Below are 57,671 nucleotides of genomic sequence, written 5' to 3'. Positions count from 1 at the left end.
TGGCTGGTGGCTTCGTCCAGCAGCAGAATTTTAGGCTGACGATACAAAGCCCGAGCCAGCAACAGACGCTGTTTCTGGCCACCGGACAGCGCACTGCCCATATCGCCGACCAGGGAGTTGTAGCCCATTTGCATGGCGCTGATGTCCTGGTGAATACCAGCCAGCTGAGCGGCTTGATAAACCTGCTGCATATTCAGTTGTGGGTCGAAAAAGCTGATATTCTCGGCTAAAGTACCGGACATCAGCTGGTCGTCCTGCATTACCGCCGCAATCTGGCTGCGGTAATTGCGCAGCCCCAGTTGATTAACTTCAATGCCATCCACTTCTACCTTGCCGCTTTCAGCAGGCAATAAACCCAGCATCAGTTTCATCAGCGTAGTTTTGCCGCTACCAGACGGGCCGATAATGGCGATATTGGCGCCAGCACGGATATCGATACAGAGGTCGTTAAACAGTAGCGGCTCGTTATCGGCGTAGCGAAAGCGGATATTGGTTAGGCTCAGTTGGCCGCTGATATCACGGCTCGGCTGATTCAGCCCTTCGTCTTCTTTGTCGGTTAGAGCAATATCGGCCAGACGGTTTAAATGCAGTTTCAGCATTTTGATTTCCACTACCAGAGAAATCAGCGATGCGGCACGACCAGTGAATTGGCCCTTGTAAGCCATAAAAGCAAATAGCATACCGATGGTCATATCGCCATTCATCACCGCCAGCGCACCTAAGTACAGAATGACAATGCCTTCAATACCAAACAACAACTGGTTGGCAGTGCCTGCACCTATGCCCCACTTAGCCAAACGGTAGCCTTTGTTCACTGATTCAGCATGGCGGTTTTGCCACAGGTTCAAACGCTCATTTTGCTGGCCAAACAGCTTTAAACTTTGGATGCCACGAATGGTTTCCATAAAAACGCTGTTTTCTTTGGCTGAAGTAATAATGCTTTCTTCGGTCAACTGGCGCATGGGCCAGTAAAAAGCCCAGCGCAGCAAGGCGTATAAAATGACAACGGCAAACACCACCAGACTGAGCATCGGGCTGTACAGCAGCATCATTACCAGCACCAACACTATCATTAGGCCGTCAAGAATGCCTTCGATCAGACTCGAAGTTAGAATTTTCTGGATAGAGCCTAATGAGGAAAAGCGTGAGGTAATATCGCCCATATGGCGCTTTTCAAAAAACGACACCGGCAAATGCAGCAAATGACGGAATAAGTTGGTGACCATCTGCATATTCAGATGGGTGCCTAAATGCAGTGCAATCCAGCTACGAAGCACCTGAATGGTAATTTGCATCACCATCAGCAGGGAAAAGCCTAGCGCAAGCACCAGCAATAGAGGACGGTCATTACTGACCAGCACTTCATCCACTACCAGTTGGGTATAATAGGGCGACGCAAGCACAAAAAACTGCAACAGCAAGGACAACACAAACAGCTTAACCAGCGAGGGCACCAAGCCCTGAATGTTGCTCCAAAACGAGGTTAAACTGAGCTGTACCCGCTCGTCGATTTTCTTAAATTCATTGCCGGGAGTGAGTTCCAGCGCCACCCCAGTAAAGGCTTTATCCACCTCCGCCATGTTCAGGCGGCGCTCGCCCATGGCAGGATCTAAGATGGTAATGCCATTGCGATGGACTTTTTTCAGCACCACAAAATGGTTCATTTCCCAGTGCAAAATACAGGGGGTTTTTAGCTTAGCCAGCTCATCCAATTCAAGTTTGAGCGCCCGCCCGGTCATATCCAACTGCTCTGCCAACCGCATCAGCTGCTGCATGGTGGCACCTTTGAGCGACACCGCATAGCGGCTACGCAAAGTGGTTAGATCGATTTGATGGCCATGGTGGTTGGCCACCATCGCCATGCAGGCTAGGCCGCACTCTGCAGCTTCGGTTTGAAGTAAAGTAGATCTCATTCTGTTAATAAATCACTCCAATCACGACATAAAGTAGATATGTCAAAAAAAATGAAATAGAAAAAAGAATTACCGGCAAAAATGATACAAGGTAGTTCTGCCATCTTTTTTTATATCGTGGCCAACTTTGAAACAGCCTCAGACCAAAATAAAACTTACAAAAAAAAGCAAGTAAAAAGTTTGCCACCAAAAAAAAAGCAAAAAAAACAAATAAATACATAAGGCCTCTAAATATCGAAAGTTGAAAAAGTGACACTCATTCATACAGCGAGTGTCACTTAATACCCCGAGAATTATGGGGTGGGAGCACCAGCACCATTAATGGTGTAACCTGAAATCCCAGCACCTACATAACCAATTGCAACCCTTCCACAAGATGCAAGACCTGTCACAGGATTAATTGCTCCCTGAAGAGCTCCACCTGCTGCGCCAATAATAATAACTGAGAGTGGAGTTCCATCATTACTGCCACCTGAGTAAGTCATAATTGCAGCAGCAGCACCGCCAATTGCACCAGCAATCCCTCCGATGATACTACCTATAATAAATGCCCCCCCTGCACCGTCTTGCTGATATATCCTGCCATGATCATCCATAATAAACGGGCCTGTATCCATACCACCACTCATACCACCACTCACCACATCCACTTGCTCAAACTTCAATTCTTGCATACTATCTCTCCTTGAGATGATTTTAAGTTACGTTGACACCTGAAGGGCTACAAACGCCCTTTCAGGCTTAAAATCGGCTCAAACAACCAGCTGATTAGGCTGCGTTGTTCCAGCACGATATCTGCGCTTAACAGCATGCCCGATTGCAGCGGGACGCTGTTGCCGTAAGCGCGGATCTCTTGCGCCGTCAGCGCTACCTCTACCCGGTAGACTGGCTCCTGCACGGCGACAGGCATATCAACTTCCCCCGGAAGCACGATGGCCTGCGCTGTGCGTATTACTTCGCCTTCGTACAAACCAAAACGCTGGTACGGAAAGGCATCAAACCGAATGCGGGTATGCTGGCCTGGCTGCACAAAGCCATAGGCCCGGGTCGGCACCAGCAATACCGCTCGAAGCTCGGCATTTTCTGGCAGTATGGTTAAAAACGGCAACTGACTGGTTAAGCTGGTGCCGATGTCGGCCACCAGATTGGTCACTCGGCCAGAAATCGGTGCGGTAATCAGCAGCTGACCGCGCGCATCCAGTTCCACTTTTTGTTGCGCCAACCGTGAGCGGTCGGTATCGAGCAGCGCCAGCTGCTGCGCCTGCTCCACTGGCAACCGTGCCAGTTGGCCTTGCAATTGCTCAATGCTGGCCTGCTGTTGCTGGGCACTGGCGCTTAACTCGGCCAGTTGCTGGCGAATGCTTAAAATCAACTCGGCTTGCTGCTGCAGCTCCAGCTCAGAGATAGCGCCTTGCTGCTGCAATTGCTGGAAGTTCTGAAAACGGCTTTGCTGCAGTGCTAACCGTTCTTGTTGTAACTGCTGCTGGCCTTGCAGCTCCTGCAACATGCTCTGGCTAAGCAGCAAGCGGCTTTGTAATTCGGTTTCCTGCTGGGCAAATTGCTGGCTAAGCTGCTGCTGGCGCAGACTTAGCAATTCCGTTTGTTGCACCAAGCCCTGAAACAGACTCTGGCTAAGCGACAGGCCATCGGCCAGATGCTCAGGGATATGAATAAGCGCCAGTGGTGCACCGGCCTCAACCTGCTGGCCATCCTCAACAAACAATTGGCTGACGATACCGGGGCGCGGGCTGCTGACTTTCGCCAGACCCAAATCCGGTTTTAAATAACCGGTGACGGTTTCTTTGCGGTGAAAAGAGGAGAGCGCCAGAAAGGCAATCAACAAGGATACCAGCAACAACATGATGATGGTGAGTACACTACTGCTGAGTGGCTGAGCAATAATGACATCGCCATCCAGGTTAGCGGTTTGCTGTTTTAAAGCATTTGCTCGAAACAATCCCTTGCCAGACAATCCCCACCCCCAAACAAAACTTAAATTACATTTAAAAATAACACTTAATTAATATATATTTCTCAACCAAAGAAAATTCAAGCCCCCATTATTCCAAATAGTTATTATATATTCCATTTAGCTATATAAATCTAGGCAGCATTTAAGCTTCCCCCCTCATCAGCAACTAAGTTGCTGATCCCCTCTTCTTAAAAGCCTGGAAGTGAACCTGTATCTAACACTGGCTTCACTTTAATCATTCCCCTGGTTTCTGGACAGGCCTGCCCCCTGCCAGTAGACTGGCGTCCTTATCGCTTACGTATTTTTGGAGCAATGTCCTGATGCTTGCTTTTTGGTTTCGTATTCCGTTCTGGCAGCGTGTACTGGGTGCTATGTTGCTGGGTATTGGCCTGGGTGTGGTGTTTGGTGAAAAAGCCACCGTGCTGCAGCCGCTGGGTACGCTGTTTATTAATGCCATCCGCATGCTGGTGGTGCCGCTGGTATTTTTTGCGCTGATCACCAGCATTACCTCGCTCGGCGATACGCTGAAAATGAAGCGTCTGGCGGTTAAAACCGTTGGCTTGTTTTTGCTTACCGCCATGATAGCCAGCCTGATTGGCTTGACGGTGGGCAGTTTGATGGACTTTAGTACCATCACCGAGCTGACCACCACCGAAGTACGTGAGCGCGATATTCCGCCAGTGGCAACCGTGCTGACCAACCTGATCCCAACCAACCCGGTGGCGGCGCTGGCCAGTGGCAATGTGCTGCAGATTATTGTCTTTGCGGTGTTGGTGGGCATTGCCATCAATGTGGTGGGTGAAAAAGCCGAACCGATGAAAAAGGTGATGGAAGCCGGTGCCGAGATCATGTACCAAATCACCCGCATGGTGCTGCAACTGACGCCGATTGGTGTGCTGGGTTTAATGGCCTGGGTGGTCGGTAGCTTTGGCCTGGAAACCTTGTTGCCACTGGGCAAGTTTATTCTGGCAATTTACATCGCCTGTTTTATCCATATCATTTTTACCTACGGTGGCATGGTGCGCTTGTTCGGCGGCATGTCGCCACTGGCATTTTTCAAGGCCATTTTGCCCGCCCAGCTGGTGGCCTTTAGCAGCGCCAGCAGCTTTGGCACCCTGCCGGTCACCCACAAAGTGGTGACCGAGGATCTAAAAGTCTCGAAAAACTACGCCAGCTTTGTGCTGCCGCTTGGCGCCACCATCAATATGGATGGCTGCGGCGGTATTTACCCGGCTATTGCCGCCATTTTTATTGCCCACCTGTATGGTATTCCACTGGATGCGACCAGCTACCTGCTGATTGCCATCACTGCCACCCTTGCTTCACTGGGAACCGCTGGTGTGCCTGGCAGTGCCATGGTGATGCTGACGGTGACCTTGAGTGTGGTGGGATTGCCGCTGGAAGGCATTGCCTTTATTGCGGCGGTGGATCGCATTATTGATATGATGCGCACCGCCACCAATGTGACCGGCGATACCATGGTGGCGCGGGTGGTGGCGCGCTCTGAAGGTTTGATTGAGTCAGAACAAAGCAGCCCTGAGCCAGCAACTGCAAGCTAACTCAGACCGCTTCATTTCCGTGTTAAGCCGGTAACTGAATACCGGCTTCACGCATCCGCGCCAGTTTGTAGCGCAAGGTGCGATCACTGATCCCCAGGCGTTCAGCCACATCTTTGCGCTTGTTATCACAAGCCCGCATCGTCGCCAGGATCAAGCGGTGCTCCTGCTCGTATATTTCCTGTTTAAACTGACTGACATCGGTGTCTGCGTCGCTGCTGACAGCCGCAGGCGGCGCCAGATCTTCAATGTAGATATCTTCAGCACGAATAGTGCCATCGATGTGAATAATCAGCGCCCGCTGCATCACGTTATCCAGCTCCCGGACATTGCCCGGCCAGCTGTGTTGCAGCAGCTTTTGAATGGCACCGCCCTCCAGTTGCGGTATGGCGATGCCATCACGCAGGCAGTGCCGCTCCATCAAGTGCTCGGCCAGAGGCAGAATATCTTCCGGCCGCTCGGACAGCGCCGGCCAATTCAGTGGAAACACATTCAGCCGGTAGTACAAATCTTCCCGGAAACGCCCCTGCTGCACCGCTTCTTTTAAATCGCGGTTGCTGGTGGCCAACACCCGCACATCCAGCTTGATGGTTTTACGGCTACCAAGGCGCTCCACTTCGCGCTCCTGCAACACCCGCAGCAACTTGGCTTGCAGGTTTAAATCCATTTCGGTGATTTCATCCAGCAAAATGGTGCCTTGCTGCGCTTGCTCGAACTTGCCAGGGCAAGCTTGCACCGCGCCGGTAAAAGCCCCTTTCTCGTAGCCAAACAAGGTGGACTCCAGCATGTTTTCCGGAATGGCCGCGCAGTTAATGGCAATAAAAGGACCTTCGGCCCGCGCTGATTGTTGATGAATGTACTGTGCCAGTACTTCCTTACCGGAGCCACTGGGACCGGTCACCATCACACTGGCATCGGATTTAGCCACTTTGGCAGCCAGGCGCACCAACTGCTGACTTTGCTCCGCAGCCACGATGGGTTCGATGCCTGCCAATTGCTCTGCCGGCACATAACGCCCGACCATATTGACCAGTACTTCCGGAGAGAAAGGCTTGGATAAATAATCCACCGCCCCCTGACGCATCGCCTGCACCGCATCGTTGACATTGGCGTAGGCCGTCATGATCAGCATCGGGATCTGAGGATAGTGCTGCCGCACAGTAGCCAGCAACTCCAGGCCTGTCAGACCTGCCATCTGCACATCGCTGACGATAAGTTTGATGCTGTGTTGTTTCAGTTGCAGCAACGCATGCTCCGCACTGTCGCAAGCTACCACCTGGTAGTTGGCCAGTGTCAGCGTATCGACCAGCGCTTCTCGCAAACCTGCGTCATCTTCGACGACCATAATTTTAGTGGGCATCATGCGCATTCTCCTGTGCAGTGGATTCATTGGCATTCAGTGGCAGCTGCAGACGGAAACAAGCACCGCCTTCAGGCCGGTCGATGCAGTGGACCTGACCTTTGTGAGCATTGACCACGGCTTGCACCACCGCCAGGCCCAGGCCAGTGCCCTGACTGCGGGTGGTAAAGAAAGGCTCAAAAATTTGCTGCTGCAGATGTTCGGGAATACCGGGACCGTTGTCGGCGACATCCAGCAGCAACCAGTTGCCTTCCCGCCAGCAGCGGATACTAAGCTGGGCCCCCTGCTGAATCATGTCCAGACTGTTGTTCAGTAAGTTTTGAATGGCCCCAGCCAGGCTGTTTTGATTGGCCCACAGCTGTAGGCTGGTATCATTCAACTCAATATGCAGCTCGGCCTGATGGGCTGTCAGCTGGGCTTCGATCCCCGCCTGCACTTCATTAAGCAAAGCCTCAACCTCAATGCAACTGACGCTGGCTTCGTTGCCTGAGCGGGCAAACAACAGCATGTCATTCACCTGCTGCTCCAGATCCTGCAAACGCGCCACCAGTTTTTGTTGAAAGACGCCTTTGGCATCCTGATTCAGGCGTTGATTGGTCAGGTTCTCAGCATAAAGCATGGCCGAAGATAAAGGAGTGCGGATTTGATGCGCCAGCGTGGCCATCATTTTGCCTAAAGTGGATAACCGCTGCATGTGCGCCAGCCGGCTTTGCAGTTGCCGGGTTTCGGTCAAGTCGGTCAACACAATCAGCTGACCTGGTTCCGGGCTCAGCGCGCTGATCGCCAGCTTCACCCGACGGCCGTTGTACAAGGAGACTTCCATACCATCGTCACTGCGCGGCCGAAACGAGCGGGTAATCACATCCAACCAGCGTTGCCCCTTCAACGGCTCGCCCAGCATCTCCAGCGCCATCGGATTGGCATCGGCGACAAAACCACGCTCATCCAACACCACCACGCCCACAGGCAACATGGTCACCAGATGTTGCATGCGATCCGGGGTTTGGGCAGCCGGTTTCTGGTAACGACTTAGATCGGTCACCACCGCACTGGCGGTTTGAAAATCAGGCTCGGTTCTGGCGAAATGCATCGGACACCTCTGCAGGTCTGTTCAGGTTCTCTGTACAGACCAATGCAGGGAGCATGCCAAAAATAAGATGTGACTAAACAGAAGGTTACGATTAATTTGGTAACAAAAGAGGCGTCAAAACTCTGTCACAGCAGCCTGTTAGGACGTCTGCTACAAACACAGCTAGTCGTCTTTGGCCAGATTGTACTTGCGCATTTTTTCTACCAGAGTGGTACGCCGCAACCCAAGCATGTCGGCCGCCCGGGCAACCACAAAGTCATGCCGCTCCAGCGCCTGGGTAATGAACAGCACTTCCAGCTCGGCCAGGTGCTCTTTTAAATCCAAGCCATCTTCAGGCAGCTGTGAGTCCAGCGGGCTTGCTTCCGATTCGGCAGCATCCCCAAACCCACTTTCGTCATCACTGGCTTGAAACAACTCGTTCAGCAGGTCGCGCTCTTGCAAGGATTCCGGATAATCCGGCACATAACTCTCAACATCGAGGTGTTGATAGCGGCCGGGCAATTCAGCCACGTCCACCACCTGATTCGGATACATAATGGCCATCCGCTCTACCAGGTTGGCCAGTTCACGCACATTGCCAGGCCAGCTGTGCAGTTTCAGGCTTTCCAGCGCCCGCTCGGTAAACTTGACCCGGGCATGCCCCGCCTGATGCTGACGCTGAATCAGCTCCTGGCACAGCAGGGGTAAATCCTCTGTCCGCTCAGACAAAGCCGGTGTCTCGATTGGAAACACATTCAGGCGGTAAAATAAATCTTCCCGGAAACGACCATCGGCAATCATCTGCTCCAGGTTGCGGTGGGTGGCAGCAATAATCCGCACATCCGCTTTGATCAACTGGTTGCCCCCGACCCGCTCGTACACCCGCTCTTGCAACACCCGCAGCAGCTTAACCTGCATCGGCAAGGGCATATCGCCAATTTCATCCAAAAACAAAGTGCCGCCCTGCGCCAGCTCAAAGCGGCCCTTGCGGGTGGCAAAGGCACCGGTAAAAGCGCCTTTTTCATGACCAAACAACTCACTTTCCAACAGCTCTGCCGGAATGGCACCGCAATTTAATGGCACAAAAGGGCCTTCAGCCCGGCGCGACAACAGGTGAATGTTGCGAGCCACCACTTCTTTCCCTGTGCCGGAATCTCCCAGTATCAGCACATTGGCTTCGGTTGGCGCCACCTGTTGGATTAAAAAGCGCACTTGCTGCATCGGCTCAGCCGAGCCCACCATGTCGACCAGGCGGACCACAGGCTCTTGCCGCTGCTGCCCCGGCAGGAAACGGTGATACTCCTGACAATCCCGCAAGGATTGCATCAGGCTGTCGTAGCGAAAAGGCTCGCTTAACAGGGCCACCACATTGCCATGTTGCAACAGCGCATCCTGAGCGGGCTCCAACAACAAAAAAGCCGTGGCAGGAAATTGCTCGATCAAAGCTTCGGCATCCGCCAACTCTGCTCCAAGCAGCACTACGGCCGGGCTGGCTTGCTGCAACAAAGTCTGCAGCTCAGACAAAGAGGCCTGCTGATGCGGCTCATGCAGGAAATCAAGAATAATGCTGAGGCGTTGCTGACGTGGTGATTGATGATCGGCCAGAAAAAGGATGGGGTTTGCGCGCATACTTACCCGGTAGAGGTATTATCGTTATACAGGCATTGTAGCGAAGCCCTACCGGATTGCCAAATAAAAAGCGCTGGAAATTTGACGTTCTGTCAATTTTCCAGCGCTATCGATGTCTTCCAAACAAAGATATTACCCGCTATATCAGCCGCCTAGAATACGCAGTGCCTGCTCTTGCTGCACCCGACCTTGCGCCGCGACACTGATACTGGATTGCAACAAAATATTCCCTACCACCTGATCGCTGACGGCTTTGGCGAAATCCAAATCTTCAATCCGGCTACGGGCTTCGGACTCGCCAATACGTTGGCGGTCAATCACACTGGCGGCGGCTTCAAAGGCATTGATGGTGGCGCCGGTATCGGCCCGTAAACCGCCTAGCTGTTGCAAAGATTGCTCGACGCTGCCAAGCGAAGCGCTCAATTGCGATGGATCCGTCAGATCGAAATCAAACAAATTACTGGTCGTAAGAACAGCCGCAACATCTTCAGTACTTAAACTCAGGCTGCTATCGCCGGTACCAAAGGTAACATCACCACTTTGATTGAACAGCCCCTTGCCGGCAAACTCGGTGTTATCGATTACCTGCTGAATATTGCCCAGCAACTGGTCAGCTTGCTGCTGCAATGCCTGGCGCTCACTGGCTCCATAAATGCCATTGCCGGCCTGAATGGCCAGAGTATTTAAATCCTGCAGGTTTTCTTCAATGGCCTGCAAGCCCTGATCGTAGACCCGGGCAAGTGACACGCCGTCGTACACATTCCGTACAGCTTGCTCCCGGGCGTTGATGCCGGATGTCAATTGATTGGCAATTTGCAAACCAGCGGCATCATCGGCTGCACTGTTAATGCGCCTTGCAGACGCCAATTTTTTGAACAGGTTGTCCTGCTGCGCAATGGTTTGGTTCAAAATGGAGTTGTTGTTACCGACTTTCATAAGCACGACCTCGCAGCGTTATCCTGATTAAATTATAGCCAAAGCGCCCTAAAAACGCGAGCTTAGTCCGCTGGACTGTCGACTTTACCGCCACCGAATGACAAATCACCTGCGATATCGGCATAATTTATGCTATGTTCAATAAGTTACGATAGAGCACGACAGAGGTGCGGCGCATGTTCGATGGCAAAACCATACTGATTACCGGTGGGACCGGCTCTTTTGGTCACAAATACACCCAAACGCTGCTGGCCAGATACAAGCCAAAAAAAATCATCATCTACTCGCGTGATGAACTGAAACAGTACGAAATGCAGCAAATCTTTGATCAAGACTGCATGCGCTACTTTATTGGCGATGTTCGAGATGCTGACCGGCTGGTCCGCGCCATGCGGGGGGTGGATTATGTCATTCATGCCGCCGCTCTGAAGCAGGTACCGGCCGCTGAGTACAACCCGATGGAGTGCATTAAGACCAACATCAATGGTGCAGAAAACGTGATCCATGCCGCTATTGATGCCAATGTCGAAAAAGTGATTGCCCTGTCGACTGACAAAGCCGCCAACCCGGTCAACTTGTATGGTGCCACCAAGCTGGCGTCCGATAAGTTATTTGTAGCCGGCAACAACATCGCCGGTGGCAGCAGACCGCGTTTCTCGGTCGTCCGTTACGGCAACGTCGTTGGCTCCCGTGGTTCGGTGGTGCCCTTTTTCCAGAGCCTGATTGATAGAAAAGCCGATCATCTGCCAATCACGCACCCGGAGATGACCCGGTTTTGGATCACCCTGCAGCAAGGGGTCGATTTTGTGCTGAAAAACTTTGAGCGCATGCTGGGCGGGGAAATTTTTGTGCCAAAAATCCCATCCATCCGCATTGTGGATCTTGCCAACGCCATGGCACCCCAGTTGTCAATCAAAGAGGTGGGTATTCGTCCCGGCGAAAAGTTGCATGAAGTGATGTGTCCGGGAGAAAACTCCTACCACACCTATGAGTTTAGTGATCACTACGTCATTGCCCCATCCATTCGATTTTTCAATCGAAAAAACAGCTTTGATATCAATGCGCTCAATGAAAAAGGACAGCTGGTAGAGTCCGGTTTTGAATACGCATCCAACACCAATCCGCACTTTTTAAGTCCGGAGGAAATTTTGCAATTTAACCTGGAAGCCAGCCCATGATCCCTTATGGTCGTCAGCACATCACGGCCGAGGACATCGCCGCAGTTCAAGCTGTATTGCAAAGCGATTTTTTAACCCAGGGACCTGTGGTGCCAGCTTTCGAGCAGCAATTTTGTGCTCTTACCGGAGCCCGCTATGCCGTTGCCGTCAACAGCGCCACCTCGGCCCTGCATCTGGCTTGTCTGGCGCTGGGGGTAAAGCCAGGCAGCCGGGTTTGGACCTCTCCCATCAGTTTTGTCGCTTCGGCCAATTGCGCCCGGTACTGCGGTGCCAGTGTCGACTTTGTCGATGTCGAACCCGACAGCGGCAACCTTTGCCTTGCCAGTTTGCGGCAAAAACTGGAAGAAGCTCGCCTGAAAGACGCCCTGCCCGAAGTGGTGATCGCAGTGCACCTGGCAGGTTTAAGCTGCGATATGCAGCAGCTGCATCATTTAGCTGCCGAGTTTGATTTTCGGATCATTGAAGATGCATCTCATGCTGTTGGTGCAGCCTTCCTCGAACAGCCGGTAGGAAGCTGCCAGTACAGCGACATCACCGTTTTTAGTTTTCATCCGGTAAAAATCATTACCACCGCTGAAGGCGGCATGGCATTGACCAATGAGCCAAACCTTGCCAGGCAGCTGCAGTTGCTGCGCAGTCATGGCATCAGCCGCGATCCGGATGAGATGACAGAGCCCGCCCATGGCCCCTGGTACTACCAGCAGCTGCAGCTTGGTTACAACTACCGGATGACGGATTTACAGGCCGCGCTGGGGCTCAGTCAGAGCCAACGTTTAAATGCCATCATTGAAAAGCGCCAGCAGCTGGCAGCGCGTTATCAGCAGCACCTGGTGGGAGCGGCTCTGGATTGTCCCATCGTCCCCAATGGCAGCCTGTGCAGCTACCATCTGTTCATTGTCCGGCTGCACGACAAAACCAGGCGCAAAGCCGTGTTTGAGGCCCTGCGTCAGGCGGGTATCGGCGTCAATGTGCACTACATCCCCATCCACACGCAGCCCTACTACCAACAGCTGGGTTTTGACTGGGGCGACTTCCCGAACGCCGAAGACTTTTACGAGCGCATTATCAGTTTGCCGCTCTACCCGGAACTGACGGAGTCCGAGCAAGACTATATTGTTGCTACGCTCAAGGCTTTGCTATGACTGTTGCCATTATTCCTGCCCGCGGAGGCAGCAAACGAATTCCCCGCAAGAACATTCAACACTTTTGCGGCGCTCCCATGCTGAGCTATCCGATTCGAGCCGCCCAACAAAGCGGCTGCATTGAGCGGATCCTTGTTTCAACCGATGATGAAGAAATTGCAGCCATAGCCCGCCAGTTTGGGGCTGAGGTTCCTTTTATCCGGCCGAACGATTTGGCCGACGATCACACCGGCACCACAGCGGTCGTGCGCCATGCCTTACAGTGGTTGCAAGCAAGGCAGGAACTGCCGGACTATGCCTGCTGCCTCTACGCCACCACGCCTTTATTGCAGGCCGGGGACTTGGCTAAAGGTCTGGCAATGTTGCAAGCATCAGAGCAGCACTTTGTCTTCAGCGCCGCTCGCTTTTCGTTTCCGATTCAGCGCGCCTTACTGCAAACACCCGCTGGCGGTGTCACCCCCTTTGACCCGGACAGCATTGGCAAACGCTCCCAGGACTTGCCGGAAACGTTTCATGACGCAGGTCAGTTTTACTGGGGACGCTCGACCAGTTGGCTGGACGGTCAACACCGGTTGTTCAGCGATGCTGCCCGGATGCTGGTGCTGCCTGATCACCGGGTCCAGGACATTGATACAATGGCCGATTGGCGTCGGGCAGAAGCCTTGTACCAATTGCTGCAGCAAGCAGGCTTTGATGAAGATCTTAGTCCGAACCGATAGCTCGCAGCGGATTGGCTCCGGCCACCTGATGCGCTGCCTGACGCTGGCTGACGCCTTACGCCGGCAAGGTTGCGAAGTCCACTTTATCAGCCGCCCTCACCCAGGCCATAACCTTCGCCTGATTGAGCAAGCCGGCTACCCACTGCTGCAACTGCCTTTGCATCCAGCGCAAGAGCCTCTGGCTGGTTATCAGAACTGGTTGGGCTGTACCGAGCAGCAAGATGCCCGCGATTGCCTGACACAACTGAAAACGACCTATCAGTGGTTGATTGTCGATCACTACGGTCTTGCAGCCAACTTTTGCCAGCAGCTACGTGCGCGCTGCCAGCGCGTGATGGTGATTGATGATTTAGCCAATCGTACCCATGACTGTGAGCTGCTGCTCGATCAAAACCTGCTGCCCAACTACCAGCAGCGCTATGCTGCGCTGCTGCCCACGCACTGTCAGCCACTGCTTGGCCCGGAGTTCGCGTTATTGCGAGACGAGTTTTATCAAGCCGATGCGGTAGAACGAACCCCGGCTCACATTCTGGTGTTTTTTGGCGGCAGCGACCTCTACGGTCTGACCCGTCAGACCGTGGATGCAATCCTGGCGCTGAAAGAGCCCGCGGTCACGGCCGACATCGTCATTGGCGAGGCCCACCCTGAGCGTCAGGCTTTACAGCAACGCTGTGCCAGCTCAAAGCGCCTGGAGCTGCATGTGCAATGCCAAAACATGGCGCACTTGATGCGAAAAGCCCAACTGATGCTGGGAGCTGGCGGCTCAACCCATTGGGAGCGCTGCATCAGCGCCCTGCCTGCTCTGGTGGTCACGGTGGCCGACAACCAGGTAGCAACCACCCGTTATTTGCAACAACTGGGAGCCTGTCACTGGCTGGGGCCCGCATCCGAGCAAAGCGCGGCCAGTTTCAAGGCCGCTCTTAGCCACTGGCTCAGCCAGCAAGCTCAACTTAAGCAGATGGGACAATGCGCTGCCAGGCTGGTACCAAAATCGGGAGGAACTCGCGCTGTGGTCAGGCATCTGTTAGTGTAAAACTACTGGTTAAAATCAGGTCTAGCCCGCTATAGTTAGTATAGCCTTGGATCCTGTCTATCAATCAAATGGAGGTTTGCAGGTGACAGAACTGTCGCAGTCCTCAAACAACGCAGTGCATGACGATGCCCCGATGGATTTTCTTGCCGATGATGAGCAGGAAACCACTGAGCAAGACGCCTGGCCCATCCTGATTGTCGACGATGAGCCCGAAATGCATCATGTCACCACCATGGCCCTTCGCGATTACCGCTTTCAGCAACGGAAACTGACATTTTTAAGCGCGCACAGTGCTGCCGAGGCCAAAGAAGTGCTGCAACAACACCCGGACATTGTGCTGATTCTGCTGGATGTGGTGATGGAAACCGACGATGCCGGTTTAACCCTGGTGCACTACATCCGTGAGACATTGAACAACCAACAAGTGCGCATTATTTTGCGAACTGGCCAGCCAGGCCAGGCACCGGAACAAAAAGTGGTGCAGGAATACGACATCAACGACTACCGCTCGAAAACCGAGCTGACGGTTCAGCGACTCACAACCACCATCACCTCTGCCTTGCGGGCCTATGTCGCAATTCATCAGTTGGAGCAACTGAATCAAACGCTGGAAGCCAAAGTGCTAGCCCGCACCCAGCAGCTGGAAGCCGCCAATGCCAAACTCAAGCAGTCACTGGCAGAGCTTGAGGCTGGCGAAAAGGCCGGCCGTCAAGTGCAGTTTAAATTGCTGCCCCCACGCGAGCTGGATTGGCCGCCCTATCGTTTTGAACATTTTTTACGGCCATCCGATTACATGAGTGGTGACTTTGTCGACTACTTCGCCATCGATGCCGACCGTACCGCCTTTTACATTGCCGATGTATCCGGTCATGGAGTGGCATCGGCTTTTGTTACCGTCTACTTAAAGCGCTTTATCAGTGCTCAGTTTGAAAACTACCGTCAGCAACAATCCCCCCTGATTGCAGAGCCTGCCGAATTACTGGCGAGCTTGAATAAAGAGTTGCTGAAAGAAAATATTGGCAAATACATTGCGCTTTTTTACGGCGTGCTGGATCGCCGCCAGCACAGTCTGCATTTTGCCAATGCCGGTGCCTTTCCATGGCCTTTGGTGCAAGCGCCCGGCCAATCAGCCCGATGGCTCGAGTTAAAAAGCACACCGGCCGGCATGTTTGAGGATGTTCGTTACCAAAGCCATCTGCTGCCGTTCGGTGCTGGTAGCAGGTTGCTGCTGTGTTCCGATGGGTTGCTGGATTTGCTCCCCGGTCAGAGTAACGAGCAAAAACTGGCTCGGCTGCAACAAAGTGGCATTCAGCAGCTGCCACAGTTGGTCAAAGAGCTTGAGCTGGAGCGTCAGCAACCGCTACCGGACGATTTGACCATACTGTGCATTCATTGCCAGGAGTCCAACCATGACTGAGGCTCAAATTTTATTTGCTTGCCAAAAAGACCACTGCTATTTCAAATTGATTGGCGAACTGCGCTACACCAATGCCAGTGGCATGGACGATCTGTTGGAACGGCTGTTTCAACAGCAGCAACAGCCACTCTGTGGCCAGGTGGTGGTCGATATCACCGAGGTGACCTTTATCGACAGCACCCACATTGGCTTACTGGCCAGCCTGGCCCGGCATTGCCAACAGCATAAGTTACCCAGGCCACTGCTGTTTAGCCGCGATGATGAAATCGAGCACTTGCTGCGCGGGCTTTGTCTGGACCAGGTCTTTGACTTTGCAGCCCAACCAAGGGTACAGCACACCGAGCTGACCGAGGTGGAACCGGCAGCCTACCAGGATCAACAGCAAGGTCAGATGATACTGCGGGCCCATCAGGCACTGTTGGATCTAAGCGATAAAAACCGAGCCGAATTTCAATCGGTGGTGGATCTGCTGAAACAGCAACTGCCCGAGGATTAAAGCCAGCTCCATGCGGCACCGGACTAAAGCAAAGCCCAGGCATGCCGATACCATAAATAAGACGTTGGATGCAGGCTTTGGCTTAGTTGGGTGCATGCCAGAAATTGAGCCATCGACGGTCATCAACAGCTGAAAGTTGGCATACGATTGAAAGATAACGAAGAAACTTAACTGTGATTCATTCTCTTTGGAATGCGAATTGAATTCCATTAACTAGCTATTTAGCAGTTTCGGTTCATTAATGCCGTTCATGCAAGCAAGTTTTTTTAAATAGAGCCCGCTATTTGCTGGTATGAATAACCTCATCAATGATCGAACTCTTTACTTTGGAGTGAACTTTTTAGAATGATTGCTACAATTCAAATTGGTCATCAAACAGTTGGCCCGGACCAGCCACCTTTGATCATTGCTGAAATGTCAGGTAACCATGGTCAGAATCTCGATAAGGCAATGGCTTTGGTAGATGCAGCAGCTGCTGCAGGTGCTCATGCACTGAAACTACAAACCTATACTCCAGATACCATTACGCTTGATGTTCATGATAGGGAGTTTTTCATTGAAGATCCAACAAGTCTTTGGCAAGGAAATTCACTCTACAATCTTTACAAACAGGCAATGACTCCATGGGAGTGGCATCAACCGATTTTTGACTATGCCAACAGTAAAGGCATGCTGGCTTTTAGTTCTCCTTTTGATTTAACTGCTGTTGAGTTTCTGGAATCACTCAATGCCCCTTGTTATAAAATTGCATCTTTCGAGAATATTGATCACGCTCTATTAGCCGCGGTTGCCAAAACAGGCAAGCCTGTGATTATGTCAACTGGAATGGCAACACAAGCTGAGCTCGCTGAATCTGTTGAAGTATTGCGCGGCAATGGCTGCAAGGACCTTATTCTACTTAAGTGCACCAGTAACTATCCTGCGCGCCCAGTCGATGCAAACTTGCGCACTATTCCGCATTTAGCACAGTTATTTAATTGCCAGGTCGGATTATCCGACCATACCCCGGGAGTCGGTGTATCGGTCGCCGCAGTCTCACTAGGCGCGACCGTTATTGAAAAACACTTTGTACTTGATAGAAGTGGTGGTGAAGTTGATGCCGAGTTTTCGCTGGAACCAAATGAGCTAAAAATGCTGGTAGATGAAACAGCTCGCGCCCACTGCGCTCTGGGAAAAGTTCATTATGGCTGTACCGATAAAGAGATTGCCTCAAGGCTTCACCGTCGCTCACTTTATATCGCAAGAGATATGAAAGCCGGTGAAATATTGACTGTAGAAAATTTGCGGTCAGTAAGGCCAGGACTTGGGCTCCCCCCTAAATATTTGCAACTTGTTCTAGGTAAAGCCATTAAAAAGGCTACAGAGAAAGGAACTGCACTGACATGGGATTTATTATGAATGCAACTGATGCACTTGTACTGTTTGGAGCCAGTAAAGCTGGAGAAACATACCTCGAAAAGCATCCCGACTATAACATAGTCGCATTTGTCGACAACGATAGTAAACGACATAACCAGCGTATCGGACAGATCCCAGTTCTAGCACCAGAAACTCTCAAAACAATACAATACGACAAAATTGTTATAACTAGCTTGTGGATCGATAGCATTTTTCAACAACTGACTAAAGAGCTAGGTATCGCAGCAGAGAAAATTTATGTTCCTAATAAGAAAGAGCTAAAATCTGAGCAACCATTCAGTCATCCCCAAACCCTGGAGCTCGGCCATCAATTAATCATTATGCTAAGTGAGCTCTTCAGAGAGCACCAAATTAAGGCTTGCATTGATTCAGGAACCCTTCTCGGCATAATGCGTGAAGGAAGGTTACTAGCCTGGGACGATGATATTGATTTCGCCATTGATGATGCGGATTTTGATAAAGCGCTTACTGTCCTAAAACGCTTTCCAATGTTGGCACCGTTGCAAGATAAAGTCGACTGGCAAGCTACATTGCTCCGACAATCTGGTGAAGATGTGTGTCTTAATATTGAATTCAAACCAAAGCCTGGTTGCTCTTTAGTGCCGTTCGAAACCAGCCTGCAACGTCGTAAATCAGTGAATGGCCGCTCGGAGTTACTTTCGTCGGCCGGGATTTTTTTCGCACCAGAGCATCACTTTAATACTTTAGAAACGATCAACTTTGGCGGGCACGCCATTTCTATTCCATCTGAAGCGGTCAATTTTCTAACGTTTATGTATGGTGACTGGCAAACACCGAAAAAGTCTATGACACTGAATGATTACGATAACAGACGATCCATCATTGAAACTCAACATAGAACAGTCTCTATTTCAAAACTTGCCTTTTGGTAATGAAGAATGACAGCTAGCGACAAACTTAAAGTTCTTCTTACAAGTGCCGCAGCAAAAGTTCCGTTGTTAAATGCCTTGCGTACTGCAGCAAAACGGATTAACAGCTCAGCACTCATTGTTGCTGGAGATAGCAACTCTCCTGTTGTTAGCCAGTATTTTGCCGACGATTTCTGGTTAATGCCGCATTCAACCAAAGCATCAACCAACGATATCATTGCCGGCTTAGTGCAGCGGAAAATAAGCCATGTTCTGCCTAGCAGGGATGGTGAGCTTTTATTTTGGGCAAGATTAAAGCCCCAGTTGGAAGAACAAGGTATCCGCGTACTTATATCCCCCGAAAGGGCCGTACAAAGTTGCCTTGATAAACATGAATTCTCCAATCAACTTATTAGTAAAGGTTTCCCCGTGATACCTAGCTTTGAAGAACCTGCTGGCGATAGTCCTCTTTGGGTGGTTAAGGAGCGCACTGGTGCAGGCAGTCAAAGTCTGGGCCTGGCACTTGATACAACTGCAGCGCTGCAGCATGCAGCAGCATTAAAGCAGCCTATTTTCCAACCTTACATTCAGGGTCGTGAGATCAGTATCGATGCCTGGCTCAATTGCGAAGGGAAGTTGAAAGCGAATATTTACCGCTACCGTGTCAAGGTACAGCATGGTGAGTCACAAATTAGTCAAACAACCCCCCTACCCCAGTATGATGCCATGATCAGAGATGCATTGCAGACATTGCAGTTGACAGGCCCGGTAGTTATGCAAGCCATCATCGACCGACAACAACAATTGCATATTATCGAATGCAATTGTCGCTTTGGAGGCGCTTCCACACTTGGTATTAGAGCTGGTGTTGATAGTTTATATTGGAGTCTGGCTGAAAGTTGTGGATTAGATGTCAATGCAATGCCATTTACACCAGCCTCAAATCCAATCACTCAAGTGCGCTATGCCGGAGATTTGTACTTGTGATCTATATTTTTGACTTAGATGATACCTTATATGAAGAGCGCCAATATGTAAAAAGTGGCCTATGGGCCGTTGCCCGCTTTGCTGCCATAACATGGCAGCTGAATGAGACAAAAAGCTTCGAAACAATGTTGCAGCTACTCGACACACAAGGCCGTGGTCGTATTTTCGATGATTGGCTGGCACAGCATAAACTTGCTACTAAAGGCAATATAAAAGCTTGTATCAGCTGTTACAGGCTGCATGAACCAAAGATAAGTATGCCAGAGGAGCACCATCAACTACTACTCCAACTGCCAAAGCCCCTCTACTTAGTTACAGATGGAAATAAAATTGTACAGCACAAAAAAATACAGGCATTGGGTATTGAGCAATATTTTAAGCGCATTTTTATTACGCATCGATTTGGAGTAAAAAATGCCAAGCCTTCAACACACTGCTTTAAGCTAATAAAACAAGAAGAAAAGTGTGAATGGAATAATATGACTTATATTGGTGACAACCCTTCGAAGGACTTTGTAAACCTGAATAAGTTAGGTATGCATACAGTTCGAGTTTTAACCGGTTCGCACAGAGATATGGTTGTAAGAAAAGGTTATGATGCTCAAAACTCATTGATGCAGCTAGTTGACCTTAAAAGTTTGAGGCAACACAAAGAAAATACAGCAAGCATGTAGATTTTTAATCTACGTGATGCGTAGCACTTAAAAAGTCATTACAAGCTATAAAATACAAGGGCGTTGCGATGGGAAATAGTATCATTTTGCAACAATGCTTCTGCAAGAATCAACACTACCCGAGCAGCCAGACTGAGCTACTGGCACAGCTACGTGATTGGCAACAACAGGGTGAGCCTGCACATTGTCTAGCTAAACGGCATGAGCTGTCCGCCCTGTTTTACCAGCAACAGGTTAAAGCAGCCGATCTAATCGTCGCCCTTGTACGACAAGGTGACAAATAAAGCCCGACATACTGACGGCGAAGCCATGCTGGTTTTTCATTTAGCCAAGTTTAGTATCTGAGGTTAGAGTACATTATGAAAACTGTAATTACCTACGGGACATTTGATTTGTTTCATATCGGTCACGTCAATCTTTTAAAACGCGCCAAATCACTGGGCGATCGATTGATTGTTGGGGTATCCACTGATGAGTTTAATCAGAGTAAAGGCAAAACCACCCTGGTGCCTTATGCCCACCGGGCAGCAATACTAGAAAGTTGCCGCTATGTTGACTTGATCATTCCTGAGCAAAACTGGCAACAAAAAAGGCCTGACATTGTGCAACACAACGTGGATATCTTTTTGATGGGCGATGACTGGCGCGGTAAATTCGATGAGTTGTCCGATCTATGCCAGGTGATTTACCTAGATAGGACCAAAGATATCTCTTCCACCGCAATGAAACAGGCCATCAATGTGTTCGTCCAAATGCAAAAGGATTTTCTGTAATCAGCTTAAGCAGAAATGAACTAAAGACTTTTATCGCAGTGACTTAACAACTAAGAAATATTTGAGTACATAGAGATAGATATTTGATAACCGTATTCGTAGGCACTCAGCGATAGGCTATGTCAGCCCGGCACAGTTTATCGTAATTGCGCATAACCGGGTCTCTACTTCTTATAGGCAAAAAAGTCTTGATGTAGCAAGGTAGAAAGCCAGGTCTAAAGGGCGCAAAAAAGCGATTCCAGCAGAATTTTGTCGCCATAGTTGGTGCGAAATTTGCTTGTCAACAACGAAGAATAATGAGTGAGCATGAGCATGTTCAAATACTTTATAACCCACGAACTCAACGGAAACGGTACGCGAATTAAATTCATTGCTAACACGCCCTCACTAATCAATGACTTACTAGGGCATGAATGGCACCTATGATGGTTCAAGCAATGTTTAACTGGTGGCGATAGAATAGCGCCGTCAGGTGAAGCCTTCAAATTTTAGTTTGGTTTCGTATGACGTAGATTAGGAGTGAGAGTTGAGAATGTTTGGCTGGAAATCGATACATTGAAGGATTTAAATTATTATACAGATATGCTTCAAAGTGGGAAAAACAAAAATTTATTTAAGTTACAGAATTAACTATACCATAAGGTTGTATAAAAATTGATTCGGTTTAATATTTAAGATTAATTTTTCTACAATGGCAGCGAGTTTCGTTACCTGAGCCTAGAAAAATCAATTTAATAAAACGGGGGTTTTATGAAGAAGGTTGTACTATTTGGTGCAGGCGCAGGTGGTAAGCGAGGTTTAAATTACTACAAGAACGAGAGCGGTACAGAAGTAATCGCAATTTGTGATAATAACGTTGCGCTACATGGTTTAAGTATTGGAGGTGTTTCCGTTATTCCGGTTTCCGAACTGAGGGGATTATGCTTTGATGAGGTGGTTATATGCAGTATGTTTTTCAAACCAATACTAACTCAACTTAAAGAAATACAGATCGAGGAAGAAAAAATAAAAATTGCGCCTGCCAGGGTCGTGAAAGGAGTATCCCCAATGGGTAGAGGGGACAAGTACATGTTATCAAAGGTGTTACTAAAAGAACTATCAAATCTTTTGCAGAAGAATCATATACCTCATTACATTGACCATGGTACTTTGCTTGGTATAGTGCGTGACAACGATTTACTGCCATGGGATGATGATGTCGATTTAGGCTTGCCATCGGAGTATGCTGATCAAGCTTTTGACTTAATAAGTATTTTCCTGAAAACCTTTACGTCAGATTTTTCAGAAAACAATAGATGGAGGGCTTTGAAAATAGATGGTGATTTGGATACCCCTGAGGGTAGAAAAAGTTGTTGTAGAATTATAAAAATTTACAACGAGGATGATATCAATAATCCTGTAAAATATGTTGATTTTTTTATCACCTATAAGGTAGGAAAAAAACGTTACTGGAAGGTCGGAGATTGTACACTTTCCGTACACAGCGAAATTGTAGAAGAATTAAATTTACTTCCATTTGAAGATCATTATTTACCAGCCCCAATAAATAAAGAAGATTATCTAACCTGTTTATATAAAAACTGGCGCGTACCAAATAAAGAGTGGAGTCATAGCCAGTATAATAATATATGTTAGAACGGCCGCAGAGGAAAAGCCGTTCAGCCCAGATTGGAATGTGCAGCGGATTGTTTTGAGAATAACGCATAATTTATTTGTTTTTCTAAAAAATAAAGCTAGTTACTTGAAAAAACATTAATTTACAAGCGTAACACCAGCCACAGCTGCGGTGTGATTGGTGGATGAGTTGATCAGTAAGGCCAGAGCTTTTGCAGTTGCTCGTTATCACTAATCTTTGGCAGCTCAATCAGGAATCGGCACAGAGCATCGTGAGTTGCTATTGTGCTTCTTACTGGCAGCAGCTGTATGTATTTAGGGTGGATGTTTTTCAGCAACCGGATTTGTGCAGGCACGAACTCCAGCTGCTCACTGACGTCTTCGACGATTTTATGCAGTCCATGGCCGTAGCAGACTCAGGTTTCTCTCTGTAAATACAATCTCGACGCACTCTTTTACAGTATGCGGATTGATACTTAAAATCCCAAAGTCTTATTTGACACAAATCTAATGAACATCTACTTTTTTTCTTCTTTTGGTTTAAACATTTTTTGTACGTTTACATCATCAAACTTTAGCGGTGCAGTTATAAATTCCTGGCTAGCTTGCTTTATATAACTACACCAAATTTGACGAACTTTGTTAAAAGTGTCAAGCACGTCAGTGTGTTCATCAGATATGCTGGATACCAACTTTGTTAGTACACCGCCAAAGTAATTCGTACTGCCATAAAATAAAGTGAAGGTAGGATCTTTGCTATTTCTGGTAGATTCACGAAGAAGCTGCCATTGCTTTTCAACAAAATTTAAAGCAGAAGCCTGGTCGCTGACATCATGCTCAAATAGTGCCAGCCAATCAGATATCGTTTGTTTAAAAGCATCTCTATCAATCTGTGAGTAAATCTGATCTGCCCAAGCAGGATCTATTGTGCAGAATGCATCCTTATGCAGTTCGTCCAGTAAGGTCGTTTTTTCTCCAAGGCTGTTATCAAGGAGTATATTTTCCTGTCGAAGTGGAATAGCTCCCTCAATGGCTACACCATTACTGCAATTATAAATCTCAACTTTTCGCCCTGCCTTACGAATCGCCTGCTCCATTAGCTTTCGCGATACATCAAACTCTCGTTTCGTAAAAACAAGGGGGATAAAGTTACCTTTGGCCGGAATTCCACCACCATGAGCCTTTTGATAATCATAAATTTCACTGCCATCTTTACGATAATACGCGGACGACTTTGAGTGATGGTAACGAACATCAATAAAGCCTAAATCTACCCCAAACAAATAAATAATTTCGCTGCCCAAGCGTAAAATATAATTCATAACAAGGTTAGCCACCGTAGGGTAAGCATAGCTTAGAGAAGCGATTTTCACCCCACGCTTTTCCAGAGCTTTCTGAAACCAGAAAGTAGATGACTCTCCATCTTTGAAACAAAGAAAGACATCTTTAAACAAAGCGGCTGTATCTGGATGAATACCATTGACACTCAGCAAATTAATGCCTTTGAGGTAAGAAGGATCTTTAACCTGATTTATCCAGAAGTAAGTCGCCCTGTTTTGCTCAACCTCAGCATGAAAGTCTGGCTGTATTCCGTTTGCGTGCAAAGATCGAAGTGCAGTTCCACAACTAATTATAATTGCCTTCCCCAGGTATTGCTTAATAGTCTCGATGCTGTCATCAAGGCTAGGTCCATTACCCACGACAAAAACAGGAAGTTGAGTTGCTCGCAGCTTTTTATAGCTTTGATTATCATATTTTAGCCATTTATGGCTCTGCTTTAGGCTATTATACGTATGCGCAACCCCATAACGTGCATGATCAAAATACTCGCCAAGAGCTAGTACAACCTTCAACTCAGCACGTAGATCTAAAATAGCCTGCTGCATACTAGGATTGAAATAAGAGCTCAGCATATAAGTATCGGCAATAGAGTAGGCTCCAACCTGGTAAAACTGCGCCATCAGATCATAAAAGTAACTGGAGCCATCACCACCAAGGTTCAGGTAAATTCGGCTCTCAGCCTCGTCTGCCTCGCTCAAAATACCTGCCCAGTCGGTCACCCAAAGTGATGCAGCAAAAAAGTCCAGGTTGGGCTCACAGATATAGAGATTTTTGATGTGACGCTGTTTTACCAGTTGCTCAATATGGCGTCCTAACCCCACACCAAACACAATCAAAGAACCTACTTCATCAGGTAAAACCGTTTGTTGACTCAACTGCCGGTTAATCAAAGGCTCCACCTGAGTCACATGGGTAAAATGGATGTAATGCTTCAGCTTACCCGACACTTTTTGACCAAGAATAATGTCGTCTTTGAAGGGATGATGCACAAAGTAATCGATTAGGGCTGTGGACTCTGCCTCGGTATCCTGATAAAACAATGCCCGGCGTTCAGAGTGGTACAAATTCACCTGCTGATCAACCTTCACCAACTGCCATTGTTTGGCCTGATGCTGCTCTATCGCTTGATGCACCTTGGGGTAATATTGCGCTAATGCCGCCATATTTCGCTGATACAAGGCGTTATCTAAAGTGGCAGCATCAGGCAGACTATTCCCAAGCACATTTGGGTTGCGCTCACTGATAAAGTCATACAGATGATCATAGGGCATGAAGTGTTGCTGAGGGCTGGTTAACACAGCAGCATTGCCGCTGTTTTGCTGGGCAAAGTTAATTACTTTGTCCATCACCGGATGAAAATAATGCCGGTAGAGGTAGCATTTGCTTTGTGTTGTCACAGCGCTTAACTCTGCAAGATCGGCGGGTAAGGAGCTGCCATCATTGCCAAGTTGCAGAAAGATTTGAGTATTCAGAGCCGCAGCCAACTCAAACAACTCAAGCCAGTCATGTGCCTGCAGTGAACAAAACAGCATGTCTACAGAGGGCTCATACACAACTAAATACTTAATACGAACCTGTTGCAATAGCTCTGTTAACTGATAACCAAAGCCCATGCCAAACATGATCAACGTCTCTATTGAAGCGGGCACCGGTTCCGTTTGCCAGCAGCCATCAATCGTTGAACTGCCCTCAATCTCAAAGTAAGGCGCACACTGTAAGAATGAAGCAACCTCTTGCCGTACCTCTTCTACCGGATGCTCACCATAGAGCACTCTGCCGGTGGCAAAATCGACAATATTCAACGCTTCGTGCTTGTTGCAAAACAGCGAATACTGCTGCACTTGATTTTGTTCAACGATATCAATGACTGAAGGGATGTAATGTCGAAAGGCAGCCATATTGGCCGAGAGTGTTTTTTTGATCTGACTGGCAGCGTTTCGCTCCAACTGCTCTTGCAGTTCAGAGTCATCTTGCAGTTGATAATTGATGTACTTGAGCATAGTGTTCCCGAACAGTTACTGCTGAACGGGCAACTATATCGCCCGTTCAGGTATGTTGATTGTAGCGATCCCGCGCTTTTTTTCGCCGCTCTAATTGCAGTAAGTCTGCAGCCATGCTGTCTTTTTGCTTACTCAGTACGGCAATAATACCCTGCAGCCAGTCTAGCTGCTCCTGCAGAAAGATACCATATTGCTGCTGTTCATCAGCAATATCCAGGCCAGACTGTATATGAGAATGAAGTTTAGAAAGTTGTTTTTCTGCAGCCTGATAGTCCGGCAGCTCAGTGTTTAACAGCAGCTCAAGCTCTGCACGAAGCTGCTGATAACCATGTTGCCATGCATCAAAGGAAGGCATCAGAACCCCGAAGCTGTTTGACTTTGACGCTCAGCCTGCATTTGATAGCCTTTTTCCCGCTCTGCTACCGGGATTTGATCCCAAGCGGTTTTAATGGATAGCATCAACTCCATCACATCCGCCACTTTGGCTGCATTGTTTTCGCGGCTGGCCAAAATCAAATGATTGACCATAAAATCGTACAAAGACCACAGATTTTCAGAGATTTCACCTCCAAGCTCCATATCCAAGGAGCCTTGCAAGGCAGAAATAATACTCATTGACTTGGAAATGGTTGCCGATTTACCGGCATAATCTTTCCGCTCCATGCAACCTTTGGCCTTCGCCATATTTTCAAGGGCTCCTTGCATGAGCAATTGGATCACCCGATGCGGATCGGCAACGGCTAAATCATCTTTTACCCCCACCGACTTATAGGCTTTAATACCATAACTCATAAAAGCTCCTTAATTTCGATTTGTGGTTTGGGTTCTAAACCCAGGTAAATTTGACAGCTGGGCAGTGATGGTGGATGCCATGTTCTGCATCGATCCCAGCAAACCATCCAGTGCAGTGTAACGACTGCGCAAAGTTTGTTCATAGCTTTGAATAAAGCGATTCGCAGCCTCTAAATCCTTATTGCTTTTATCAATTTGCCCCCGAAGTGAGTTTTCACGGGTCGCAATGATGCCACCGGATTGCGTAAACTGCTTGGTAAAGTCTTCCAGGCTGGCGCTCAGGCCTTTATCGCCACCAAAAAGGGACGCTATGCCATCAAAGTTCTCATCCAAGGCCCGGTTAAAGCGAACCCGACCAGAGTCGCCACCAAACTCACTGGTCGAAGCAATTTCCAGTTTACCGCTGCTGTTAAAGGTAATACCCATGCTATACAGAGTCGATAACCCTTCATCTGCATCTTCGAAAGCGGAGCCAAGAATGCCACGCAGCTGAGACATAATCGAGCGTGGCAATGGATCACCCGCCAAAGGGCCACCTTGAGCTGTTACCGTTTTGCCATCCGAGCCCAAGGTACGGTTCTTGGTCAACGAATCAATTTGATCCACCAACTCGTTGTAGCTCTTAATAAATGCATTGATCTTTTCTTCAGCCCCTTCTTTATCGGTGTTGATATTCAAAGCGGCGTTGTTGCCATCCGGCGTCACGGCCCGAACCGTCAAGCTGACATCCTGAATCACATTGCTGAAGACGTTGGTATTGCTGCTAGCCAGAATGCCATCAATTTCAATTTCAGCGTTTTGGGCGGCCTGCACTACGGACAGACCGGCACTGGCTCCGGTGGGAATGGTAGAAATACTGTCCAGTTCGGCGTTGTTGTTGCTGATCTGCAAATCATTGCCGTCACCGGTGATGCCAGAGCTAAATACCAGCTTGGTACCGACAGCGCCACCGGCATTAATCAGGTTAACATTGACCCCAAAGTTGTCACTGGCGCCATTAATTTTTTGACGCAGCTGGTTCAAAGTCATGCCTGCGGTGACATTGACATCAAAGCTTTTATCACCTGCGGTGAGCGTGATCACCCCATCGGTGGTACTGACCACATCGTTGGCAGAGTCATAGCTGCCATCCGCGCTCTCCAATCGGCTACCAGCAGCAAGCTGATTCACTTTGACATCAAAGCTACCCGGTACCGCACTGTTGCTGGCAGAGGCTTCCAGAAAGGTTTTATTTTCCTGTGGCTGGGTAATGGTTGCAACCCGCGCTTTCAGGTTGTTGCCACCCAGAGCTTTAATGGAGTTTTGAAAAGAAGAGAGAGCCGACTTCAGCCGGCCCACCCCTGATAGCGACGCTTCTAGAGTTGATTTTGTCTTATTAATCCGGCCCAGTTTGCTATCACGCTCTACCTTAACCAGAGTACTTACCAACTCCTCCAGTGGCAAGCCTGAAGCCGAGCCTAAAAAATTAACTTGCGACATAAATCACCTCTAAACTTTACTGTCCACCAGTAAACCAATGGAACGTCCCATCTCCTGTTGCAACCTCTTCACATCTTGTGCCACTTTTAGCAGCTCTTCCGACGGAATTTGCCGAATGAGCTCCGAGGTCTTGAAGTCAACAACTTTTATCACTTCCCGGCCAGAGGCATCATCGATTGAAAAGCTCAATGAGCGTTTCTGAATGGCAGCAGCATTGTTCATGACTTCCACCGCTTCATTCAGCTCATTTCGGGAAACTTGTTCCAGCTTCCCGCCCTTTAGAGGCTCATCAGGTGCCAGCCGCTCAATCTGTTTCGGCTCTTGCTCCACTTGAAAACGAGCCTCAGTTTTCTCAACTGGCAGTATGGAGCTGGTTACCGATGAGCTATTTAAGGTCATGCTGCTCATATCAGACTCCTTATCGGCACGCAGGGTGAAAACTTAACTGCTGTTTTCACCACCGCATGTTATTAGTTTAACCTAATAACGACAAAGCTGCCTGAGGACGCTGGTTTGCCTGAGCCAATACTGTGGTACTGGTTTGCTGCAAAATCTGCGCTCGGGTAAGCTCTGCAGTTTCACGAGCAAAATCAGTATCCCGGATCCGACTGCGAGCACCGGATACGTTTTCAGAGATGTTGGTCAGGTTACGGATGGTCGCCTGAAAACGGTTCTGCAACGCACCCAGGTCGGCACGGGTACCGTCAATGATGCCGATGGCACTATCAATGGCCGCCAGAGCAGCTGAAGCACCACCTGTGGTAGAAATGCTCAAGTCACCCAAACCAAGTGCAGAAGTGCCATAACCACCGGCACGAGACAGCTTAATATCAATGGTTTGACCGGCGTTGGCACCAACCAGGAACGAGGCCGAGTAAGTGCCATTCAGCAGGTTTTGCGTACCAAACTGAGTATTGGCCGCAATACGGCTCATCTCAGCTTTTAACTGCGTCACTTCTTTTTGCAGGGCCGCACGGTCGGTAGAACTGTTGATGCCGTTCTGGGACTGAATCGCCAGAGTACGGATCCGCTGCAGCGCATTGGTAATTTCATCCATGGCGCCTTCAGCAACCTGGGCAACTGAAATACCATCGTTGGCATTACGTGCTGCCTGATCCAGGCCATTGATTTGGCTGGTCAAGCGATTGGAAATCTGTAAACCCGCCGCATCATCAGCTGCGCTGTTGATGCGAAAACCAGATGACAGACGCTTAAAAGCAACGTCCAGGTTATTGCCTGAATTGAACAGCTGACGTTGCGCATTCAACGACGAGGTGTTGGTATTTACGTATAAAGACATGAGTCACTCCTTAGTATCCGGCAAGGTTCTGCAAAACCTGACTGCCTTCCACTTTGTTCAACATTACGGCCCGACAAAATTGCCGGAGTTCCGTCAGTGGAGCCAAGCTGCAACTTGGCTTAACTCAGGTATCGGCCTGCCAAATGAGAACTTTAGAAAAAAAATTATTTTTTTTGAAAATAAAAAAACCACCCTTGTAGGGTGGTCAAAAAAATAGAGCAAGAGAGTCACTCCGAAGATCCGTTTATCTTGCTCTTTCATTGTTTTCAGCAAGGTCGACTGCAATCGCCACATGCATTTTTTTGTTCAGACTTCTGCTAACGAAGAACAGCCAAAGCCGCCTGGGGTCGCTGATTGGCTTGAGCCAATACCGAGGTGCTGCTTTCCTGAATAATCTGCACTCTGGTTAGCTCCGTTGTTTCTCGAGCGTAATCGGTGTCCTTGATACGACTGCGTGATGCCGATACATTTTCACTGATGTTACTCAGGTTTTTTATCGTGGATATCATCGCATTCTGTTGGGCACCGTAGTCTGTTCTTGCCTCATCTGTTTGCATCAAGGCGGCATCAATCCGTTGCAAAATGTCTTCAGTGTCATCATCCACCAAACTGAGCCCATCCAGATTTAAACCAGCAGCAGCCGTACTGTAACTGTTTGACAACTCGATGCTGACTTTCTGACCAGCGTTGGCTCCGACCAAGAAATCCAGGCTACCGGCCGAACCATCAAGCAGACGGATTCCGGCAAATTCAGTTTTCTCAGCAATGGCGTTAATGCCCTGCCTTAGTTCATCAAACTCTTGTTGCAATGCCTGCTTATCGGCAATGGTATTGACACCATTGTGAGCCTGTATCGTTAAAACACGCATGCGTTGTAATGAGTTCGCCATTTCATCCATGGCACCATCCGTTACCTGTAGCAGTGATATGGCATCACTGGCATTCCGTACGGCTTGATTTAACCCGGAAATTTGATTCTGCAGGGTACCAGTAATCACCAATCCTGCAGCATCATCGGCCGCCCGGTTGATTCGGTAGCCTGAACTTAACTTCTCAAAGGTCGCATTCAAACCTGAGGTTGCATTACTAAGTAACCGTTGGGAGCCAAGCGATGATTGATTTGAATTCACAACCAATGACATATCGTTGCTCCAGTCCAAACGTTTGCACAACCGTTATCCAGAGATAACCAGCTGCCACACACGCTTTACAGCCGGCCTGGCAAAGAGCCCCAAGAGCTCAATGCCAATGCCAGGTTTACAGCATTACTGCAACAAGCTCAGAGCAGCCTGTGGCCGCTGATTGGCCTGGGCCAGTACCGTAGTGCTGGTCTGCTGCAAAATCTGAGTCCGGGTCAATTCAGCCGTCTCCTTGGCGAAATCGGTATCCCGAATACGACTGCGCGCACCAGACACGTTCTCTGAAATATTGGTCAGGTTGCGAATGGTCGCCTGGAAACGGTTTTGAATCGCACCCAAATCGGCCCGGGTGCCATCGATGATGCCGATAGCACTGTCCAACAGAGCCAAAGCAGCAGAAGCACCTTCAACCGTCGAAATAGACAGCTCACCAAGCCCCAGCGCAGAAGTACCGTAGCCACCAGCGCGTGACAGCTTAATATCGATTTTCTGACCAGCATTGGCGCCAACCAGGAAGGAGGCAGAAAAGTTACCTGCCAACAGATTCTGCACCCCAAACTGGGTGGTCGAAGCAATTCGGCTGATTTCCAATTTCAGTTGGGTCACTTCTTTTTGCAAAGCAATCCGGTCGGCAGAGCTGTTGATGCCATTTTGTGATTGGATCGCCAGCACCCTGATCCGCTGCAACGAGTTGGTAATTTCATCCATCGCACCTTCTGCCACCTGGGCTAAGGAGATACCATCGTTGGCATTTCTGGCCGCCTGATCCAAACCATTAATTTGGCTGGTTAGGCGGTTGGAAATTTGCAAACCAGCCGCATCATCCGCCGCACTGTTAATCCGAAAGCCGGATGATAAACGCTTAAAAGCAACGTCTAACGAATTGCCTGAGTTAAATAACTGCCGCTGAGCATTCAGCGATGACGTATTGGTATTGACATATAACGACATGATGTTTCTCCTACATCAGTTAACGATCATAGCCCACCTAAAGTGAAACTACCCACAACCTATATATCGGAAATATTTAGGGAAACTTTAGAAAACAGAAGAAAATAAGCCGCTAAGGAGAAATTTAAATCAAAAACAAAAAAGCACCCTATTTGGGTGCTTTTTTTGTTCAGGTGTTGCTTACTGCAGCAGGCTCAGAGCAGCCTGAGGCCGCTGGTTGGCCTGGGCCAGTACTGTAGTACTGGTCTGCTGCAAAATCTGGGTCCGGGTCAGTTCAGCCGTTTCCTTGGCGAAATCGGTATCCCGGATCCGGCTCCGCGCACCAGACACGTTCTCTGAAATATTGGTCAGGTTGCGAATGGTCGCCTGGAAGCGGTTTTGAATCGCACCCAAATCGGCCCGGGTGCCATCGATAATACCAATAGCACTGTCCAGCAACGCCAAGGCAGCAGAGGCACCTTCAACCGTCGAGACCGACAAAGCTCCTAACCCCAAGGATGAGGTGCCATAACCAGCAGCTCTGGACAAGCGAATATCAATTTTCTGCCCTGCATTAGCGCCAACAAGGAAGGAAGCTGAAAAGTTACCCGACAGAAGGTTTTGACTACCAAACTGAGTGGTAGAGGCAATGCGGCTAATCTCTAGCTTTAACTGGGCAACCTCTTTTTGCAAGGCTGCTCGATCTGCCGAGCTATTAATACCATTTTGCGACTGGATCGCCAGCACCCGGATCCGCTGCAGCGAGTTGGTAATTTCATCCATCGCGCCTTCAGCGACCTGGGCCAGAGAGATACCGTCGTTGGCATTACGGGCCGCTTGATCCAGGCCATTGATTTGGCTGGTTAGACGATTGGAGATTTGCAATCCTGCCGCATCATCCGCCGCACTGTTAATCCGAAAGCCAGATGACAAGCGTTTGAAAGCAGTATCCAATGCATTGCCAGAATTAAACAGTTGCCGTTGGGCGTTCAAAGAAGATGTGTTGGTATTGACGTAAAGTGACATAGCAAGTCTCCTACTAACCTTTTAAATCAATTGATATTTATTGCTTTCAATATCAATTGTCCGATATTTATTTATCGGACACACTGCGAAAAAGTTGAGAGGAAAATTGATATTTTTTTACTTTGTTTGGAAAACAGGGGTTTATTGCGACTTTCCCTTACTTTTCCTGCTTATGATCAACGGATAAAGTCAAACAATGAAACAGCAGACACCTTGGTGAAAGTCGCGGAGATAGCTTGCAGTGCAATTTCCTGCTTGGTAATCTCGGTCAAAGCCTCTGCATAGTCGACCTCTGACAAGTCTGCACGGTACGACTTATTGTTAATCTTCAAGTCTTCATTGGTTTCAAAAACGCTGTCCAGCACATTAACCCGACCACCGATGGTTGCCATAAAGTTGTCGACTTTATCGGATGCGTTGGTAATTTGCACCAAAGCGTCCTGTATTGCTTCGTCCAGCTGAAACTGGTTGGTAGAGGGATCTTCCAGGGCTATCACAAAGGCATTTAAGGTATCCAGAATATTTCTTTTTTGCGGTGGTTCAAGTGAAAAATCCACTTGCCCAGGTACTGCAGGACCGTTGATTTCAATCGAAAGACCACGAAATGAAATGGGCTGGCCAGGCTGGAAGCTACCGGTGACCGGCGGCACTAAAGCAGCACCATTGCGCTGAATTTCATAGCTATCGGGCGCTGTCAGTACCACATTAAAGTTGTTATTGGCGGGGGTCAGGCTATCGTAGTTATCACGATAAAAGTTATCGAACCGACTTTGGTTGGTCACCGATACAAAAGCAGAGGTTGCCCCACCAGCAGCGATAACGGGCGCTGTGGTTTTAAAGCGGGCATTGACATCATCGAATACAAACTTACCACTGTCATTGCCAGGCAAGGCAATGGTCGGTGACAACTGCAAAGATTTCTGACCATCATCCCCTTGAAATTCAAAGCGTTCGGTAATGGGGTTAAACACATAAGGCATGTTCTTATCCTGGTAACCCGCAAAAATATAACCTCCCTCTGCATTTTGGGTGTTCATCAAGTCAAGCAACTCCACCTGAATATTCTTTAACTCGGCTGAGACTGCGCGCCGATCCTGCTCAGTATAGGTTCCATTGCCTGCAGCAATAGCAAGGACCCGAGCACGATCCATCGAGGTTCGCATATTGGTGAGAACGGTTTCTTCCAGTGCCAGATTATTCTTCAGTAAAATGGAGTTATTTTGGTACTGCTCTGTCTGCGCCAGGTTTTGATCCAGGCCCAGCACTTTGGCAGAAGCCGCTGGATCATCCGCAGGCGTTAAAATACGCGTTTGTTTGGTCAGCTGCTCCTGCGCCCTGGTCATTTTGGCATTGGTATTGATAACACCATTAAGTCCCAAATTGAACTTCATATTGAAAGACATGCGCATTGAATTTACCTCACTGCTGACAACAGCGTATCGAAAATGGTTTGCGATGTGGAAATAATCCGAGTCGCCGCCTGATAAGTTTGCTGGAAACGAATCAAGTTCGCCGCTTCCTCATCCAGGCTCACCCCCGACAAGGACTCAAACCAAAGCTGACTTTGTTCCAACAAAGCAGCATTTGCCGCTTCACTGTTGCGAGCCTGATTGGTACGCTCACCAATCAGGCTGACCATCGAAGCATAAGTCTGATTGAAGCTGGCACTGTTCACGCCGCCAGGTGTGGACAATGCATTCAACCGGGTGGTGCTGGTATCGGTTTGCAAACCAGCCAATAACAGGCCATTGCGGTTGTCATTGAAGCCACCGCTGTTGTATTCAATACTGAAGGTATCCCCGATGCTTGGAATACCAGTGATGGAAAAATCAAACCCTACATCGACTCCGGCTTCTGCGAACAGATTCTGATAGTTGGCTGAACCAAAGTTGGCGGTACCAATCATGGCACCACCACTGTCTTCAATCTGAAAACTATCACCGCCGAGATAGGTGACCGTCCAAGGGCCGTTCACCAAGCCACCCGGTGCAGTAAAACCATAGTCCGGCGCAGTGGCAGGTGTGGTATCCGTGACCTGTAGATTGGCTATTTTACCGTTGCCCAAATTTTCCAGTGTTTGATCAATCCGAATGGGCGATGCCAGAGCAATATCTTCCGGCCGGGTGGTGGCCATACCGACCTGACGGGCAGCGGTTGCCAGAGGTTTAAACTCGAATTGGTCCCCCACATCGCCGGTAATGGTAAAAGTAAAACCATAGAGATCCCCGCCCGCATCATCAGCATTGATGGTCGCAGGAAAGCCTGCAACATTCACCAAAACCTCAGAGCCAGGGATCACATTGCCTTTTAAGTCGACAGCTTCAACCCGCACTTCTGTCGCCGATGTGATGGTGAGCCGCAAATCATTGGGAGGGATCTTGCTGCCTTCCCCGGCCTCTACGGTTCCGGTTAGACTGGAGCCTGCACTGTTGCCCTGGTAAGGAAAGCCACTAAAGGTGGGAAGGGTAAAAAGCGGTCCACCCAATTCACCATTTAAGTTCATGCCCAGCTTATTCTGCTCGTTCAAGGCGTCAGCCAGTGACAAAGCCACCTGGCCCAGTTTATTTTGGGTTGGATCCAGGATCTCTTCCCGAAACGCAATCAAGGCCCCCAGCTTGCCACCCAGCTGTTTGACATTGATATCCCGAATGACATTGGTGTTGCCCGACAACTGCAATTGCAGCTCTTTGCGGGAGGGATCCGGATTACCGCGGGCAGCCAGCAAAGAAAAATCGCCATTCTCAACCACCAAGGATTGTCCGGTTGCCATAAACACCAACTTCTCGCCATTTTTGGCATCCAGGGTGCGTATTTCAACCATTTCCGATAACTTCCGGATGGCCTCGTCGCGTTTATCCAACAAGTTCAGTGGGATAGGACGACTGGCGCCGGTGCCATAGCTGGCAATTTCTTTATTCAGCTGTGCGATTTGTTTGATGTAACCATTGGACTCATCAACATAAATATCCAGTTGCTGGTTGATAAACAAATCCTGATCCAACACCAGGGTCGACATGGTGTTGAAGCGATCCAACAAAGCCTCGGAACTGCCAATAATCAACTGCCGATTGGCTAAGGTGGTGGGGTCATTGTTGGCGATTTGGAATTGATCAAACAGCTGATTCATGCCGGTTGCGATGCTGTTGGCCGGATTGGAAAAAAGCGCATCGACCCGGTTCGCTTCATCCAGATACTGCTTGGAATAAGCGTAAGCCGAAGTATCACGTCGCAACTGCTTTAAAGTGAACTCATTGACCAGACGCTCGGTCGTGCCGCGCCCAACGCCCAAGCCTAAAATTTGCGCTTCAAATTCGGTGCGCTGGCGGACATAGCCTTCGGTATTGATGTTGGCAATGTTGTTACTGGTGGTGTTCAGCAAGGTACTGCTGGCCATCACGGCCGAGGACCCTATTCTGAGTAAATTATCCGACATAGTGCAACTCCTGCTGAACCTTTCTACCACCAACCATGGATCCTATCGGCCAGGATGGATTAATCTTGAGTCTGATTGCGCCAGGCCCGAATCGTAGGGCTGTTTAGTACAGACTTTATTTTCTCGGCGTAATTCGGATCTGTGGCATAGCCTGCTGCTTGCAGTTTACGAAAGTATGCCACGCTATCCGAGGCCACTTTCAGCGCATCCTGGTAGCGGGCACTGTTGCGGATAAACTGCACATAGTCCTGCAAACTCTGCTCCGGCGACGCATAGGCGCGAAACCTGGCTTTTTCTTTCTGTGCCACGCCCTGCCGGTACTCCAGGGTATCGACCACTGCCGTGTCCCCTTGCCAGCCCCGACTGGCTTTGATGCCGAACAAATTGAAACTATTTTCGCCATCCGATGTGCGGATCATGTGTTGGCCCCAGCCTGTCTCAAGTGCCGCCTGAGCCACCAGCGCCAGCGGATCCAACCCCAAAGCCGATGCGGCTTCCCGCGCCGCTGGCATCAAGCGGGCTACAAAATCCGAAGGAGAAGACACCTGCCAGCGGCTTTCTTGTAAGAAGTCAGCCTTTGCGGTTTCGGGAGCAGGCTGCATCGCTGCAGACGCTGGTGATGTTGCCGCCTGCCTGACTGCACGCTGGATTGGCTGCGGCATCATCAGCTCGCCCGGTGCCAATGGCTTTGGCTGATTGGCGACGGCGGCAGGATCCAACTGCTGGACGATCAGGTCGGCCAGACCCAAGCTGCCTTGCTGCGCCAAATCCGACGCCAACTGGTTGTCGTGCATATCCCGATAGAAACGCGTGGTTTCGCTGTGCATCATGCCATCGGCTTCAAAATGTGCATTGGCCTCACGCATGCTTTTCAACAGCATGTTCATAAAAATGGCTTCGAACTGCTCTGCCGCCTGCCGCAGTGCTTGCTGCTCATCCTGCCCTGCTGTCTGGCGGATTTGTTGCAAACTGTTGATGTCGTGGTACGACATCGGCTGACGAATCGACTCCATAGCCATGCTCCTAAATCACCACCAGCTCGCCGTGAATGGCGCCAGCCTCTTTTAAGGCTTCCAAAATGGCCATCAAATCACCTGGCGCTGCTCCAACCGCATTGACGGTTCGAACCAGATCGTCCAGCGTCACGCCTGGATCAAATTTAAACATCGGTGAGCGCTCAGGGTTCACATCAATGATGGTGCTTTCTTCAATCATGGTTTCCCCACCCGCTAACGGGTTGGGCTGGATCACGCGAGGACTTTCAGCAATGGTCACCGTCAGGCCACCGTGGGTCACTGCAGCCGGAAATAGCCGGACTTCTTTGCCTATCACAATGGTGCCAGTTCGGGAATTAATAATAATACGGGCTGAACTGCTGGCAGGCTCGAAGGTGAGATTCTCCAACGTCGACAAATACGCCACCCGCTGACTCATATCACGTGGCGCCCGCACCCGAATGGATGAACCATCGAGCGAATAGGCTGTTTCAGGACCAATAAAGTCGTTGATGGCCTCGGCCAGACGCCGCGAGGTGGTAAAATCTGGCCGGTGCAGATTAAAAGTAATGTAATCCCCATCGGCAAAGGGGGATGGCACTTCCTGCTCCACAGTGGCGCCATTTGGGATCCGACCTACCGTTGGGGTGTTAACCATAATGCGGGAGCCATCCATGCCTTCTGCACCAAGTCCACTGACAATTAGGCTGCCCTGCGCTACCGCATAGACCTCACCGTCCAGCCCGACCAGGAAGGTCTGCAATAAGGTGCCGCCTCGCAAGCTGCTGGCACTGCCAACGGATGAGACGGTGACATCAATACTTTGACCTGGTTTGGCAAAAGGCGGCAACTCGGCATGCACCGCCACCGCGGCGACATTTTTGATTTGCGTGCGGGCACCAGGCGGCAAATTAATGCCGAAGTTGGACAGCATGGCCCGAAAGCTCTGCTCGGTAAAAGGGCTTTGTTCGCCAGTACCTGGCAGGCCGACTACCAGACCATAGCCTACCAGCTGATTGCTACGCACCCCTTCCACGTCGGCGACATCTTTCACCCGGGCTGCTTGAACGGTGCTGGTTGCCAGCAAAACGCCCATCAGCAGTAATCGTTGCCAGAAGTTCATACCCTCTCCTTAAAACGGCCAAGCCGGACCTGAGAAGAACCGGGTGAGCCAACCTGGCGATTGACCACCATGAAATGCGCCGGTACCACTGTACTCGATGCGGGCGTTGGCAATTTTGTTTGACTCAATGGTGTTATCCCGCTCGACATCCTCCTGACGGATAATGCCAGTTAACCGAATAAACTCTCTGCCAGTATTGAGCTGCAACCACTTCTCCCCCCGGATCACCAAATTCCCATTGGGCTGCACTTCAATTACATTAACGGTGATATCCCCGGTAAGACTATTGCTCTGATTCGACTTGGCATCGCCTTTAAAATCATTGCTGCTGTTGGTGCCAAGCTGAATGGTATTCAGTTGCCGGCCCCCCAAGCCTACGATGGGATCAATTTGGTGGCTGCTGTCCCGTTGAGTTTCAGTGCGGGCATTTTTCGAGGCCTGAGTCCGCTCGCGCAGCACCACCGTAATAATGTCACCTTCACGGCGGGCCCGACTGTCCGAGTACATGCTATTGGCATAGCGAGCCTGGAACAAAGAGCCGTTTCGTTCGATGGCTCTGGGCGCAGGTGCTGGCGGCATCGGCGCGTAAAAAGGATCGTCTTGCTTGGGCGGCTGCATGCTGGAGCAACCAGCCAGCAAGAATCCAAAGGTAACCGCAGCTAAAACTCGCATTACCGCCTCCATCCGTTAAAGTTGCTGAATAGCAAAGCCAAGCATCTGATCCACCGAAGAAATGACTTTGGAGTTCATTTCATAGACCCGCTGGCTCTCAATCAAATTGACCAATTCTTCCGTCACATTCACATTGGACGTCTCCAAAGCGCCCTGCACAATCAAACCCAGGCCTTCCAAGCCAGGAATGCCTTGCACCGGATCGCCACTGGCCGCGGTTTCACGAAACAAGTTTTGCCCAATCGGCTCTAGTCCCGCCGGATTGATAAAATTGGTCACGGTGATCTGCCCAAGTACCGCGTTGTCGGCTTGTCCTGGGATCCGGGCCGACACCTCGCCATCTTGTGAAATAGTAATGCCGGTCGCTTCCGGCGGTACCACAATGTTCGGCTCTAACGGAAAACCAGCACCGGAGGTGACAAGGTTGCCATCCTGATCCACGGTAAACTGGCCATTCCGGGTATAGGAAATGGTGCCATCAGGCATCAGGATCTCAAAAAAACCATGCCCCTGGATCATCATGTCCAGACTGTTTTCAGTGGTGATCATGTTGCCCTGGGTAAAGTTCTTTTGGGTTGCCACCACCTTGGTGCCTGCGCCAATCATTAAACCATTTGGCAACTCCGAGTTTTGCGATGAACGCCCACCGGGTTGATTCACATTCTGATACAGCAGATCTTCAAACACCGCCCGGCTCTTCTTAAAGCCAACGGTACTGGCGTTCGCCAGGTTGTTTGAAATCACCGAAATATCGCGTTGCTTGGCATCTAAGCCAGTTTTACTGATCCAAAGTGCTGGATGCATAACAGCCTCCCCGCTTAACCCATGATGTACAGAAGCGAGTCTTGCTTCTGATCGATTTGTTGTGCATTGCGCATCATCTTGACCTGCATTTCAAACTGCCGTTGCAAGCTGATCATGTGCGTCATTTCTGCCACCGCATTAACATTGCTGCGCTCCAGAGCCCGGTTGATTAACACCACATCGGGACTTTCCTGCTCTATCACCCCATCTTTGCGGCGAAATAAACCATCCAGCCCTTTCTCTATTTGTGATAGTTCAGGGTTGACCAGTTTGATACGACCGGCCTCAAACAAAGCCTCTGCTGGCGCCCCTTGTGGCAAGACACTAATGGTGCCATCCTGGCCAACCTCAATTTTGGCCAGGGGTAAAGGCAGCTGAATGGGCCCATCTTCGCCAATCACCGGCAGACCACCTGCCGTTTCCAGCATGCCGAAGGCATTGATTTGCAGGCTACCAGCCCGGCTGTACGCTTCCGAACCGTCAGCCGACTGCACCGCAAACCAACCGTCGCCTTTAATGGCAATGTCCAGATCGCGTTCCGTCATCACCAGTGGACCAGCGTCAAAATTATGACCAGGTCGCTCTGTCATCGAAAAGACCCGGGTCGGCAAGCCGGCACCAAAGGCCTGCATGGCTCTGGCTTGCTCAAAATCCGCTTTAAAGCCTGTGGTGCCTACATTGGCCAGGTTATTCGCCCGGACACTGATTGCATGTTGGTTCTCTTTGGCACCGCTCATGGCGATGTAGAGCAAGTTATCCATCATGGGCTCCTGAAAATTAGCGTTAGTAGCAAATACAATGCAAAACTAATGCCAGCAAATTGAAATAGACTGCAAAACCAACAAAGCCACCCGAAGGTGGCTCTGATGGAAATAAGCAGGAGACTATCGGATCTGCAAGATGGTCTGCTGCAAGGTGCTGTTCACTTCCAGCGCCCTGGAGTTGGCCTGGAAGTTACGCTGGGCATTAATCAAGTCCACCAACTCCGTAGTCAGGTTGACATTGGACTGCTCCAGTGCCGAAGAATTAATAGCGCCAAAGGTGCCCACATTGGCCTGCCCTGCAATCGGCTCACCGGATGTGATGGTTTGTTGCCATGAGGTATTGCCCACTTGCTTGAGTCCCTGCACATTGGCAAACTGAACCAAAGTCACTTGCGCCAGATACTCTTCATCGCCATTGCTGTAGGTGGCAAGCACCCGCCCAAAAGCATCGATGTCTACCCCAGTCAGGTTACCGACAGTGGTGCCATCCTGACTCAGGTTGGTAACGTCAAAAGGGGCTGCATACTGCGTAGGTGTTCGGATCCCGGCAGGATCCCTGAAGTTAATCACTACATCGGTCAAAAATTCGGCACCATTGGTGAGATAACCGTTTAGAGGATCATTTAACACTGCAGCGGGTAACGTTAACACTGGTGGTGTCGGAGGAGGGCCAGCCGGAATGACCAACTCACCACTGGAGTCAAACTCCAACGTCGTTGGCCCGAAAGGAGCCGCAGTCACATCATCCCACACAGCAAAAGACTCCCACTCCCCAACAGCCGACTTACGAAAATACATACTAAGGATATGGGGCTCCCCCAAGCTGTCATACACGGTCACAGAGGTCGAGTGGCTATATGTTGCCGGATCTGTCGGCTCAAAAGTCGTAGTATTTATCAGCTCAGACGAGTTCAGGTTTGCGGTCACAAACACATTGTTGGTGGCACGGGGTGCGCCCGCTGTGGTTGGAATAGAAATCGGCTGAGTAGTACTTAAACTGACGGACTGGTTTTGTCCGGTAGCGGGATCCACGCTAAACCCCTGCAAAAAGTTGCCGCGATTATCGACAATAAAGTTGTCTTTATCGAGCTTAAAATTTCCGGCACGAGTGTAAGTAAAGTCACGTGATAAGCGATCCGGCGCAGTGGCAAAGAAACCTTCACCTGTAATGGCCAAATCCAGCGAGTTGTTGGTAAATTGCAATGACCCCTGATTAAACTGCTGCGCGACAACCGAGGTGGTAACACCATCACCCACCTTGGTTCGGCCGGAAGCAAAAATCGAGGTTGCATACACATCGGCAAACTCGGCCCGCGACTCTTTAAAACCCGTGGTGTTGACATTGGCAATGTTGTTTGCAGTCACATCCAAATCTTTTTGTGCTGCGGCCAGGCCGCTTAGCGCGATATTAAAACTCATAACTCACCTCTCAACCAAGGTTATGGCGACTGCCATTAACCGTAAGAAATCTCACGAACATCTGCTAACTTAAACGCACCCAGCCCAACCAGATTCAGGGTAATGCCCTTACCGGATTGGCCAAGACTGACGCTGGAAACCGGTGCGTATACCATCACGGGTACCGATTGATTTTCTCCAGCAATGTTGGCATCCACTTTGATGTTGTAGACACCTGGTGGCATCTCCTGATCCTGACCATTGGTGCCATCCCAGACAAAATCGAATTTCCCAGCCGCCACTTCAGGGATATTGATGGTCCGCACCAACTCTCCGTTCGGCTTTTCAATCCGTACCTGCACATTGGTCGCCCGTTGCTCGAAATCGATAATGCCGCGCGATAAATCCTGTCCGGTGAAAACCATCTCCCTGGACGGTACCAATACACTGCGTCCGACCAGGGAAGAAGCTTGCAAAGCTTGATTAGAGCTCATACTCTCAGCAAAGCTCTTAAAGTTATTGTTCAATGAGCTGATGCCATCGGCCATAGTAAAATTGGTCATTTGCGCAATCATCTGATCATTTTCCACCGGTTTGGTCGGGTCCTGAAAAGCCAGCTGCTGCGTCAACAGAGCAAAGAAATCAGCTTGGGTTAAAGCACCATTGTTGCGCTCGGGTACCTTGCTTTCTTCTTGCCAGTACAGATCATTGTTCAGGCCGTTGGTTGCATTGATGGTCATCACTCAGCCCTCGTTACTGTTGCTGCCCAAGACGCAGTGTCCGGATCAACATTTTTTTGGCCGCATCAGCGGTATTGACATTGGTTTCATAGGAGCGGGTAGCCGAGATCATATTGGCCATTTCTTCCATCACATTGATGTTTGGCTTGTAGATGAAACCATTCTCATCCGCCAATGGATGGTTCGGGTTGTACTCCATATTCAGCGGCGCATCCGACTCCACTATGCCAAGCACCTGAACACCGGAAACTTCGCCCTGCATTCGGCGTGCCTCAGCCAGTTCCGCGGCAAAGACAGGGTGTCGCCCCCGGTAAGTCTGTTCGACACTGCTGCTAATGCTGTTGGCATTGGCAATGTTGCTGGCGGTGGTATTTAGTCGAACCGACTGAGCCGTCATGCCGCTACCGGCAATGTCAAAAACCTTAAATGAGCTCATGATTATTGTCCTTTCACTGCTTTCTTCAAACTGGCAATACGCCCATCCAAAAACTGCAGGCTGGTGCGATAGGCCAGATCGTTCTGCATAAAGAGGTTGCGTTCACGATGAATATCCACACTGTTGCCATCCCCGGTATCCGGCTGATCCGGATTGCGGTACTGCAACTCTTTGCGAATGGAGCTATCAATGGCGAAGTGCTTTTCATGGGTACGAGTCGGGTTACGGCCTTGCCGATGCTGTGCGTTCGATAGCGCCTGCTGAAAGTCAATATCCCGGGCTTTAAAGCCTGGAGTATCGGCATTGGCAATGTTTTCGGCCAGCACCTGGGTCCGTCGCTCTCTTATCACCATCGCTTCCGGATGCATCCCAAAAGCGTTTTTAAAGCTGATTGACATGATTGTCACCTCACTTCCATCCTACTGGTGAAAGTAAAGCAAGAGGCGGGCCAAATATTCTTTTGAATGGATCTTAGGGGAACAAAAAAACCATCACGTTTTTTTCCGATAGATAATACCGGGGTTGCAGCGGATCATTTCAAAGTCGGAATTCACACTCGACAGAGACTCAGAGGCACCTAGAATCAAGTAACCGCGCGGTGCCAAAGCCCCTGCGAACTGACGAATAATCTTGGCTTTCACGTCAGGGGAAAAGTAAATCAACACATTGCGGCAAAAAATAATGTCAAACTTACCCAACAAGGCATAACTGTCCAATAAGTTGAGATGGCGGAAACTGACATTCTTCCGCACGGCAGCTTTTAGCCGCATCATGCCGTTGCCACTGTCTTCAAAAAATTTGCTGCGCCGCTCGGCCGATAAACCTCTGGATAAGGCCAGACCATCGTACTCGGCGCGCTGGCAATGCTCCAGCATGGTATTGGAGATATCGGTGCCCAGCACATGAATACCAAGGCTAAAAGCACCTGGCCGGCTTTGCTGGTATTCCAGCCCAGTCATGGCAATCGAGTAAGGTTCCTGACCAGATGAGCTGGCCGCAGACCAAATTTTCAAGGTGCGGCTGCTTTTTTCCAGCTCCGGAAAAATTTGTTTTTTTAACAGCTCAAAGGGGTAAGTATCCCGAAACCATAAGGTTTCATTGGTGGTCATGGCATCAATCACGGCAGAGCGAAGTTGGCGCTCAAAGGGGCTCAGGGTTTTAGCGACCAGCTCCGACAAAGAACCAACACTGAACCTTGCCATTAATGGGCCTAAACGGCTTTTCACCAGATACTGCTTATTGTCGCCCAAGACAATGCCACACTGCTGCTCCAGAAAGTCACGGAACACCTTGTACTCACTGTCTTGCAGCTCACGATTTGCCATGGGTAGCTTCCTTTACCAGCTCAATCAGCATGCAGCCACTTTTGAACAGACTCGGCCAACTCATCGGGGTTGAACTTTGCAATAAAATCATCGGCACCGACTTTTTTTACCATTTGCTGATTAAAGACCCCACTTAAAGAGGTATGCAAAATCACATGCAGCTGCTGCAATTTGGCTTCAGCTTTTAAAGCTGCTGTTAAAGTATAGCCATCCATCTCGGGCATTTCGATATCCGAAATCAGTAAACCTACTTTTTCGGTAACCGAGTGTTCGCACTCGATTGCTGTCTGCTGCAAAAACTCAAAGGCCTCACGACCATTTTTGACCAGATGCATTTTAACGCCCAGACTTTCCAAAGCTTTTTTTACCTGATTGCGGGCCACAGCAGAATCATCCGCAATCAATATCAGCCGCTCTCCCAAATCATGCTGCACGGTTTCTACCGAAATGTCTTTGGTCAGTGCTGTGGGTGAAGGCTGGATTTCTTCCAGGATTTTTTCCACATCCAGAATTTCAATCAGCTCACCATCCACCTCGGTAACCGCGGTCAGGTAACTTTGCTTGCCCGCCGTCCCTTCCGGCGGCGCCATAATGGCGTCCCAATTGATGTTAATAATGCGCTCGACGCCTTCGACCAGAAAGCCTTGCACCGAACGATTGTATTCGGCAATCACCACAAAACTGCTGCTCAGATCGCTGATGGGCTTCCCACCAATGGCAAGACTCAGGTCAATCACCGAAATGGTTTGCCCACGGATATGAGCGATACCACGCACCCACTTATTTCGTTTGGGCAAAGCAGTTAAGTTTGGACACTGCAGCACTTCCCGCACTTTAAAGACATTAATCCCATAACGCTGTTTACCCGGCAAGCGAAACAGCAACAGCTCCAGTCTGTTTTGTCCAACCAGTTGGGTGCGCTGATTGACGGAATCCAAAATACTTGCCATCTGTTGCTCCTGTGACGGGCAAAAAGGATCGATTCTTGCTTTTACAGCCATATCGAAGGTGTTTTTCAGCTTCAACCGCCTGAATTTTGACGCAGGTTTCTTTCTTAAACGTGTGACTAAGCATAGCCGAAACCTTATGAAAATGTACGATAAAATCTGCCGCATTGCCAAAATTATCCTGCCTGTGTTGACCGTTGCTCTTTGTCAGCCTGTCATGGCCGATGAAACGAGCGACAGCTTCAGCACCGAGCAACTGTCCGAGCTGGCCTTGCAATGGCTCAATGATACCCAGCAACAAGAGGGACAGCCTGGCCGCGAATGGCAAGTACAGGGTTTGGATCCGCGTATCGGCGTCAAGCACTGCACCCAGCCTTTGGAGTTCAGTCTGCCTGGTGCACTTCGCAATCGCCAGGCCACAGTGCAGATTCGCTGCGAGGCCCCTCAACCGTGGCAGCTGTTTATTCCGGCACGCTTTACCGATTTGATTCAAGCCGTCGTGGCCCGGCAAAACTTACCGCCTGGTACCCGTATCACCCTGGATATGCTGCAAATCGAGCAGCGGGAGCGTCGTTTACAACGCGGCACCCCAGTCGATGATCCAAGCATCATTGTCGGTGCCAGAAACCGACGCGCCATTAGCTTAGGTCAAATCATTAGTTTGCAGGATCTATGTCTTGTATGTCGTGGCGATGTTGTTACAATTCATGTAGATCATGCAAGTTTAAGTGTCAGTGCCACCGGCATTGCTGAGCAAGATGGCAGCTTAGGCGATCTCATTCGCATCCGAAACCGCCAATCGAATCAGCTAATTGAAGCCAGAGTCACTGGCGTGAATGCTGTAAAAGTGCAGTTTTAAACACCGACAGAAAAAAAGTTTAAAGTTTTCTGTACTCCTGCCGTTAGTATGAGCATAGGGAGTTTGATCACTAGGTAGAGGTTTCAGATGGTCAGTCAAATTAACAATACCCCGCCAGCCAATGCTGGCAACCAAGTCAAGAAAGAAACGGTTGAGCAAACCAACCAACGGCAGCAGGTCACGCAGCAAAAGCAGGCTGCGGCTTCACCACAGCCAACGGCGCCACAAGCCAAGCAAGACTCGGTGTCCATTACACCGCAAGCAAAGCAGATGGCACGTTTGCAGGAAAAAGCCAACAACAGTTCTGGCATTGACCAGGAAAAAGTTGAAAAAATCAAACGAGCCATTGCCGAAGGCAAGTACCAAATTAATGTTGAGCAACTGGCAAAGCGCATTATGCAGTTCGAGGGCGAAATCTTTCGCAAAAACTGATGACCGACATTGATCTAAACTCCCTACTTGATCAACAAAAGGAGCACCTGAATGTGCTCCTTTCGCTATTGCGGCAAGAAATTTCCGCGCTGTCTGCACGGCAGCCGGACGAAATCGAGCAACTTGGCCAGAAAAAAATCGCCTGCCTGGAAGCTTTGCAGCAGCTGGACCAACGAATTGCCAATCATCCCCAGCTTACTGCACTCCGGGAAAATCCTACTTTTCAACAAAGCGTTGCTGAAATGGATGCTGTCTTGGCCGACTGCAAGCAACAAAATGAAGTGAATCGTCTTGCTTTTGAACAAAGCCAATTGAATCTGCAGCATTTTAAAAACGAGCTGCTGCAATTGCATGGCAAGTCGGGCCTCACCTACGATCGTAAAGGCAAACCAGCGGTCGAGCACAAAGGCAAAGGTTTTAAAGCTTAAGTCCCAATCTTAATAGTAACGGACATGGCGAATGCGCCGCTCTGGCTGCTGCGCTTGAAATAACTCGTACACATCCCGAAAGTCGAGTTCCAATTCCGTCGCATAAGCATCGCCGACCGGGTAACTTTTCACCACCCGAGCCCCTCGAATAACCCCCTGTACCGAGGCACGTAACTGATCATTTTGCACCAGCAGCTGTTGCAGGCTGGTGTTGGCATCAATGCGTTGACCATAGACCTGCTCTGCCAACTCCCGGTACGCATCCAGCTTGGATGCTTGCAGCGCCATCAACATTTTATGCTGCTCATTTTGCCCAGGTTGAAGCGACAATGGCGCATAGCCCACAGCACGCAACACAGGAAACTGCTCGGGCGCCACGGTTTCCCACTCCAGATGACGATCGGCCATCAGGCTGCAACCAGCCAACAAAAACAAACAGCATAGCACCAGAATACTTTTCATCACCCACACTCCGTGACTGGATATCCACCTTCTTGGTATTTTTGAAAGCAAAACATGCGCCAACTTGCATATAGCTTGGCCAAGTAATTACACGCTGGTACGTTATTTGCTTTTGTAATTTGAATAAAGCAAATAAGTGTCAAAACTCTGACCAGAGCTATTGAGGAAATGCATCATGCGACAGCTGATTATCGGACTAGGGATCCTGCTGTGCAGTCTATCGGTTGCTGCTGAGTGGGTAGAAGCCAGTGGTCAGGCGGTGATCCGTGGCGGCGATGAAGCCGACGCCCGTGCCAGAGCTACCGAAGATGCCGTCAGACGTGCCCTACTCTATGCCGGTGCCTCCATTCGCAGCGTGCAGCAGGTCACCAACGGCCTACTGACCGAGAGCTCCATTCAACTGCAAAGCCAGGCCGAAGTACGTCAGGTTCAGCTGGTGCGTGAACAGCGAATAGGACGAACGCTGGAAGTCACCATACGGGCTGATATCTTTCCGCAACAGAGTCGTTGTGCAGGGGCAGCCTACAAAAAGCCAGTGCTGGTTACACCTTTCATGCTGCGCCACCCGCAGCAAAGTGTCATTGGTGACTTGCAAAACATTGGCGATGTCAGTGCCAGAAAAGTCCATCAGCAACTGCAAAGCCTGGCCAACAGCGCATTGCCAACCTGGACAGAGCTGCATGATCTGCACCGTCCTTTGTCCGCAAGAGAGCGCAGCAGTTTATTGCTTCAAACTCAGGCCGATTACCTGGTGAGTGCCAGTATTGAAGACGTCTCTTTGGGCGAGCGCACCGACATGAATCTGCGCTTTTGGTCGGATGCGCGGCGTGAACGTTTTTTCCATCTTCATCTGCAACTGAAGCAGCTCAGCACCGGTAAAGTGCTGTTTCAACAAGAATACCGCACTCAGGCTCGCTGGGATTACCGCAAACGAACCAGCATGTCCCCGCTTGATCACCGCTTTTGGCAAAGCAGCTATGGTGAAGCCGTCTCCCGGGTGCTGGATGCCGCCGTGATAGACATTGAAGAAGCCCTTCGTTGTGAGCCGTTTCATGCCAGCATCAGCGAGGTGGGTCATAACCGCATCCAGCTGAGTACCGGTCAAAATGTCGGTTTACAGCAAGGTGATGAGCTTACCATTTTGTACCGCCAGCAAGCAGTGCATCATGACAGCACACGTTTTCGGGTCAGCCCGTTGACAGTGCGCATCACAGAGATTGGCTACGACTGGGCGGTTGCCGAAAGCATTAACGAGCGCCTGTTGAGCAATGTCCAGGTGGGTGATGCAGTCACCAAGTTAGCGGAATAGCGTCTATACCCCTGAGTCTCATAGCAATTCGCAGTAAAAGCGTCGGCAAAACATTTACAGCGTTGAACACTATCTGTACAATGCGCGCCCTCAGGGCAAGTCAGTTGAAAAGCTGAACACGCAAAGTCATGGGCCTAAAGGAGTGCTACTCTCACGGCTGCCAGACTGCAAGGTTGCAAAACCGGCTTGCCCTATTGAGATGATTGCTGTGTTGTTGACGGGACTGTCAAAACACAGAGCAACTATCAACTACCGGGGTACAATTGATTATGGTTTCTAAAATCAAACAACTTAGCTTAGGTGTGCTGCTGGCCTGCACTGCCTCTGCAGCGCACGCAGATATTCGTTTTAATGGTTTTGCTTCCATTCAAGGGGGCACCACCTTATCAAGCTCTGACCGTTTGTATGGTTACGACAACGAAATCGACTTTAAAAACGAGTCTCTGTTCGCCCTACAAACCCAGGCGGATTTAGGCGACCGTTTATCGGTGACTGCACAGCTGATGGGACGCGGCAGCAACGACTTTAATGCCGAGTTTGAGTGGGCTTACCTGACCTACGAGCTTAACAACCAGACGCGCATCAATGCCGGCCGGTTGCGCACCCCTTTTTACCGTTATTCTGATTTTATGGATGTCGGTTATGCCTACGATTGGGCCCGGGTCCCCAACTCCGTGTACAACCTGGACTTCAACAACCTCGAAGGCGTGTCACTGGTGCGCTTTGGGCAGCTGGGTAACGTCGATTCAAGTCTGCAATTTATTGTTGGCAGCTACAGCGGTATCACCAACATAACTCCTACCCCAGCCGATGTTTCGATTGAACGTGCTGCAGGTGCAACCTGGGAGCTTACACAGGGTAGCTTCAGTACTCGTGTTGCCTATCTCACTGGTAAACTCACCATGGTGGATCAGGATGGAGAGCTCTCAGGTCTACTGGCCTTATTAAGCCAATCCGGTTTCGCTGACACAGCCAACCAAATCAGCATTGACGATGCCAGCAGTATTTTTATGGGGTTAGCCCTTGGTTACGACAATGGCAGCATGGTTGTGAGTGGTGAAATTGTGCGAGCTCGTGTTAGCAACTCGGTGATTCCAACGCAAAATGGTTTCTATCTTTCTGCTGGTTACCGTATTAACAGCTATACCCCCTTTGTTAGTTTTGAGCGCCGGGACAACGATGCTAAAGCAGAGATTTATCAAAATTTGGCTGAGTCCAATCCATTCAGACCTGGTGTCATGATGGCTGTTGAATCATTTAACACCAAACGGGATACCTGGAACCTTGGCAGTCGCTACGACTTCCATCCTTCAGCTGCCTTGAAAGTTCAGTTCAGTTCAGAGAAGGACAAGGTCGCTGATCGTCGCGATCAACTGCTGACTGTCGGCATTGACTTGGTTTTCTAAGGACATCGTTATGAAAAAATTACTGATTGCTTCTCTGACATTTTTTTCCAGCCTTTGTGCGGCCGACATTGCTGTTATCGCTCACCCAGCGACTGCCGATGTCAGTCTGGACGAGGTGTCTCGTATCTACATGGGGCGAGCTGGCAACCTGATGCCGGTGAACCTACCGGAAAATAACCCGCTTCGCGATCAATTTGAGCAAGAAGCTCTGGGCCGTAGCCCAGCGCAAATGAAAGCCTACTGGTCACGGCTGGTTTTTACCGGTAAAGGGCGTCCACCGGTTGAAGTGGATTCGGTGCAAGCCAAAATTGAGTTTGTTGCAAGCAACCCAAACAGCCTGGGCTATATCCCAGCAAGCGAAGTGACCGATCAGGTACGGGTGATTGCCACCATCGCCAATGAATAAGTTGTCATCATGTTCAAATGCCGGCTAAAAGCCGGCATTTTTTATCCATGCACCAATCCAGAACTCAACAGCAAGCCGTATTGAAGAATCAATACTTGAGTGTTTTACTCGGGTATTGTAAGATCGGGGTATTCACCTTTTTCTTGAAATAACGCATGCAATCAGGCCGGTTTTACCGGACAATTAGACCTTGCAGTGTTCTCTACACGAGGAAAGAGTCAGATTATGACTGAGCAAATTGACCAGGCGTTATCCCGCAAGTACGAAGCCGGCTTTGTGTCGGACATTGAGTCGGAAACTTTTGCAGCGGGGCTGGATGAAGACGTCATTCGACGCATTTCTGCGATGAAAAATGAGCCAGAGTGGATGCTGGAATGGCGGCTGCGCGCTTACCACAGCTGGTTGAAAATGGAAGAGCCCGAGTGGGCCCATCTGCACTACCCCAAAATCGACTACCAGGCGATTTCCTATTATTCCGCGCCTAAGAGCATGAAAGACAAGCCTAAGTCGCTGGACGAAGTGGATCCGGAACTGTTGCGTGTTTACGAGAAGCTCGGCATCCCGGTGCACGAGCAAGAAGTGCTGGCTGGCGTTGCAGTCGATATGGTATTTGACTCGGTTTCCGTTGCCACCACCTTTCGTGAAAAGTTAAAAGAAGCTGGCGTCATTTTCTGCCCAATTTCTGAAGCCATTCAGAACTACCCGGAGTTGGTGAAAAAGTACCTTGGCTCTGTGGTACCGCGCTCAGACAATTACTTCGCTGCTTTAAACAGTGCTGTCTTTACGGACGGATCCTTTGTGTATATTCCCAAAGGCGTCCGCTGCCCCATGGAGTTATCCACTTATTTCCGTATTAACGAACAAAACACCGGCCAGTTTGAACGCACGCTAATTGTGGCCGATGAAGGCAGCTACGTCAGTTACCTCGAAGGCTGTACCGCCCCTCAACGAGATGAAAATCAGCTGCACGCTGCCGTGGTCGAGCTGGTCGCGATGGACGATGCCAAAATTAAATACTCCACCGTGCAGAACTGGTACCCGGGTGACGAAGATGGCAAAGGCGGTATTTATAATTTTGTTACCAAACGCGGTATTTGTCATACCAATGCGCACATTTCCTGGACTCAGGTAGAAACCGGCTCGGCCGTGACCTGGAAATACCCGAGCTGTGTGCTTAAAGGCGACAACAGCGTCGGTGAATTTTATTCGGTTGCACTGACCCGCGGCCGGCAACAGGCCGATACCGGTACCAAGATGATCCATCTGGGCAAAAACACCCGCTCCACCATCATCTCGAAAGGCATCAGTGCCGGCCGCAGCAACAACAGCTACCGGGGGCTGGTCCACATGGGACCCAAAGCCGATGGTGCCCGCAACTTCACCGAGTGCGATTCCTTGTTGATTGGTGATCGCTGTGGCGCCCACACCTTCCCGTACATTGAAAGCCGAAACCCCACCGCTAAAGTCGAGCACGAAGCGACTACCTCCAAAGTCAGCGAGGATCAGCTGTTTTTATGCAAACAGCGCGGTTTGGATGCAGAAAAAGCTGTCTCTATGATTGTGAATGGCTTCTGCAAAGAAGTATTCAAAGAACTGCCGATGGAGTTCGCTGTAGAGGCGGGCAAATTACTCGAAATCAGCCTTGAAGGCTCAGTAGGATAATCATTCATGCTTACCATTGACAACCTGCACGCCCGTGTTGGGCAACAATCCATTCTTAAAGGCCTGAACCTGCAAATTAAACCAGGTGAAGTCCATGCCATTATGGGACCCAACGGGGCCGGCAAAAGTACCCTGAGCTATTTGCTGTCTGGACGGGACGGCTACGAGGTTGAAGGCGGCAGCGTCCAGTTTATGGATGACGATTTGCTGGAGATGGAAGTCGAAGACCGTGCTCGCCATGGGCTGTTTCTGGCATTTCAATACCCGGTAGAAATCCCGGGCGTCAGCAACATGGAGTTCATGAAAGAGTCGGTCAATGCTATCCGTGAACAACGTGGCGAAGAGCCACTGAGCGCCGCTGAGTTTCTGAAAAAAGCCAAAGAAGCCTGCAAGCAAGTGCAGCTGCCACTGGATTTCTTAAAGCGTGGCGTCAATGAAGGCTTCTCTGGTGGTGAGAAAAAGCGCAATGAGATCATGCAAATGATCCTACTGGAACCCAAGCTGTGTATTTTGGACGAGTCCGACTCCGGCCTGGATATCGATGCCCTGCAAGTTGTTGCCAGTGGCGTCAACAGCCAGCGCAACAGCGAGCGCAGCTTTCTGGTCATTACCCACTATCAGCGTTTGCTGGACTACATCAAACCTGACTTCGTTCACATTCTTGCCAATGGCAAAATCGTTAAAAGCGGCGATGCCTCGCTGGCATTGAAAGTTGAAAAAGAAGGCTACGCTTTTTTGGGTATCGAAGCCACTGAGGAGGCCTCTTCATGAGTGCATGGCTGCAACAAGCGCTAGAGCGCAGCCAGGCAAATCAGGACTGGCTCACCCCCAGCCGCAACCGCGCCTTAGCGGCCTTGCAAAGCACGCCCTGGCCTAGCCGCCGCACCGAAGGCTGGAAATACACCTCGTTGTCAGCGCTGGAACAGCTGTCGGCTGAGGCTCCAGCTGAGCAACAGGTATCAGAGATACCTGCAATAGAAGGGTTGGACTGCCTGGAGCTGGTGTTTCTCAATGGCCAGCTGCAAAGCGATCTGAGCACCCTGCAATTGCCGGCAGGCGTTCGCATTGACAGCATGGCTTCACTGCCACCCGAGCAGCAAGTGCTGGCCACCACCCAATTTGCCAACATTAAACCAGAGCGGCACCTGTTTGGCCTGGTGAATGATGTACTGGCACAAGACATTGTGTTTATTCAGCTAGACGATGGCTGTCATCTGCCACAACCCATCCGTATTGTGCATCAGTCCACCGAAGGCCAGCAAAACCATCAGCGTGTGCTGGTTCGGTTAGGGCACAAAGCCAAGGCCAGCCTAATTGAGCAGTTCCTTGGCAATGAAAGCAGTGTCACCACGGCTTTTACCGAATTGGATCTCGCCGAAGACGCTGAGCTGGATCATTACCGGCTGGCATTGCAATCGGGGCAGGCGCTTCACTTTGGCGGCTGCCACTTTTGCCTGCACCACCGGGCTCAACTCAATAGCACCCTGATTGGCTATGGCAGCGCTCTATCCCGTACCGATATCGACATCATTCACAACGGCGAGCATGCACACGCCAAACTCAATGCCATCTACTTGTTGGCTGAGTCCGAGCACTTCGATTTGCACAGCACCATCGAGCATGCCAAACCAAACGGGACTACCGAAGAAAATGTTCGTGGTATCGTCGGCGATAAGGCCAATGCCGTCTTCAATGGCCGCATTCACATTCACCGCGATGCCCAGAAAACCCTGGCGGAACTCAACAACCGCAATTTGCTGTTGTCCCGCCGTGGCCAAATCAACACCAAGCCCGAGCTGGAAATCTACGCCGATGACGTGCAATGTGCCCACGGAGCCACTGTTGCCGAGATTGAAGAGCAAGCGCTGTATTATCTGCGCTCGCGCGGTATTTCCCGCTCTCAGGCGTTGATCATGCTGAACTTTGGCTTTATTCAGGAGCTGGTCAACCAAATGCCGAACCAGCAGTTAGCGGCATGGTTGCAACCTCAACTTCGCGCCCGTTTCAAGGAGATGGAAGTTCAATGAGTACGGCAGTAGCACTCAACCTTGAGGCCTTGCGGTCTGAGTTTCCAATTTTGCACCAGACAATAGATGGCAATCCCCTGGTCTATCTGGACAATGCCGCGACCACGCAAAAGCCGCGCGCCGTCATCCAGGCCATCACCGACTTTTATACCCAGTGCAATGCCAATGTGCACCGAGGCGCTCACCAGCTGGCGGATGAGGCAACCCGCCGCTACGAGCATGCCCGTGACACCGTGGCAAACTTCATCGGTGCCGCCGATCGCAGTGAAGTGATTTGGACCAGCGGTACCACCGAAGCCATCAACATTGTCGCCAATGGCATGGCGCAGCAACTGACCGCAGGTGATGAGGTGCTGGTCACCGAAATGGAACATCACGCCAATCTGGTCACCTGGCAACAAGCCTGTCTGCGCAGCGGCGCTGTGCTGAAAGTCGCGCCCATCCATGACAACGGTGCGCTGGATACCGACGCATTTTCCAGTTTGTTATCCGAACGAACGCGCTTGGTTGCCCTGCCCCATGTATCCAACGCGCTAGGCACCTTAAATCCCATTAAAGCACTGACAGCTCAGGCCAAGGCCAAAGGCGCCCTGGTGTTGATTGATGGCGCACAGGGCATTGCCCATGGTGGTGTTCAGGTCGCTGATATCGGCTGTGATTTTTATGCCTTTTCAGGCCATAAGCTGTTCGGCCCCACCGGCATTGGCGTGCTGTGGGGTAAAGCCTCAGTGTTGCAGGATTGGCCTGTCTGGCAAACCGGCGGCGAAATGATTTCCAGGGTCAGTTATCAGGAATCCAGCTGGGGTGAGTTGCCCAACCGATTGGAAGCGGGTACCCCGCACATCGCTGGTGCCATTGGCATGGCAGCAGGGATCAACTGGTTTAGCCAACTCGATTTAGCCGCTGTGCAAGCACATGAGCAAGCACTACTGGCCCATGCCACGCAGCAGGCTCAGGACTTTGCCGGCATGCAATTGGTCGGCACAGCCCCTGCCAAGGTGGGGGTTCTCAGCTTTAACCTTGCAGGCAGTCATCCAGCCGATGTTGGTTTTTTACTGGACCGTCAGGGTGTCGCCATCCGTACTGGCGATCACTGCGCCCAACCTCTGATGCGACGTTTGGGCGTCCCTGGTACCGCCAGAGCTTCATTTTCAGTGTACAATACGCTGCAAGAAGTAGATGCCTTATTCATTGCGCTAAAAAAAGCGCAGCAAATGCTGGCGTAAGGAGCACAGAATGCACGTTGAAACCTTTACTCCAACCGCTCGTCAGGGTGATCCCATTCGTCTGACCCAGACGGCCATTGATTACTTTGAAAGCATGCTGGCCAAACAGCCCGGCAAAGTCCTGCGTTTATCCACCAAAGTCAGTGGCTGCAGTGGTTACGCCTATGTGCTGGATTTTGTACCGCAAGCAGCTGACAGCGATACCCAGGTGAGGGCCAGTGATAACCTGACCATTTGCATCGATCAAAAAGCATTGAGCCTGGTGCAAGACACCGAGATCGATTACGTTAAAGAAGGCCTGAATGGGCTGGTTAAGTTCAACAATCCCAATGTCGTTGCTGAGTGTGGTTGTGGTGAAAGCTTTAATGTTGGTTAAAGCCAAGGCCCCCGTTGTTCAGAACCGCGCGAGGTAAACATGCAGCAAAGAATGGTGGCTACAGAGCGTGACTGCATCGCCAGACGTGTGCCCCAGGGAAACAAAGAGCAGATCCCGGCCGGTGAGTTTGTGACCATTACCCAGGATCTGGGCGGCAATTACACCATTACCTGGCGTGGCAACATGTACCGGATCGATGGCACCGATGCCGACGCCTTGGGCCGTAAGCCCCTGCAATTGCATTTTCAGCCCCCTGCCGATGGCAACATCGAAGAAAAACAGGTCTACCAGGCTCTGGAAAGTGTCTACGATCCAGAGATCCCGACCAATCTGCTGTCGCTGGGCTTGATTTACAAAGTCAGCATTGATCAGGCCAGTCAGACGGTCGATATCGACATGACGCTGACAGCCCCGGCCTGTGGCATGGGCCCTGTGCTGGTCGGTGACGTCGAGCACCGGGTTGGTATGGTGCCCAACGTCAACCAGGTCAAGGTAAACCTGGTATTTGACCCACCCTGGTCACGCGATATGATGAGTGAAGAAGCCCAGCTCGAAGCCGGTGTCTTCTTCTGAGAACGGCCAGTAGAAACAAGCAAGAGACATTATGACCTTACCAAGTGATCAAGAGATCGTAGACGACATCGCCTTTTTTGATGATTGGGAACAACGCTACCAATACATCATCGATTTGGGCAAAAGTATCCCGGCACTGGACGATGCCTACAAAACCGACGATCGGCTGGTGCCAGGCTGTCAGAGTAAAGTCTGGTTGCTCAGCAACAGCGATCAAGGGCGGCTACAGTTTCAGGCCGACAGCGATGCAGTGATTGTGAATGGCCTACTCGCCATTGTCCTTGCTGCTTACCACAACAAAACCGCTGCAGAGATCCTGGCGTTTGATATCGACAGTTACTTTAAAGCGCTGGATTTAGAGCGCCATATCAGCCCAACCCGTGGAAATGGACTGCGCGCTATCGTGGCAAAAATTAAAGCCCTGGCGCAAGCGCAGCACTAACAACTATCACCTAAGGCCTCAGTCCTTGAGGCCTACGTCCACACCCTCCGCCCTTCTGGCCAGCTGACGCTGTTCAAATGCGTATCAGGAAAATAATGCCCGCTCTGGCTCCAGGCTGAGACGCTCCTTCAGGCTCGCCACAACAACTACTACGGGCGTCCTGCCCTACGCCCTTCGGGCCAGCTAACGCTGTGCAAATGTGTATCAGGAAAATAATGCCCGCTCTGGCTCCAGGCTGAAACCTCCTTCAGGCTCGCCACAACAACTACTCCGGGCATCCTGCCCTACGCCCTTCGGGCCAGCTAAAGCTGTTCAAATGTGCTCCCAGCACATTTGTCCTTCGCTAATCGCTCAGTCAAACAAGTTGATGTCGATCTGAACGAGGCCTCAGCCTTCGCATGTAGTTGGGTGATACACCGAGCCAGCATGGCGACTAAAACGCCGGGAGCGTTTTAGGACTGCCGTTAGGCAGGCCCGAAGGGCGAAACACAGGGACGTGTTTCGCAATGCCACCTCGGTGGCCGGCATGGTTGAGTGGTACCTCCGCGCAGCGGATAAACAAAAACCCCCAGCATTGCTGCTGGGGGTTCTTTGTTTATTGGGTGCCTGGCGGTGTACTACTCTCGCATGGCGAATGCCACACTACCATCGTCGCAGCTGCGT

General features: G+C 50.1%; 57 protein-coding genes, 1 pseudogene and 1 riboswitch (1 of these 59 running past the window's edge). Of the genes and pseudogenes, 27 read left to right on the top strand and 31 right to left on the bottom strand.

What is annotated here, in order from left to right:
• The 3 genes from Q3O59_RS04795 to Q3O59_RS04785 all read right to left on the bottom strand — a co-directional run.
• Positions 1-1,913 carry the 5' portion of a peptidase domain-containing ABC transporter gene (locus Q3O59_RS04795; RefSeq protein ID WP_305944495.1) on the bottom strand. It extends 184 nt beyond the left edge of the window, so 1,913 of the gene's 2,097 nt are visible here — the first part of the coding sequence; its start codon is at positions 1,911-1,913; its stop codon lies beyond the left edge, outside the window.
• 293 nt (positions 1,914-2,206) lie between these two features.
• Positions 2,207-2,587 (bottom strand): hypothetical protein, encoded by a 381-nt coding sequence (locus Q3O59_RS04790; protein ID WP_305944494.1) that lies wholly within the window; start codon positions 2,585-2,587, stop codon positions 2,207-2,209.
• 47 nt (positions 2,588-2,634) lie between these two features.
• Entirely contained in the window at positions 2,635-3,870 is a 1,236-nt protein-coding gene (locus tag Q3O59_RS04785; protein ID WP_305944493.1) for an HlyD family secretion protein, read from the bottom strand.
• A gap of 332 nt (positions 3,871-4,202) precedes the next feature.
• Between Q3O59_RS04785 and Q3O59_RS04780 the strand changes: the two genes are divergently transcribed.
• The gene (locus tag Q3O59_RS04780) at positions 4,203-5,444 is read left to right on the top strand and encodes a dicarboxylate/amino acid:cation symporter (protein WP_369812367.1); all 1,242 of its coding nucleotides are present in this window, start codon (positions 4,203-4,205) and stop codon (positions 5,442-5,444) included.
• A gap of 22 nt (positions 5,445-5,466) precedes the next feature.
• Here the strand turns inward: Q3O59_RS04780 and Q3O59_RS04775 are convergent, their stop codons facing one another.
• The 4 genes from Q3O59_RS04775 to Q3O59_RS04760 all read right to left on the bottom strand — a co-directional run bounded on the left by Q3O59_RS04775 (position 5,467) and on the right by Q3O59_RS04760 (position 10,435).
• Positions 5,467-6,804, bottom strand: coding sequence for a sigma-54-dependent transcriptional regulator (locus Q3O59_RS04775; protein ID WP_305944491.1), 1,338 nt, complete (start codon positions 6,802-6,804; stop codon positions 5,467-5,469).
• Entirely contained in the window at positions 6,791-7,891 is a 1,101-nt protein-coding gene (locus Q3O59_RS04770) for a sensor histidine kinase (protein ID WP_305944490.1), read from the bottom strand. Before Q3O59_RS04770 ends, Q3O59_RS04775 begins: the two co-directional genes overlap by 14 nt.
• Positions 7,892-8,053: 162 nt before the next feature.
• Positions 8,054-9,484 (bottom strand): sigma-54 dependent transcriptional regulator, encoded by a 1,431-nt coding sequence (locus Q3O59_RS04765; protein ID WP_369812366.1) that lies wholly within the window; start codon positions 9,482-9,484, stop codon positions 8,054-8,056.
• 159 nt (positions 9,485-9,643) lie between these two features.
• Positions 9,644-10,435: a flagellin gene (locus Q3O59_RS04760; RefSeq protein WP_305944488.1), complete on the bottom strand. Its 792-nt coding sequence runs from the start codon at positions 10,433-10,435 to the stop codon at positions 9,644-9,646.
• A gap of 176 nt (positions 10,436-10,611) precedes the next feature.
• On the opposite strand from Q3O59_RS04760, the gene pseB reads away from it, so the two are divergent.
• The 12 genes from pseB to Q3O59_RS04700 all read left to right on the top strand — a co-directional run bounded on the left by pseB (position 10,612) and on the right by Q3O59_RS04700 (position 22,777).
• Positions 10,612-11,613 (top strand): UDP-N-acetylglucosamine 4,6-dehydratase (inverting), encoded by a 1,002-nt coding sequence (pseB, locus tag Q3O59_RS04755; RefSeq protein ID WP_305944487.1) that lies wholly within the window; start codon positions 10,612-10,614, stop codon positions 11,611-11,613.
• The gene (gene pseC, locus Q3O59_RS04750; protein ID WP_305944486.1) at positions 11,610-12,755 is read left to right on the top strand and encodes a UDP-4-amino-4,6-dideoxy-N-acetyl-beta-L-altrosamine transaminase; all 1,146 of its coding nucleotides are present in this window, start codon (positions 11,610-11,612) and stop codon (positions 12,753-12,755) included. The genes pseB and pseC overlap by 4 nt, the downstream gene beginning before the upstream one ends.
• Entirely contained in the window at positions 12,752-13,474 is a 723-nt protein-coding gene (pseF, locus tag Q3O59_RS04745; protein WP_305944485.1) for a pseudaminic acid cytidylyltransferase, read from the top strand. The genes pseC and pseF overlap by 4 nt, the downstream gene beginning before the upstream one ends.
• Positions 13,449-14,507 carry a UDP-2,4-diacetamido-2,4,6-trideoxy-beta-L-altropyranose hydrolase gene (gene pseG, locus Q3O59_RS04740; RefSeq protein WP_305944484.1) on the top strand — a complete coding sequence of 353 codons (1,059 nt, stop codon included), beginning with the start codon at positions 13,449-13,451 and terminating at the stop codon, positions 14,505-14,507. Before pseF ends, pseG begins: the two co-directional genes overlap by 26 nt.
• A gap of 82 nt (positions 14,508-14,589) precedes the next feature.
• Entirely contained in the window at positions 14,590-15,924 is a 1,335-nt protein-coding gene (locus Q3O59_RS04735; protein WP_305944483.1) for a PP2C family protein-serine/threonine phosphatase, read from the top strand.
• Complete coding sequence (locus tag Q3O59_RS04730; protein WP_305944482.1) at positions 15,917-16,420, top strand: STAS domain-containing protein; 504 nt, start codon at positions 15,917-15,919, stop codon at positions 16,418-16,420. The genes Q3O59_RS04735 and Q3O59_RS04730 overlap by 8 nt, the downstream gene beginning before the upstream one ends.
• Positions 16,421-16,768: 348 nt before the next feature.
• Positions 16,769-17,818: a pseudaminic acid synthase gene (gene pseI / locus Q3O59_RS04725; protein ID WP_369812365.1), complete on the top strand. Its 1,050-nt coding sequence runs from the start codon at positions 16,769-16,771 to the stop codon at positions 17,816-17,818.
• Entirely contained in the window at positions 17,803-18,732 is a 930-nt protein-coding gene (locus Q3O59_RS04720; RefSeq protein ID WP_305944480.1) for a nucleoside-diphosphate sugar epimerase/dehydratase, read from the top strand. Before pseI ends, Q3O59_RS04720 begins: the two co-directional genes overlap by 16 nt.
• 6 nt (positions 18,733-18,738) lie before the next feature.
• A complete protein-coding gene (locus tag Q3O59_RS04715) occupies positions 18,739-19,695 on the top strand; it encodes an ATP-grasp domain-containing protein (protein WP_305944479.1) in 957 nt (318 codons plus the stop codon).
• Positions 19,692-20,369, top strand: a complete 678-nt coding sequence (locus Q3O59_RS04710; RefSeq protein ID WP_305944478.1) for an HAD family hydrolase — start codon at positions 19,692-19,694, stop codon at positions 20,367-20,369. Before Q3O59_RS04715 ends, Q3O59_RS04710 begins: the two co-directional genes overlap by 4 nt.
• A 359-nt stretch (positions 20,370-20,728) precedes the next feature.
• Complete coding sequence (gene tagD / locus Q3O59_RS04705) at positions 20,729-21,142, top strand: glycerol-3-phosphate cytidylyltransferase (RefSeq protein WP_305944477.1); 414 nt, start codon at positions 20,729-20,731, stop codon at positions 21,140-21,142.
• A gap of 750 nt (positions 21,143-21,892) precedes the next feature.
• Positions 21,893-22,777 carry a LicD family protein gene (locus Q3O59_RS04700; RefSeq protein WP_305944476.1) on the top strand — a complete coding sequence of 295 codons (885 nt, stop codon included), beginning with the start codon at positions 21,893-21,895 and terminating at the stop codon, positions 22,775-22,777.
• Between the two features lie 290 nt (positions 22,778-23,067).
• Here Q3O59_RS04700 and Q3O59_RS15870 read toward each other — a convergent pair.
• From Q3O59_RS15870 to Q3O59_RS04670, 7 genes and pseudogenes are all read right to left on the bottom strand, one after another.
• A pseudogene (locus Q3O59_RS15870) lies at positions 23,068-23,169 on the bottom strand (IS66 family transposase zinc-finger binding domain-containing protein); the annotation flags it as partial.
• Between the two features lie 105 nt (positions 23,170-23,274).
• Positions 23,275-26,097, bottom strand: a complete 2,823-nt coding sequence (locus tag Q3O59_RS04695) for a 6-hydroxymethylpterin diphosphokinase MptE-like protein (RefSeq protein WP_305944475.1) — start codon at positions 26,095-26,097, stop codon at positions 23,275-23,277.
• Between the two features lie 46 nt (positions 26,098-26,143).
• Positions 26,144-26,452 carry a hypothetical protein gene (locus tag Q3O59_RS04690; protein ID WP_305944474.1) on the bottom strand — a complete coding sequence of 103 codons (309 nt, stop codon included), beginning with the start codon at positions 26,450-26,452 and terminating at the stop codon, positions 26,144-26,146.
• Positions 26,452-26,889, bottom strand: coding sequence for a flagellar export chaperone FliS (fliS, locus tag Q3O59_RS04685; protein ID WP_228594061.1), 438 nt, complete (start codon positions 26,887-26,889; stop codon positions 26,452-26,454). The genes Q3O59_RS04690 and fliS overlap by 1 nt, the downstream gene beginning before the upstream one ends.
• Positions 26,890-26,898: 9 nt before the next feature.
• Entirely contained in the window at positions 26,899-28,368 is a 1,470-nt protein-coding gene (fliD, locus tag Q3O59_RS04680; RefSeq protein ID WP_305944473.1) for a flagellar filament capping protein FliD, read from the bottom strand.
• A gap of 9 nt (positions 28,369-28,377) precedes the next feature.
• Positions 28,378-28,776, bottom strand: a complete 399-nt coding sequence (locus Q3O59_RS04675) for a flagellar protein FlaG (protein ID WP_305944472.1) — start codon at positions 28,774-28,776, stop codon at positions 28,378-28,380.
• Positions 28,777-28,843: 67 nt separating this feature from the next.
• Complete coding sequence (locus Q3O59_RS04670; protein WP_228594067.1) at positions 28,844-29,668, bottom strand: flagellin N-terminal helical domain-containing protein; 825 nt, start codon at positions 29,666-29,668, stop codon at positions 28,844-28,846.
• Between Q3O59_RS04670 and Q3O59_RS04665 the strand changes: the two genes are divergently transcribed.
• Positions 29,667-29,885: a hypothetical protein gene (locus Q3O59_RS04665; RefSeq protein ID WP_305944471.1), complete on the top strand. Its 219-nt coding sequence runs from the start codon at positions 29,667-29,669 to the stop codon at positions 29,883-29,885. The two genes, Q3O59_RS04670 and Q3O59_RS04665, sit on opposite strands and share 2 nt — an antisense overlap.
• Before the next feature lie 100 nt (positions 29,886-29,985).
• On the opposite strand, the gene Q3O59_RS04660 is transcribed toward Q3O59_RS04665, so the two are convergent.
• From Q3O59_RS04660 to Q3O59_RS04585, 16 genes are all read right to left on the bottom strand, one after another.
• A complete protein-coding gene (locus Q3O59_RS04660; protein ID WP_305944470.1) occupies positions 29,986-30,810 on the bottom strand; it encodes a flagellin N-terminal helical domain-containing protein in 825 nt (274 codons plus the stop codon).
• 123 nt (positions 30,811-30,933) lie between these two features.
• Positions 30,934-31,758: a flagellin N-terminal helical domain-containing protein gene (locus tag Q3O59_RS04655; RefSeq protein WP_305944469.1), complete on the bottom strand. Its 825-nt coding sequence runs from the start codon at positions 31,756-31,758 to the stop codon at positions 30,934-30,936.
• Between the two features lie 180 nt (positions 31,759-31,938).
• Complete coding sequence (locus tag Q3O59_RS04650; RefSeq protein WP_305944468.1) at positions 31,939-32,763, bottom strand: flagellin N-terminal helical domain-containing protein; 825 nt, start codon at positions 32,761-32,763, stop codon at positions 31,939-31,941.
• 176 nt (positions 32,764-32,939) lie between these two features.
• Positions 32,940-34,172: a flagellar hook-associated protein FlgL gene (gene flgL, locus Q3O59_RS04645; protein ID WP_305944467.1), complete on the bottom strand. Its 1,233-nt coding sequence runs from the start codon at positions 34,170-34,172 to the stop codon at positions 32,940-32,942.
• A 5-nt stretch (positions 34,173-34,177) separates the two neighbouring features.
• Positions 34,178-36,196 carry a flagellar hook-associated protein FlgK gene (gene flgK, locus Q3O59_RS04640; RefSeq protein ID WP_305944466.1) on the bottom strand — a complete coding sequence of 673 codons (2,019 nt, stop codon included), beginning with the start codon at positions 36,194-36,196 and terminating at the stop codon, positions 34,178-34,180.
• 59 nt (positions 36,197-36,255) lie between these two features.
• Positions 36,256-37,209: a flagellar assembly peptidoglycan hydrolase FlgJ gene (flgJ, locus tag Q3O59_RS04635; RefSeq protein WP_305944465.1), complete on the bottom strand. Its 954-nt coding sequence runs from the start codon at positions 37,207-37,209 to the stop codon at positions 36,256-36,258.
• Positions 37,210-37,219: 10 nt separating this feature from the next.
• Positions 37,220-38,314: a flagellar basal body P-ring protein FlgI gene (locus Q3O59_RS04630; RefSeq protein ID WP_369812351.1), complete on the bottom strand. Its 1,095-nt coding sequence runs from the start codon at positions 38,312-38,314 to the stop codon at positions 37,220-37,222.
• 9 nt (positions 38,315-38,323) lie between these two features.
• Positions 38,324-38,986: a flagellar basal body L-ring protein FlgH gene (flgH, locus tag Q3O59_RS04625; RefSeq protein ID WP_305944464.1), complete on the bottom strand. Its 663-nt coding sequence runs from the start codon at positions 38,984-38,986 to the stop codon at positions 38,324-38,326.
• 15 nt (positions 38,987-39,001) lie between these two features.
• Positions 39,002-39,790 carry a flagellar basal-body rod protein FlgG gene (gene flgG / locus Q3O59_RS04620; protein ID WP_228593012.1) on the bottom strand — a complete coding sequence of 263 codons (789 nt, stop codon included), beginning with the start codon at positions 39,788-39,790 and terminating at the stop codon, positions 39,002-39,004.
• Positions 39,791-39,804: 14 nt separating this feature from the next.
• A complete protein-coding gene (locus Q3O59_RS04615; RefSeq protein WP_305945104.1) occupies positions 39,805-40,551 on the bottom strand; it encodes a flagellar basal body rod protein FlgF in 747 nt (248 codons plus the stop codon).
• 123 nt (positions 40,552-40,674) lie between these two features.
• A complete protein-coding gene (gene flgE / locus Q3O59_RS04610; protein ID WP_305944463.1) occupies positions 40,675-41,973 on the bottom strand; it encodes a flagellar hook protein FlgE in 1,299 nt (432 codons plus the stop codon).
• Positions 41,974-42,008: 35 nt separating this feature from the next.
• Entirely contained in the window at positions 42,009-42,692 is a 684-nt protein-coding gene (locus Q3O59_RS04605; protein ID WP_305944462.1) for a flagellar hook assembly protein FlgD, read from the bottom strand.
• Between the two features lie 13 nt (positions 42,693-42,705).
• Positions 42,706-43,128: a flagellar basal body rod protein FlgC gene (gene flgC, locus Q3O59_RS04600; protein WP_228591036.1), complete on the bottom strand. Its 423-nt coding sequence runs from the start codon at positions 43,126-43,128 to the stop codon at positions 42,706-42,708.
• A gap of 2 nt (positions 43,129-43,130) precedes the next feature.
• Positions 43,131-43,526, bottom strand: a complete 396-nt coding sequence (gene flgB / locus Q3O59_RS04595; RefSeq protein WP_305944461.1) for a flagellar basal body rod protein FlgB — start codon at positions 43,524-43,526, stop codon at positions 43,131-43,133.
• 93 nt (positions 43,527-43,619) lie between these two features.
• On the bottom strand, positions 43,620-44,453 hold the full coding sequence (locus tag Q3O59_RS04590) for a CheR family methyltransferase (RefSeq protein ID WP_305944460.1): 834 nt from the start codon (positions 44,451-44,453) through the stop codon (positions 43,620-43,622).
• A gap of 20 nt (positions 44,454-44,473) precedes the next feature.
• On the bottom strand, positions 44,474-45,403 hold the full coding sequence (locus Q3O59_RS04585; RefSeq protein ID WP_305944459.1) for a chemotaxis protein: 930 nt from the start codon (positions 45,401-45,403) through the stop codon (positions 44,474-44,476).
• Positions 45,404-45,539: 136 nt separating this feature from the next.
• Here Q3O59_RS04585 and flgA point away from each other — a divergent pair, with 136 nt between their 5' ends.
• From flgA to Q3O59_RS04570, 3 genes are all read left to right on the top strand, one after another.
• A complete protein-coding gene (gene flgA, locus Q3O59_RS04580; protein WP_305944458.1) occupies positions 45,540-46,259 on the top strand; it encodes a flagellar basal body P-ring formation chaperone FlgA in 720 nt (239 codons plus the stop codon).
• Between the two features lie 87 nt (positions 46,260-46,346).
• A complete protein-coding gene (gene flgM, locus Q3O59_RS04575; protein WP_228591026.1) occupies positions 46,347-46,691 on the top strand; it encodes a flagellar biosynthesis anti-sigma factor FlgM in 345 nt (114 codons plus the stop codon).
• Positions 46,691-47,119 carry a flagella synthesis protein FlgN gene (locus tag Q3O59_RS04570; protein WP_305944457.1) on the top strand — a complete coding sequence of 143 codons (429 nt, stop codon included), beginning with the start codon at positions 46,691-46,693 and terminating at the stop codon, positions 47,117-47,119. The genes flgM and Q3O59_RS04570 overlap by 1 nt, the downstream gene beginning before the upstream one ends.
• A 9-nt stretch (positions 47,120-47,128) precedes the next feature.
• Here the strand turns inward: Q3O59_RS04570 and Q3O59_RS04565 are convergent, their stop codons facing one another.
• Positions 47,129-47,581, bottom strand: a complete 453-nt coding sequence (locus tag Q3O59_RS04565) for an LPP20 family lipoprotein (RefSeq protein WP_305944456.1) — start codon at positions 47,579-47,581, stop codon at positions 47,129-47,131.
• A gap of 175 nt (positions 47,582-47,756) precedes the next feature.
• On the opposite strand from Q3O59_RS04565, the gene Q3O59_RS04560 reads away from it, so the two are divergent.
• The 10 genes from Q3O59_RS04560 to Q3O59_RS04515 all read left to right on the top strand — a co-directional run bounded on the left by Q3O59_RS04560 (position 47,757) and on the right by Q3O59_RS04515 (position 57,008).
• On the top strand, positions 47,757-48,890 hold the full coding sequence (locus Q3O59_RS04560) for a flagellar assembly protein T N-terminal domain-containing protein (protein ID WP_305944455.1): 1,134 nt from the start codon (positions 47,757-47,759) through the stop codon (positions 48,888-48,890).
• Positions 48,891-48,974: 84 nt separating this feature from the next.
• Positions 48,975-49,063: riboswitch (cyclic di-GMP riboswitch) on the top strand.
• A gap of 96 nt (positions 49,064-49,159) precedes the next feature.
• The gene (locus Q3O59_RS04555) at positions 49,160-50,296 is read left to right on the top strand and encodes a porin (RefSeq protein ID WP_305944454.1); all 1,137 of its coding nucleotides are present in this window, start codon (positions 49,160-49,162) and stop codon (positions 50,294-50,296) included.
• Between the two features lie 10 nt (positions 50,297-50,306).
• Positions 50,307-50,702 (top strand): type 2 periplasmic-binding domain-containing protein, encoded by a 396-nt coding sequence (locus Q3O59_RS04550; RefSeq protein WP_305944453.1) that lies wholly within the window; start codon positions 50,307-50,309, stop codon positions 50,700-50,702.
• 225 nt (positions 50,703-50,927) lie between these two features.
• The gene (gene sufB / locus Q3O59_RS04545; RefSeq protein WP_228591013.1) at positions 50,928-52,364 is read left to right on the top strand and encodes a Fe-S cluster assembly protein SufB; all 1,437 of its coding nucleotides are present in this window, start codon (positions 50,928-50,930) and stop codon (positions 52,362-52,364) included.
• A 6-nt stretch (positions 52,365-52,370) separates the two neighbouring features.
• Positions 52,371-53,135, top strand: coding sequence for a Fe-S cluster assembly ATPase SufC (gene sufC / locus Q3O59_RS04540; protein ID WP_228591011.1), 765 nt, complete (start codon positions 52,371-52,373; stop codon positions 53,133-53,135).
• The gene (sufD, locus tag Q3O59_RS04535) at positions 53,132-54,391 is read left to right on the top strand and encodes a Fe-S cluster assembly protein SufD (protein ID WP_305944452.1); all 1,260 of its coding nucleotides are present in this window, start codon (positions 53,132-53,134) and stop codon (positions 54,389-54,391) included. Before sufC ends, sufD begins: the two co-directional genes overlap by 4 nt.
• On the top strand, positions 54,388-55,617 hold the full coding sequence (locus Q3O59_RS04530; protein ID WP_305944451.1) for an aminotransferase class V-fold PLP-dependent enzyme: 1,230 nt from the start codon (positions 54,388-54,390) through the stop codon (positions 55,615-55,617). The genes sufD and Q3O59_RS04530 overlap by 4 nt, the downstream gene beginning before the upstream one ends.
• A 10-nt stretch (positions 55,618-55,627) precedes the next feature.
• Positions 55,628-55,993: a HesB/IscA family protein gene (locus Q3O59_RS04525; RefSeq protein WP_305944450.1), complete on the top strand. Its 366-nt coding sequence runs from the start codon at positions 55,628-55,630 to the stop codon at positions 55,991-55,993.
• 39 nt (positions 55,994-56,032) lie between these two features.
• The gene (gene sufT, locus Q3O59_RS04520; RefSeq protein WP_228591001.1) at positions 56,033-56,566 is read left to right on the top strand and encodes a putative Fe-S cluster assembly protein SufT; all 534 of its coding nucleotides are present in this window, start codon (positions 56,033-56,035) and stop codon (positions 56,564-56,566) included.
• A gap of 31 nt (positions 56,567-56,597) precedes the next feature.
• The gene (locus Q3O59_RS04515) at positions 56,598-57,008 is read left to right on the top strand and encodes a SufE family protein (RefSeq protein ID WP_305944449.1); all 411 of its coding nucleotides are present in this window, start codon (positions 56,598-56,600) and stop codon (positions 57,006-57,008) included.
• Positions 57,009-57,671 lie beyond the last annotated feature (663 nt).

Source organism: Alkalimonas delamerensis, assembly GCF_030717955.1.
In the GTDB taxonomy this organism is placed as follows: Bacteria; Pseudomonadota; Gammaproteobacteria; order Enterobacterales; family Alteromonadaceae; genus Alkalimonas; species Alkalimonas delamerensis.
The sequence above is the reverse complement of the archived record's forward strand: the minus strand, read 5'-3'. Positions and strand labels throughout refer to the sequence as shown.

Coding starts and splice junctions, on each gene's coding strand:
- Q3O59_RS04775 (WP_305944491.1), bottom strand. CDS start 6,804: ATGATGCCCACTAAAATTATGGTCGTCGAAGATGACGCAGGTTTGCGA.
- Q3O59_RS04675 (WP_305944472.1), bottom strand. CDS start 28,776: ATGAGCAGCATGACCTTAAATAGCTCATCGGTAACCAGCTCCATACTG.
- Q3O59_RS04665 (WP_305944471.1), top strand. CDS start 29,667: ATGAGTCACTCCTTAGTATCCGGCAAGGTTCTGCAAAACCTGACTGCC.
- Q3O59_RS04605 (WP_305944462.1), bottom strand. CDS start 42,692: ATGACCATCAATGCAACCAACGGCCTGAACAATGATCTGTACTGGCAA.
- Q3O59_RS04560 (WP_305944455.1), top strand. CDS start 47,757: ATGCGACAGCTGATTATCGGACTAGGGATCCTGCTGTGCAGTCTATCG.
- sufB (WP_228591013.1), top strand. CDS start 50,928: ATGACTGAGCAAATTGACCAGGCGTTATCCCGCAAGTACGAAGCCGGC.
- flgA (WP_305944458.1), top strand. CDS start 45,540: ATGAAAATGTACGATAAAATCTGCCGCATTGCCAAAATTATCCTGCCT.
- sufD (WP_305944452.1), top strand. CDS start 53,132: ATGAGTGCATGGCTGCAACAAGCGCTAGAGCGCAGCCAGGCAAATCAG.
- Q3O59_RS04550 (WP_305944453.1), top strand. CDS start 50,307: ATGAAAAAATTACTGATTGCTTCTCTGACATTTTTTTCCAGCCTTTGT.
- sufT (WP_228591001.1), top strand. CDS start 56,033: ATGCAGCAAAGAATGGTGGCTACAGAGCGTGACTGCATCGCCAGACGT.
- Q3O59_RS04590 (WP_305944460.1), bottom strand. CDS start 44,453: ATGGCAAATCGTGAGCTGCAAGACAGTGAGTACAAGGTGTTCCGTGAC.
- flgB (WP_305944461.1), bottom strand. CDS start 43,526: ATGTCAATCAGCTTTAAAAACGCTTTTGGGATGCATCCGGAAGCGATG.
- flgH (WP_305944464.1), bottom strand. CDS start 38,986: ATGCGAGTTTTAGCTGCGGTTACCTTTGGATTCTTGCTGGCTGGTTGC.
- fliS (WP_228594061.1), bottom strand. CDS start 26,889: ATGAGTTATGGTATTAAAGCCTATAAGTCGGTGGGGGTAAAAGATGAT.
- Q3O59_RS04690 (WP_305944474.1), bottom strand. CDS start 26,452: ATGCCTTCCTTTGATGCATGGCAACATGGTTATCAGCAGCTTCGTGCA.
- pseC (WP_305944486.1), top strand. CDS start 11,610: ATGATCCCTTATGGTCGTCAGCACATCACGGCCGAGGACATCGCCGCA.
- Q3O59_RS04730 (WP_305944482.1), top strand. CDS start 15,917: ATGACTGAGGCTCAAATTTTATTTGCTTGCCAAAAAGACCACTGCTAT.
- Q3O59_RS04630 (WP_369812351.1), bottom strand. CDS start 38,314: ATGAACTTCTGGCAACGATTACTGCTGATGGGCGTTTTGCTGGCAACC.
- Q3O59_RS04570 (WP_305944457.1), top strand. CDS start 46,691: ATGACCGACATTGATCTAAACTCCCTACTTGATCAACAAAAGGAGCAC.
- Q3O59_RS04525 (WP_305944450.1), top strand. CDS start 55,628: ATGCACGTTGAAACCTTTACTCCAACCGCTCGTCAGGGTGATCCCATT.
- Q3O59_RS04555 (WP_305944454.1), top strand. CDS start 49,160: ATGGTTTCTAAAATCAAACAACTTAGCTTAGGTGTGCTGCTGGCCTGC.
- pseB (WP_305944487.1), top strand. CDS start 10,612: ATGTTCGATGGCAAAACCATACTGATTACCGGTGGGACCGGCTCTTTT.
- pseG (WP_305944484.1), top strand. CDS start 13,449: ATGAAGATCTTAGTCCGAACCGATAGCTCGCAGCGGATTGGCTCCGGC.
- flgG (WP_228593012.1), bottom strand. CDS start 39,790: ATGCATCCAGCACTTTGGATCAGTAAAACTGGCTTAGATGCCAAGCAA.
- Q3O59_RS04715 (WP_305944479.1), top strand. CDS start 18,739: ATGACAGCTAGCGACAAACTTAAAGTTCTTCTTACAAGTGCCGCAGCA.
- pseF (WP_305944485.1), top strand. CDS start 12,752: ATGACTGTTGCCATTATTCCTGCCCGCGGAGGCAGCAAACGAATTCCC.
- Q3O59_RS04660 (WP_305944470.1), bottom strand. CDS start 30,810: ATGTCATTGGTTGTGAATTCAAATCAATCATCGCTTGGCTCCCAACGG.
- Q3O59_RS04585 (WP_305944459.1), bottom strand. CDS start 45,403: ATGGCAAGTATTTTGGATTCCGTCAATCAGCGCACCCAACTGGTTGGA.
- tagD (WP_305944477.1), top strand. CDS start 20,729: ATGAAAACTGTAATTACCTACGGGACATTTGATTTGTTTCATATCGGT.
- Q3O59_RS04515 (WP_305944449.1), top strand. CDS start 56,598: ATGACCTTACCAAGTGATCAAGAGATCGTAGACGACATCGCCTTTTTT.
- fliD (WP_305944473.1), bottom strand. CDS start 28,368: ATGTCGCAAGTTAATTTTTTAGGCTCGGCTTCAGGCTTGCCACTGGAG.
- flgM (WP_228591026.1), top strand. CDS start 46,347: ATGGTCAGTCAAATTAACAATACCCCGCCAGCCAATGCTGGCAACCAA.
- Q3O59_RS04760 (WP_305944488.1), bottom strand. CDS start 10,435: ATGAAAGTCGGTAACAACAACTCCATTTTGAACCAAACCATTGCGCAG.
- flgL (WP_305944467.1), bottom strand. CDS start 34,172: ATGCGCATGTCTTTCAATATGAAGTTCAATTTGGGACTTAATGGTGTT.
- Q3O59_RS04650 (WP_305944468.1), bottom strand. CDS start 32,763: ATGTCACTTTACGTCAATACCAACACATCTTCTTTGAACGCCCAACGG.
- Q3O59_RS04695 (WP_305944475.1), bottom strand. CDS start 26,097: ATGCTCAAGTACATCAATTATCAACTGCAAGATGACTCTGAACTGCAA.
- flgK (WP_305944466.1), bottom strand. CDS start 36,196: ATGTCGGATAATTTACTCAGAATAGGGTCCTCGGCCGTGATGGCCAGC.
- flgC (WP_228591036.1), bottom strand. CDS start 43,128: ATGAGCTCATTTAAGGTTTTTGACATTGCCGGTAGCGGCATGACGGCT.
- flgJ (WP_305944465.1), bottom strand. CDS start 37,209: ATGGAGTCGATTCGTCAGCCGATGTCGTACCACGACATCAACAGTTTG.
- Q3O59_RS04530 (WP_305944451.1), top strand. CDS start 54,388: ATGAGTACGGCAGTAGCACTCAACCTTGAGGCCTTGCGGTCTGAGTTT.
- sufC (WP_228591011.1), top strand. CDS start 52,371: ATGCTTACCATTGACAACCTGCACGCCCGTGTTGGGCAACAATCCATT.
- flgE (WP_305944463.1), bottom strand. CDS start 41,973: ATGAGTTTTAATATCGCGCTAAGCGGCCTGGCCGCAGCACAAAAAGAT.
- Q3O59_RS04670 (WP_228594067.1), bottom strand. CDS start 29,668: ATGTCTTTATACGTAAATACCAACACCTCGTCGTTGAATGCGCAACGT.
- Q3O59_RS04790 (WP_305944494.1), bottom strand. CDS start 2,587: ATGCAAGAATTGAAGTTTGAGCAAGTGGATGTGGTGAGTGGTGGTATG.
- Q3O59_RS04700 (WP_305944476.1), top strand. CDS start 21,893: ATGAAGAAGGTTGTACTATTTGGTGCAGGCGCAGGTGGTAAGCGAGGT.
- Q3O59_RS04770 (WP_305944490.1), bottom strand. CDS start 7,891: ATGCATTTCGCCAGAACCGAGCCTGATTTTCAAACCGCCAGTGCGGTG.
- Q3O59_RS04615 (WP_305945104.1), bottom strand. CDS start 40,551: ATGGATAACTTGCTCTACATCGCCATGAGCGGTGCCAAAGAGAACCAA.
- Q3O59_RS04565 (WP_305944456.1), bottom strand. CDS start 47,581: ATGAAAAGTATTCTGGTGCTATGCTGTTTGTTTTTGTTGGCTGGTTGC.
- Q3O59_RS04655 (WP_305944469.1), bottom strand. CDS start 31,758: ATGTCGTTATATGTCAATACCAATACGTCATCGCTGAATGCTCAGCGG.
- Q3O59_RS04720 (WP_305944480.1), top strand. CDS start 17,803: ATGGGATTTATTATGAATGCAACTGATGCACTTGTACTGTTTGGAGCC.